The organism is Priestia aryabhattai B8W22 (assembly GCF_000956595.1).
Taxonomy (GTDB): Bacteria; Bacillota; Bacilli; order Bacillales; family Bacillaceae_H; genus Priestia; species Priestia aryabhattai.
The window spans coordinates 1-50,469 of the sequence record NZ_JYOO01000033.1; the positions used below are offsets into that span (position 1 = coordinate 1).

At 40.9% G+C, this 50,469-nt stretch carries 25 protein-coding genes, 1 tRNA gene, 1 pseudogene and 1 other annotated feature; of the genes and pseudogenes, 9 read left to right on the forward strand and 18 right to left on the reverse strand.

What is annotated here, in order from left to right; all coding sequences use genetic code 11:
• Nucleotides 1-16: 16 nt before the first annotated feature.
• Nucleotides 17-89, reverse strand: a tRNA-Thr gene (locus N178_RS20930).
• A gap of 210 nt (nucleotides 90-299) precedes the next feature.
• On the opposite strand from N178_RS20930, the gene N178_RS20935 reads away from it, so the two are divergent.
• Nucleotides 300-1,352, forward strand: coding sequence for an aromatic ring-hydroxylating oxygenase subunit alpha (locus tag N178_RS20935; RefSeq protein WP_045294620.1), 1,053 nt, complete (start codon nucleotides 300-302; stop codon nucleotides 1,350-1,352).
• 32 nt (nucleotides 1,353-1,384) lie between these two features.
• On the opposite strand, the gene N178_RS20940 is transcribed toward N178_RS20935, so the two are convergent.
• A complete protein-coding gene (locus tag N178_RS20940) occupies nucleotides 1,385-2,908 on the reverse strand; it encodes a DHA2 family efflux MFS transporter permease subunit (RefSeq protein WP_045294622.1) in 1,524 nt (507 codons plus the stop codon).
• 265 nt (nucleotides 2,909-3,173) lie between these two features.
• Between N178_RS20940 and N178_RS20945 the strand changes: the two genes are divergently transcribed.
• Entirely contained in the window at nucleotides 3,174-4,076 is a 903-nt protein-coding gene (locus N178_RS20945; protein WP_045294624.1) for a TetR/AcrR family transcriptional regulator, read from the forward strand.
• 100 nt (nucleotides 4,077-4,176) lie between these two features.
• Here N178_RS20945 and N178_RS20950 read toward each other — a convergent pair whose 3' ends face one another.
• The 6 genes from N178_RS20950 to N178_RS20975 all read right to left on the reverse strand — a co-directional run bounded on the left by N178_RS20950 (nucleotide 4,177) and on the right by N178_RS20975 (nucleotide 11,900).
• Nucleotides 4,177-4,998: a carbohydrate ABC transporter permease gene (locus N178_RS20950; protein WP_045294626.1), complete on the reverse strand. Its 822-nt coding sequence runs from the start codon at nucleotides 4,996-4,998 to the stop codon at nucleotides 4,177-4,179.
• A 16-nt stretch (nucleotides 4,999-5,014) separates the two neighbouring features.
• Nucleotides 5,015-5,917 carry a carbohydrate ABC transporter permease gene (locus tag N178_RS20955; protein ID WP_045294628.1) on the reverse strand — a complete coding sequence of 301 codons (903 nt, stop codon included), beginning with the start codon at nucleotides 5,915-5,917 and terminating at the stop codon, nucleotides 5,015-5,017.
• Between the two features lie 23 nt (nucleotides 5,918-5,940).
• Nucleotides 5,941-7,182 (reverse strand): ABC transporter substrate-binding protein, encoded by a 1,242-nt coding sequence (locus N178_RS20960; protein ID WP_045294629.1) that lies wholly within the window; start codon nucleotides 7,180-7,182, stop codon nucleotides 5,941-5,943.
• A gap of 72 nt (nucleotides 7,183-7,254) precedes the next feature.
• Nucleotides 7,255-9,375 carry an amylo-alpha-1,6-glucosidase gene (locus N178_RS20965; RefSeq protein ID WP_045294631.1) on the reverse strand — a complete coding sequence of 707 codons (2,121 nt, stop codon included), beginning with the start codon at nucleotides 9,373-9,375 and terminating at the stop codon, nucleotides 7,255-7,257.
• Nucleotides 9,376-9,463: 88 nt separating this feature from the next.
• Nucleotides 9,464-10,480, reverse strand: a complete 1,017-nt coding sequence (locus tag N178_RS20970) for a LacI family DNA-binding transcriptional regulator (protein ID WP_045294633.1) — start codon at nucleotides 10,478-10,480, stop codon at nucleotides 9,464-9,466.
• 145 nt (nucleotides 10,481-10,625) lie between these two features.
• On the reverse strand, nucleotides 10,626-11,900 hold the full coding sequence (locus N178_RS20975) for an ATP-binding protein (RefSeq protein ID WP_045294634.1): 1,275 nt from the start codon (nucleotides 11,898-11,900) through the stop codon (nucleotides 10,626-10,628).
• A gap of 271 nt (nucleotides 11,901-12,171) precedes the next feature.
• Between N178_RS20975 and N178_RS20980 the strand changes: the two genes are divergently transcribed.
• The gene (locus tag N178_RS20980) at nucleotides 12,172-12,936 is read left to right on the forward strand and encodes a sulfite exporter TauE/SafE family protein (protein WP_045294635.1); all 765 of its coding nucleotides are present in this window, start codon (nucleotides 12,172-12,174) and stop codon (nucleotides 12,934-12,936) included.
• 232 nt (nucleotides 12,937-13,168) lie between these two features.
• Nucleotides 13,169-14,521, forward strand: coding sequence for a cation:dicarboxylate symporter family transporter (locus N178_RS20985; RefSeq protein WP_045294636.1), 1,353 nt, complete (start codon nucleotides 13,169-13,171; stop codon nucleotides 14,519-14,521).
• A gap of 27 nt (nucleotides 14,522-14,548) precedes the next feature.
• Here the strand turns inward: N178_RS20985 and N178_RS20990 are convergent, their stop codons facing one another.
• Together N178_RS20990 and N178_RS20995 are read right to left on the reverse strand one after the other, a co-directional pair.
• The gene (locus N178_RS20990; RefSeq protein ID WP_045294637.1) at nucleotides 14,549-14,944 is read right to left on the reverse strand and encodes a hypothetical protein; all 396 of its coding nucleotides are present in this window, start codon (nucleotides 14,942-14,944) and stop codon (nucleotides 14,549-14,551) included.
• 70 nt (nucleotides 14,945-15,014) lie between these two features.
• Nucleotides 15,015-15,986, reverse strand: a complete 972-nt coding sequence (locus tag N178_RS20995; RefSeq protein WP_045294638.1) for an NAD(P)H-dependent flavin oxidoreductase — start codon at nucleotides 15,984-15,986, stop codon at nucleotides 15,015-15,017.
• 172 nt (nucleotides 15,987-16,158) lie between these two features.
• Here N178_RS20995 and N178_RS21000 point away from each other — a divergent pair, with 172 nt between their 5' ends.
• Complete coding sequence (locus N178_RS21000) at nucleotides 16,159-18,201, forward strand: catalase (RefSeq protein ID WP_045294639.1); 2,043 nt, start codon at nucleotides 16,159-16,161, stop codon at nucleotides 18,199-18,201.
• A gap of 43 nt (nucleotides 18,202-18,244) precedes the next feature.
• On the opposite strand, the gene N178_RS21005 is transcribed toward N178_RS21000, so the two are convergent.
• Nucleotides 18,245-18,742, reverse strand: a complete 498-nt coding sequence (locus N178_RS21005) for a GNAT family N-acetyltransferase (protein ID WP_028415046.1) — start codon at nucleotides 18,740-18,742, stop codon at nucleotides 18,245-18,247.
• Between the two features lie 200 nt (nucleotides 18,743-18,942).
• Here N178_RS21005 and N178_RS21010 point away from each other — a divergent pair, with 200 nt between their 5' ends.
• Entirely contained in the window at nucleotides 18,943-19,524 is a 582-nt protein-coding gene (locus tag N178_RS21010; protein WP_045294640.1) for a YitT family protein, read from the forward strand.
• A gap of 37 nt (nucleotides 19,525-19,561) precedes the next feature.
• On the opposite strand, the gene N178_RS21015 is transcribed toward N178_RS21010, so the two are convergent.
• The 5 genes from N178_RS21015 to N178_RS21035 all read right to left on the reverse strand — a co-directional run bounded on the left by N178_RS21015 (nucleotide 19,562) and on the right by N178_RS21035 (nucleotide 25,533).
• On the reverse strand, nucleotides 19,562-20,530 hold the full coding sequence (locus N178_RS21015) for an LCP family protein (RefSeq protein WP_045294654.1): 969 nt from the start codon (nucleotides 20,528-20,530) through the stop codon (nucleotides 19,562-19,564).
• Between the two features lie 86 nt (nucleotides 20,531-20,616).
• On the reverse strand, nucleotides 20,617-22,539 hold the full coding sequence (gene ltaS, locus N178_RS21020; protein WP_045294642.1) for a lipoteichoic acid synthase: 1,923 nt from the start codon (nucleotides 22,537-22,539) through the stop codon (nucleotides 20,617-20,619).
• Between the two features lie 408 nt (nucleotides 22,540-22,947).
• Nucleotides 22,948-23,307, reverse strand: a complete 360-nt coding sequence (locus tag N178_RS21025) for a cupin domain-containing protein (RefSeq protein WP_045294644.1) — start codon at nucleotides 23,305-23,307, stop codon at nucleotides 22,948-22,950.
• Between the two features lie 92 nt (nucleotides 23,308-23,399).
• Nucleotides 23,400-24,260 (reverse strand): DMT family transporter, encoded by an 861-nt coding sequence (locus tag N178_RS21030; protein WP_045294645.1) that lies wholly within the window; start codon nucleotides 24,258-24,260, stop codon nucleotides 23,400-23,402.
• Between the two features lie 145 nt (nucleotides 24,261-24,405).
• Nucleotides 24,406-25,533, reverse strand: coding sequence for an NADH-dependent flavin oxidoreductase (locus N178_RS21035; protein WP_045294647.1), 1,128 nt, complete (start codon nucleotides 25,531-25,533; stop codon nucleotides 24,406-24,408).
• Nucleotides 25,534-25,874: 341 nt separating this feature from the next.
• Between N178_RS21035 and N178_RS26635 the strand changes: the two are divergent.
• Both N178_RS26635 and N178_RS26640 read left to right on the forward strand, forming a co-directional pair.
• Nucleotides 25,875-36,506: pseudogene (locus N178_RS26635) on the forward strand (carboxypeptidase regulatory-like domain-containing protein); the annotation flags it as partial.
• 88 nt (nucleotides 36,507-36,594) lie between these two features.
• Nucleotides 36,595-47,337 carry a carboxypeptidase regulatory-like domain-containing protein gene (locus tag N178_RS26640; RefSeq protein ID WP_237758564.1) on the forward strand — a complete coding sequence of 3,581 codons (10,743 nt, stop codon included), beginning with the start codon at nucleotides 36,595-36,597 and terminating at the stop codon, nucleotides 47,335-47,337.
• 30 nt (nucleotides 47,338-47,367) lie between these two features.
• Here N178_RS26640 and N178_RS21050 read toward each other — a convergent pair whose 3' ends face one another.
• Both N178_RS21050 and N178_RS21055 read right to left on the reverse strand, forming a co-directional pair.
• Nucleotides 47,368-47,553 carry a Fur-regulated basic protein FbpA gene (locus tag N178_RS21050; protein ID WP_013058636.1) on the reverse strand — a complete coding sequence of 62 codons (186 nt, stop codon included), beginning with the start codon at nucleotides 47,551-47,553 and terminating at the stop codon, nucleotides 47,368-47,370.
• A 109-nt stretch (nucleotides 47,554-47,662) separates the two neighbouring features.
• A complete protein-coding gene (locus tag N178_RS21055) occupies nucleotides 47,663-48,547 on the reverse strand; it encodes a DUF4405 domain-containing protein (RefSeq protein ID WP_045294650.1) in 885 nt (294 codons plus the stop codon).
• Nucleotides 48,548-48,785: 238 nt separating this feature from the next.
• Nucleotides 48,786-49,017: a binding site (T-box leader), on the forward strand.
• 67 nt (nucleotides 49,018-49,084) lie between these two features.
• Here N178_RS21055 and N178_RS21060 point away from each other — a divergent pair.
• Complete coding sequence (locus N178_RS21060) at nucleotides 49,085-50,455, forward strand: amino acid permease (RefSeq protein WP_045294652.1); 1,371 nt, start codon at nucleotides 49,085-49,087, stop codon at nucleotides 50,453-50,455.
• Nucleotides 50,456-50,469: the final 14 nt, after the last annotated feature.

The window sequence follows — 50,469 nt, forward strand, 5'->3', positions numbered from 1 at the left end:
AGAGNGTTTTTTATTATGCTAGCGACAGGGATCGAACCTGCGACCTCTTGCTTACCATGCAAGTGCTCTACCTACTGAGCTACACCAGCGTCTTGAAAAATTATATCACGTTTAAATTAATTTAGGAAGCGCTTTTTTCAATTTTTTTATTGGTATATTCTCTAATTTGCGTCTTCTGAAATTCGCACTTTCTACAAAGTTCCATATTTTATGTTAGAACTCCTCACATAAATTGTGTGAATTTTCTTTTTTTATATTACCCTTAGTAAAAGAGCTTACAAAAGAAGGGAAGAAAATAGATGGAACAACAACCAACCATGACCAAATCAAAAACGGCAACTCCCTACCCAAGAGACTGCACGTTCAGCCTGGAAGATTGGACGACGCTCGCTAAGTATTGGTACCCTGTCGCACGCTGCAGTGATGTAACAGAGAAACCAACGTCCGTAAAACTGCTAGATGTAAATCTAGTTCTATACCGTACCACACACAAAGTAGTAGCGGCTCGTGATTTATGCGTTCACCGAGGCACCCCGCTTAGCATGGGCTGGGTGGAAGATGATGAAATTGTCTGTCCTTACCACGGCTTCCGCTACGCAACGGACGGCGCATGCACGTCGATTCCAGCTCACCCTGACGCCAACATTTCTCCCCGCCTGTGTATGGCCGTCTATCCAGTTATTGAACGATTTGGATTAGTGTGGACTTCCCTGACAGGAGAAGAAGATAACCTGCCTTACTTCGATGCGTGGGAGGATCCTGATTTTCAGCAAATTGTTTGTCCGAGCTTTGATATCATGGGTTCAGCCGGTCGTCAAATGGAAGGCTTTTTAGACGTAGCTCATTTTGCTTGGGTTCACACGGACACATTTGGTGATCGAAACAACGCCTTCGTGCCTAAATATAAAGTAAGCGATACAGACTATGGGCTTCATGTAGAATATACGAGCACCGTGAGCAATTATTCCAAAGAACAGCAGCATTTAAATCCACCTGATTTTAAATGGCTTCGCGTCTTTGATGTTTATCCGCCGTTTACAGCTACGCTAAAAGTATACTTCCCAGAAGGCGCAGAGCTGTGGATTATGAATGCAGTCTCTCCTATTTCAGCCCGCGAAACACGTTTATTTGCGCCAATCGCTCGAAACTTTGACAAAGATTCTCCCGTTGAAGGTGTGTATGACTTTAACCTTCGCGTCTTTGACGAAGACCGTGAAATGGTTGAAAATCAAAAACCTGAAGACTTGCCTTTAGATCTGCAGATGGAAGCGCATATTATGGCTGATCAAACGTCTATCGGCTACCGGAAATTATTAAAGAAAATGGGCTTAAGCTTTAGATATACAAGCTAAAAAAATCCCCGCTGTCTCAGCGGAGATTTTTTTTATTTAGCAAACTGCTCGCGTCCTGCTTTTTCCTTTATCACTTCATCTTCACTTGCAGGCGTTGCTCGTTTCATAAACAATGAAAGAATTAAGGCAACCACCACTAGTACTACTGAGACGGCAAAGGCATCGTTAATCCCCTGTACCATTGCCTGCATCCCAATCTGTTCTTTCATTTGAGCTGCCCCGGCTGCGGTTGCATTAGCTGCTCCTGCTCCGCTCATTACATCTTGAGCGAGCTCTTTTGCATGAGTAGCTGTACGGTTTGACATCACCGTTACTAAAAGAGCCGAACCAATAGCTCCCGATACTTGTTGAAGCGTATTGTTCATGGCAGTACCATGCGGATTAAAGCGCTGCGGCAGCTGATTTAATCCGTTTGTCATAACCGGCATCATCACCATAGACATTCCGAACATACGAAGCGTATAAAGCGTAATGAGCGTTGTATACGTCGTATCAAGCTCTAAGTTACTGAAGAAATACGTCGTAACGGCTGTAATAGTTAGACCCGTTACAGCCAGTGCACGCGCTCCGAATTTATCAAATAATTTTCCGGTAATCGGTGACATCACACCCATTAGCAGCGCACCTGGAAGCATTAGTAATCCGGAATGAAGCGGAGAAATGCCTCGTACCGTTTGAACATAAATTGGCATTAGCAGCATGGCTGAAAATAATGCCATTGTGATCACCATCGAAATCGTTGATGATAAAGCAAACATTGGATATTTAAAAATGCGGAATTCAAGCATCGGTGTTTTAAGCTTGAACTGACGCGTAATAAATAAAATCAGAGCCACAGCTCCTACGATAATGGTGCCGTATACTTCCACAGAATCCCAGCCTTTATCCCCTGCTGAGCTAAATCCGTATAGAAGTCCGCCAAATCCAATTGTAGATAACAAAAGAGATAAAAAATCCAAATTGATTTCCACTTTTTCTTTTTTGTCTTTTAATAGGAAGAAAGCGCCTATTAATACAATGGCTGCGATTGGCGTAACAAGGTGGAACAGCATTCTCCACTCATAGTGTTCAATTAGCCATCCTGATAATGTAGGACCAATTGCCGGAGCAAAAATCATAACTAAACCGAAAATCCCCATCGCAGCTCCGCGTTTTTCTAATGGAAAACTTGTGAGCAATACGTTCATTAAAAGCGGCATCATAATAGCTGCGCCTGACGCTTGAATAATACGAGCGGTTAACAACACAGAAAATACGGGCGAAGAACCGGCAAGTATTGTTCCTGCTGTAAATAAAGTCATCGCCGTTAAAAATAAGCCTCTGATAGAATAGCGCTGAATTAAAAAAGCGGTAGTTGGAATCATAATACCATTCACTAACATATAACCAGTAGAAAGCCACTGGACAGTTGACGTTGTCACATCTAAGTCTTTCATAATAGACGGCAGCGCCACATTTAGTAACGTTTCATTCAACAATGAGATAAAAGCGCCAATTAACAAAATAGCAATTATGCCATAAGGCGGCTTTTCCATTTGATTTATTGATTGACTCATTATTATACCCCCTTATACTTTAGGTTCATTTTTTTAGACACATGTTCTACATAGAGTATATTATACTGTGAGTTCAATTTATGCAAGCGAAAAATCTTGCGTTCACGTCCTTTATTTTCTCAACTTTTTTAGCCCTATAATCCTCTTATATCAATATATATGCCGTGATATCGTTATTTTTCCGAAAAGAACATTTGTGTAAACGCTTTAAATCATGTATTATAAAGTTGGACCATGAGTCTAATTTTATATTTAGGTGATAATAATGAATAACCGAAAACAGCAAGTTGTAAAAAATGCACACCATCTCTTCGTTGAAAAAGGATTTCAAGCTACATCCATTCAAGACATCATTGATTATAGCGGCATTTCAAAAGGAACATTCTACAACTATTTTTCTTCAAAAAATGAATTATTAATCGCTGTTTTTACCTGGCTTCATACAACAATTGAACAAGAGCGCAATCAGCTGCTAGTTGGTAAAAGCATGACCGATGTAGATGTATTTGTTAAACAAATCGATGCGCAGATGAAAAACCATCACAAACATAAATTTTTTACGTTACTTGAAGAAGTATTTGTTTCCAATGATCCTGATTTAAAAGCATACATTAAAAAAACCCAGTTCATCGAAGTAAACTGGATTTATAAACGGTTTATTGATTTATTTGGGCAAGAAAAGAAACCTTATCTGCTAGATTGTGCAATTATGTTTCTTGGCATGCTTCACCGCAACTTTCACTATCATTTTATGGTCAACGGTACAAATACTGATCCCCATGAGATTATAACTTACAGCGTTAAGCGTCTGCTTCCTCTTGTAGACGAAGTAGCAAGTTCAGGAGACATTTTGCTCGATCCGCAAACGATCAAAGAATGGCTTCCATCTTGCCCCAATACTAAAAATCAAATAGAACAGGACATTTCTACAGCACTTATCGATTTAAAAAAACAAGTTCACAAACAGTTCACGGATGAATTCGAACGTCAAAAATGCACAGAGCTTATTAGTTTTATTGAAGAAGAGCTGTTTAAACAATCACCCCCCCGTAAGTTTGTTGTTGATAGTGCTCTACATTCATTAAAACAGCTGCCTGTTAACAACAGTAAAACGAACTTAGAGGAACTGCAGGCGATGATTGATCAGTATGTGAGTGAACTTCACTAAAAACAAATTGAACCATAACAGCAAAAAACGAACGATTATAGTTTTTTAATTAATCGTTCGTTTGTAATTCCAACTAAAATCCTTTTATCCCAGCCGTTTTTTATTTTCCTCCAGTAAACGAAATTCCTTTAATGAAATATTTGTTAAAAAACGCATAAATGAGCAAAATGGGAAGTGTAAAAACCATGGAAGCTGCCATAATATAGTTCCAATAACTAATATACTGACCTTTAAATGTGTTAAGGCCTAAAGTCAAAGTGAACATATTTTCATCGGACATCACAATTAAAGGCTTCATAAAATCATTCCAAAATCCCATAAATACAAAAATCGTTTGTGCTGCTAGGGCAGGTTTTGCAAGTGGAAGGACTATTTTAAAGAATGTTCCAAACTTTGATAACCCATCCAACTCCGCTGCTTCTTCAAGCTCTTTTGGGAAATTAATAAAAAATTGACGCATCATAAATATAAAAGTCGCATTTACCATTCCCGGTACAATCATTCCCTGATAGGTATTTAACCAGCCTAACTCTTTTAAAATTAAAAAATTAGGAATCATCGTTACTTGTCCAGGAATCATAAGCACCGCTAAAATGATAATAAATAAACTTTTCTTTCCCGGGAAACTGAGGCGTGCAAGGGCATAACCAGCCATTGAGTTAAATAGCAAATTCAGAGCTGTTCCTACTACGGCAATGAATAAGCTATTAAACATCCAGCGAGGGAACAGCTTTTGTTCCACAAAAATTTGTTTATAGTTGTCTAGCGTAAAGTGTTTCGGAATAAAGTTCACCGTACCTGACACAATTTCTTCAAGCGTTTTAAAAGAAGCGGATAGCGCCCAAATAAATGGAATCAGAGTAATCAGCGCGTATATGCTTAAAATCGTATATAAAATGAGGACTCCTATTTTTTTCTTCATCTTTTTCTTCCCCCCCTTAGTACATACTTTCTTCTTTTGAAAACTTCCTCTGAATAACCGTTGCCATCAAAATCACGAGCGCCAGCATAAAGGCTAGTGCTGCAGCATATCCCATGGTTCCTAAATTTTTAAATGCATATTGATAAATAAGAAGAACAACAGTCAGAGTCGAGTTATTAGGACCTCCTGAACCTCCTGAGAAAATAAACGATTGATCAAATAACTGAAACGTACCAATCAGTCCCATGATTACTACGAATGATGTAACCGGTCGCAGATTCGGAACTGTAATATGCCAAAATCGTTGAAACACATTAGCCCCATCTAACTGAGCTGCTTCATACAGCGAATCTGGTACGTCCTGCAAAGCTGCCAAATAAATAACCATAAAAAATGGAGCTGTTGCCCAGATGTTCATAATCATAATGGCAATCAAAGCGACCTGAGGATCTCCAAGCCAATTGTAAGTTGGAAGGCCAACAAACTTTAAAAACTCGTTCACAATCCCATTTTGATTGTACATCCACATAAAAATAAGTGTTAATACAGCCGATGATGTAAGCGTAGGTAAAAAATAAATAATGCGAAAAACTTTTTCTGCTTTTAGCCCTGCATTTAATGTGGCAGCCAGTATAAGTGCCAATGCCGTTTGTACCGGTACAACAATTACTACATACTTCACCGTATTCCAAAGAGCAATTTTAGCTTTGTCATCTTCAAGAACCTTCATGTAGTTCTCAAGCCCTCGAAAATGGAACTCAGTTCCACCCAGTAATTGAACTTTATGTAAAGACAAAAAGATGGCATAAAAAATAGGTGCAATAACAAACAGCAATAGTACAAACAGTGTAGGCGTCATAAAAGCATATCCTTGCCCTACATCACGAGGTTTGTACGTTCTTATTTTTCCGTTTTTCATTTCCTCCACTCCCCCGCCGAGCCTTATTCATAAATACTAATCTCTTGATTTGCCTGCTTTTGTGCTTTTTTCAAAGCTGTTTCTAAATCACTTTGTCCCAAAAAGGCGCTTAAAAACTGGTTATTAAAGTTATTCATGATAATAGGCAAATACGGACCATCTTGCCAGACAGTTGCATAAGCAGCTCCTTTTACTAATGGACCTCGTTTTTCGTCTTCAGCAAAACCAAGCTTATCCGCTACGGATTTTCTTGTTGGCAATGCATAACCCTTGCTTGTCCAAGTTTCCATTCCTTCTTTTCCGGTTAAGTACTGAATGAGCTCCCAAGATGCTTTTTTCTTTTTTGAGTCAGCATTCATTACATACGCGACCGTAAATGCCATCGTATTTTTGTGACCGTTTATTGTCGGAACTTCTGCCGTACCGTAATCAAGTTTTGGGAAGGACTCTTGTAAAAATGGAATCATCCAATTTCCTTCAATCACCATAGCTACTTTTTGTTGTGCAAACATGTCCGTACCTGAATTTGCGCCTACATCAGAAGGCTGTACAGACGTTTTATCTTTTAAATGCTGATCGATGAGCGGCTGAAGAGAATCCACGACTTCTTTCGTAGCAAAGTTTGCCTTATTGTTCTTTACAACGTCTCCTCCGTTTGCCTGCGCCATGTAGAAGATACGCGCTAATTCCGGCGTGACACCAAACGCTTGAATCCCTTTCTTTTTAAATATTTTTGAAACTTCTTCAAACTCATCCCATGTTTTTGGTACGTCTACTCCTGCTTCTTTAAATAGCTTTTTGTTGTAAAATAAGCCTAATGTGGAGTAATCTTTCGGAAAACCATACGTCTCTCCATTTTTCTGAAACGCTTTCAATAATGGTTTCTCAAAATCCTGAACATCAAAATTGGACTTTACATAAGAATTCAAAGGTTCTAAAACCCCTGTATTGATAAGACCAGGCGCTTCAAGTGCATCAAGGTAAAAAACATCTGGACCGTTTCCGCCAATTAAACGCGTTTTTAAAATATCCATGTATTGATCAGTGATTACTTCATGCTTCACATGAATTGATGGATGGAGTTTTTCAAAGTCTTGAATAGTTTGATTAAGCAGCTTCGTCTCTGTTGGGTTGCCTCCCCAGCCGGCTAATACAATTTCGACTTGACCATTTTTCCCGGAAACTTCTTGTACATTTGAACATCCAGTTAAAGCTGCTCTGGCTACTGCCAGAACCAAACTTAAAGCGAGTATCCACTTCTTCATTAGCTGTCTCCTTTCATTTCATTGACCTGCGGCTTATTAAGTGACGCTTAATAAGCCGCGGTCGAAGTAACATTAACCTACATAATTTCTTACTTTACATTGAGATAGAAGCTCGTATTTTGTCGTATTTTCTTTCACGTAAATAATAGTTTCGCTTTCGTCTTTTTTAACCGTTAATGAAAGTTTTCCATTGCCAATTACAAGGTTTTCTACAGAAATTTCATTCATATCGTCTATGAGCAAAGGATTTATCTGTATAGTACCTGCTGTACTATCAGGAAACAGTCTCAGCATCGCCTGTACGAAAGCTAAAGGCGTGCCGGCTGCCCAAGCTTGAGGTGAGCAGGCAACGGGATATTTGACAGGCTTGCCAAGGTTACTTGAATAGCCGCAGAATAACTCTGGAAGGCGGTCGTATTCAAAATGCTCAGCTGCATCAACCAGCCCTTTTATCACTTTATTGACTTCTGTTTGCTTGTTCGCTTTACTCAAACCGAGAACAATTAAACTATTATCGTGCGGCCAAATGCTCCCGTCATGATAACTCATTGGATTATAACCCGCTTCTCCTTCTGCCATTGTACGAATTCCATATCCCGAAAACATAGGTTCTGATACTAGCCTTTCCGCTACTTTGTTCAGCTTCTCCTCATCCATCATTTCGGCTAAAAGTACATGACCTGGATTTGACGTAATCGTTCCTACTTGATGTTTATGTTCATCAAGTGCAATGGCATAGAATGACACGTCTTCCATCCAAAAGGCTTCATTGAACTTTTTACGCAGCAGCTCAGCTTCTTCACGTAAATTATTTGCTTCATTTGTTTTGTTTAACTGATCATATAAAGAAGCAATACCCATTTTCGCTTGATATACATAGCCTTGTACTTCCACTAAAGCAATAGGAGTTTTTGCATATTCACCGCTGCGATGGACAACAGAGTCTCCTGAGTCTTTCCATCCTTGGTTAGCAATTCCTTTACTTGATTCTTGATGGTATTCAAGAAATAAATCACCGTCTCGATCTCCATATTCATTGATCCATGTCAAAGCTCCATCGACAGTCATTTGCATTTCTTTTACAAACTCGAAGTCTCCCGTCCACTTCACATATTCCGTTAACAAAATTAAAAATAATGGTGTCGCGTCAACTGTTCCGTAGTACGGAGTAAAAGGTATTTGATTTGTGTTGGCTAGTTCTCCGTAACGTATTTCATGCATAATTTTACCCGGCTGTTCATCACGCCATGGATCATTTGCCGTTCCTTGATATGCTGCCATGGTACGTAGCGTTCCTTTTGCTACTTCCGGATTAAAAGCCAGCATTTGAAGCGCTGCAATTAGACTATCCCTTCCAAATGGCACACCAAACCAAGGCAATCCAGCTACAGGAAAAGCACCGAATCCTACATCCGTTAGCAGTACGCGCAGGTCGTTAAGTCCTCTTGTAATAAGGCGCTGCATTGTCGGATGATCGGTTGTCACTTTTGTAGAAGATTTTTCCCACTTTTTATATGACTGCGTTAGTAAACTAAATGCTTCACCAGCTGATAAAATATTTTCATTGATGCCTTCGCCCATTTGCGGCTGAACCATTAATGTAATTTCTTCTTCTTCCTGATGGTTCAGTTCGAAAGAAAACATAACCTCTCCTTGTTCATACACGTGTGAGGCTTTTTTATCCCAAGAAATCCGTGTCGAACGCTTAATATCATCTGCTCCTTCGTATGTATATATTAAACTGCTTTCCCCTTTTATTTGCCCTGTTCGCTTTCCGACATTTCCAGTTTGAAAACCTCTTACGATAAACATATCGTTAAAATCGACATCTGCTTGGATACTTAATGTAAAAGCAATTTTTTTAGGAAAATAACTTTTCAATTTTATTTTTTCATAGAAAACACCCTCGTATATAAAGCGTTTTCTTTCTATTTCTACAGACTCTCGCCACAGCGAGAGTTCTCCTTCTTTTTCCATATGCGGATTAGTAAGAAGAATTGTGGCTAACAGGTTTTCGTCGGCACTTGAGGACAATAACACAGGATCTGCACCGTTAATTTTCAAATGAAATTTGCTCAAAAAACGCGTATCTTTCATATATAGCCCTAAACCATACTGATGGTTTTCAGTGATATTTCCTGCTTGATCTGTTAGTAAAAATAAGTCATTTTCTTTAATCACACGGTAATCCATTTCCATCCCCCTAAATTTCACCGAAACGTTTTGGAAAAACGAAACACAAAAACCGAAACGTTTCGGTTTTTACATTATATAAAAACCACTAGCCGTGGTTTTTAGCTGTTGATTCTCGAATAATCAGCTTTGTATCAAGATAACGCTTCATATTTGTTTCTTTTCCTTCTAGCATCTCAATTAGTAAATCTGCAGCTTCATAGCCAATCTGATATACTTCCTGCCCTACAGTCGTCAAATTTGGAGACGAGTAAGAGGCAAGAACAATATTATCATATCCGACAATCGAAATGTCTTTCGGTACATCAAGGCCAAGCTCTTTGCATGCTTTTAATGCTCCCAGTGCCATTAAATCACTTGCACAAAAAATAGCGGTGAGCTCTTTATACTTATTTAAAAGCTCACTGGCAGCTTTCTCTGCTTTCTTTTCTTCAAACTTTCCGCTTACAACCCATTCAGACCGAAACGACAAACCACATTCTTTGAGGGCTTGTCTGTATCCATTGAGACGTTCTTGGCTGACAAATGCGTCTTCATGTCCGTTAATCATCCCAATATGCTGATGGCCAAGACTCGCTAAATGTTCAACCCCTTTTTTAGCTCCCAAGGCATTATCGGTGGTGACATAGCCTACTGAACTAGAATGGACGGGAATATCAACTAAAACACAAGGAATATCGCTTTCTACTACTTCTTTTAAATAAGGATCTTCTTTTTTGATGCCCTGAATAATTGCCCCGTCCACTCTTCGCTCTCGACAAAGCTGAGTATACGTTTTTTCTCGCTGCATCATCGTGTTTGTATTAAATAAAATCAAGTCATACCCCAAAGTAGATGCACGCTCATTTACACCGCACAATACTTCAAACGTGAAATTATCTTTTACGCTCTCTCTGCTGATGCCTGAAACTAGTAGTCCAATTGTCTTTGACTTTTGCATAACCAATCCTCGAGCTAATGTATTAGGGCTATAGTCCAGCTCTCTTGCTACGGCTGCAATCTTTTGCCTTGTTTTTTCATTTACATCTGAATAACCATTTAAAGCCCGAGACACCGTCGTTACAGATACGCCAGCAACTCGCGCTATATCTTTAATCGTTGTCACTCAAAATTCCTCCAAAACGTTTCGGATAACTTTAAATAGATTGTAACGCTTTCATTTATTAAATTCAATACTTTTTTTAATAATCAGTTTACTTTTATCTATTTCTAAAACTTTTGCATATAAAAAGCAGCCCTAAGGCTGCTCTTTATTCACAAAGTGGAAATTCAAGTGAAAAACACGTTTCTTTTCCTTTTACGCTAGACACACTCACTTTTCCCTTCATATAATGAATAATGCTGAAAGATACCATCGTTCCAAGCCCGGTACCTTTTTCTTTTGTTGTAAAATACGGTTCGCCTAGCCGGTTGATTTGTTCTTGCGTCATGCCGCAGCCCGTATCGATAATATCAACGATAACAGCTCCGCCTTCTTTTCCTACTTTAATAGTTAACGTGCCTCCGTCTTGCATCGCTTCAATACTATTTTTAAATAAATTGATTAGGCACTGCTGAAGCTTTCTTCTTTCTCCCATTACGAAGAACTTCATTTCTTCATCGAATGTAAAATCAATCGCGACTCCGTTCATATTGGCAAGAGGCGTCATAATATGGGTGACGTGATGAATTTCTTCTGAAATATTCATTTTTTCATTTCGTTCTGGAGCGGAATTCGCAAATAGCAAGTAATCATCAATGATTTCTTTTGCGCGGTCTAATTCATTAATCGCAATTGAAATGTAGCGTTTTTTAGCAGGTTCTTTTTCATCTTCCTGCAGCATTTGCATAAATCCTCTGCTTGCCGTTAGAGGATTTCGCACCTCATGAGAGATGCTGGCAGCTAAATGACTGACAATTTCTAGCTTTTCTGCTTTCATCAGGCGCTGCAGCACTAATAAATTTGCTCGTATCGCTTCCCACAGTATGGTAATCACAAACATGCCTGCTACATCTAAAACAGCGAACTGAACCCACACGCTAATAGGAATGCTTGTTACGTGTAAGACAAAAATAGATACAAGCATAGCTAATAAAGAACCAATTACACTAAGACAGGTGCTCACGATAATTCTATTTTTTAATGAGAAATGTAAAAAGTATTTTGTTATGAAAAATAAAGGAATGGATAAAATCGGAAGAGCAATTAATGTTGATAAAAACCCTACATCGTACCCGCCAATTAGCAAGCGCAGCAGTAAAATAAAGACAAAAAGCAAGCTTCCCAGCGGCCAGCCTCCATATAACGTTCCTAAAATATAAGGAATTCTTCGTAAATCCATTCGATAGTCATCCGGGACATAAGCTCCGTTAACCGGAAACAAAAGGCAAAAGGTAATGGCTAAAATCGGAAATAACGCGATATAACGATCTTTCCACCAATGAATTTTTTTAGCATACTTGATTAAATAAAACATCTGCACTAAAAACAGCGCCAATAAAATAAATAAAAAATTAATTAACAAATCTTTCGTAACAAAACTCATGCATTCACCGGTCTTTCAAATGAGATAAAAATAAACTCTTTTATTGCATTTACATTTGTAACACAAATTAGAGTGTAATCATAGATAAATAAACGTATTCTATTTACTTTTTTATAACTTCCTATGACTTTATCGTCCGTTCCCTAAAATAGTGAAGGCCAAGAAAACCTTTTCAACTCCACTAAAAATATTCAGAATTTTATTTACATATGAGTTACAATGCTCTATAATCAGATCAATGTACTTGGTTTTGAGAGTAGGAGGACGAAATATGGAACTATCAATTACCTTAATGGGATTATTCGTTGGAACCCTTGTAGGCTTAACAGGGGTTGGAGGTGCCGCTTTATTAACACCTTTACTGATTGTACTCGGCATTAACCCTTCCATTGCCGTAGGAACAGATCTTGTCTACAATTCTATCACAAAATTATTCGGAGTCGCTCAGCACTACAAACAGCGAACCATTAACTTTAAATTAGCAAAATATTTAGCTTTCGGAAGTATTCCGAGCGCTGTACTGGCTATTGTCACGCTTCATGCATTCCCATCTTTTCACGAGCATCAAGAAACGATTATTAAGCACGCTCTTGGATATGTCATGACACTGGTTGCCCTTTCAATTATCTTTCGCGTCTTTTTTGATAAATTAATTCGCCCAAATCGGTTTCAGGAAATGGACTTAGATCAGAAAAAAGGATTAACAATCGGAATTGGCGTAGTCTTTGGATTCATTGTCGGATTAACATCGATTGGTTCCGGCTCATTATTTGCGATTGCGATGCTGTACTTATTTAAGCTAAAAACATCTGAGCTGGTTGGAACTGATATTGCACATGCCTTTCTCCTCGTTACGGTGGCTGGTATTTTAAATGCAAGCTTTGGAAGCGTTGATTATATGTTGACTGCTAATCTATTAACTGGATCTATTCCAGGTGTTTTGCTTGGAAGCCGTTTATCGACTAAAGTGCCTTCAAGACCACTTCAAGCCATTATGGCGACCATCATTTTAATTAGCGGAATTAAGCTAATTTAATAAATAAAAAGCACATGCCTTTGCATGTGCTTTTTATTAGTTTTTTTAAAGATCTACATTAAAAATAATAATGTTTTAAACCCTCCTCTCCTCTTCTTATACACTTCAACTAATATTTTTATTGAATTTTAGTCAAAGAGACCAATGACACCTCAAACAACCTTACGTTAAAATGTAAAAAAAAATAACATCTATTGTAATATTCAAAAAATGTACGACGAAGGGAGAACACATGACACAAACAGCGGCAAAAAGTAAGCAAAAACCTTTTTATAAAGGTCTTTTCTTTCAAATTATGATGGCAATTGTACTTGGCATAGCTATAGGATATCTATGGCCAAGCTTTGGAAATGCTGTGAAACCGATTGGAGACGGTTTTATTAAGCTCATCAAAATGCTGATTGCTCCTCTTATTTTCGGAGTAGTCGTTGTCGGAATTGCCAAGGTTGGAAACATTAAAACAGTTGGGCGTATCGGCGGAAAAACCATTCTTTACTTCGAAATCGTCACAACATTCGCTCTACTTATTGGTCTATTAGTAGCAAACGTAATGAATCCCGGCGCCGGTATGAATGTTGATCCTTCAAACCTAAGCACAAGCGAGGTGGACGCGAAGACAAACGGCTCCGAACTTCCAAGTGAAGGTGATTTTTTTCTTAATATGATTCCAGACAGTGCAGTTGGTGCTTTTTCAAACAACTCCATGCTTCAAGTGCTTTTAATTTCTTGTTTGTTCGGCATCGCGCTTGTCCATATAGGTGGAAAAACAGCGGAGACCCTTCTACACGTATTAGAAAAAGTAAATGATGTGTTATTCAAAATTATGGGATACATCATGAAGTTAACGGCTCTTGCTACGTTTAGCGCCATGGCATTTGCAGTTAGCCAGTACGGCCTTGGAACACTTGCTGCATTTGGAAAGCTATTTATCGCTATGACAATTGCTTGTCTAGCATTTGTTCTTGTTTTAGCTGTTATTTTACGAATCTATTTAAGATTAAGTTTGTGGAAAGTCATTCTATATATACGAGAAGAAATTATGCTGGCATTTGCTACAGGTTCCACTGAAGCCGTTATGCCGCAGCTCATGGATAAATTCGAACAAGCAGGATGCAACAAAGCAGTCGTTGGCCTTGTTGTTCCTACGGGCTATTCGTTTAATCTAGACGGTGCTTCTATCTACCTGTCTCTTGCTCTCGTCTTTTTAGCACAAGCAACAGGCGTAGACTTAAGCCTGACAGATCAGCTTTTAATGCTTGGCGTCCTTCTTCTTACGTCTAAAGGAATGGCTGGCATTCCAGGATCAGCTTTTGTTGCTCTCTCTGCTACCGCAGCAGCAACCGGATCCATTCCGGTTGCTGCCGTTGCTCTGATGCTCGCTCCTGATCGCTTTATGGGTAATTACCGGACCACAGTTAATATTATTGGTTATGCAGTAGCTGCTTTTATTATCGCACGATGGGAAAATTTATTAGACCTACAAAAAGCAAATGATGTGCTGGACGGAAAAATTGCGTATCAGCCCAAAAATGCTGAAATTTCTCTCCCAGAGAGTATTCCAGCAGTCAATGAAAAAGCATTTTAATAAAAAAATTTCCTGGCCGAGACAAGGCTATTTTGCTTGTTTTTCGGGCAGGAATTTAATTGTTACATGAAAGGCCTTTTGCTGAAACTTATTTTCTTCCAGTATTTTATATACCATTTGTTTAATCGTTTCTTGCGTTTGGACATCAGATGAAACGGAAGGCTCCATATACACATCCAGCTCTACTCTGTCTTTTGAGTAAAGAGAAGAATTCACGCCCCTTGATTCATAGCCTGCTTCCGTTAACCCTCTGCTGATTTTATGCCAAATATCCAGTTTGTCCATTTGTTTAATAACAGGCTTTGCTTCTTCATACACTTGTGCTTGCTGAGTCTTGGAAACTTCTTCTCTTTTAGTAAAAACTGCAAACCCTGAACCTACTACTAAAAACGTCATAATAGCAAATGCTCGCATTCGTTTCATTCTCTCACCTCATTTAGAGATATAGATTATAAATATGCGAACAATTGCTGCAGTATGACGGCTTGTATCTCTACTTCTTTTCCACTACACTCAGCAGTCGTTTAGAACCGGCGTGCACTTCTTCTATCATACTGTCAAACAGCTCTTGCACCGTTGGAATACTATCAATCAGTCCAACGACTTGGCCTGCCCATCCATAGCCCTCATCGATTTTATTTTCATAAATATACCGGCAGTTTGCCCCTCCGCTAATGACGTCTTTTAACTCTTCGTACCTCTCTCCTTGCTGCTCACGCTCAATAATGTCAAGAGTGTAGTGGGATTTTAATACGCGTCCAGGTGCTCCGAACGAACGTTTAATAACCACCGTATCGGTTTCTTTTGCTTCTACAATAGCTTGTTTATACGCATCGTGGGCATCTACACATTCTTTTGTCGCAATAAAACGTGTCCCCATTTCAATCCCTTCAGCTCCTAATGATAACGCTGCCAATAATCCTTGTCCGTTTCCAATCCCTCCGCTTGCAAGGACCGGAATTGACAAAGCCGCAGCTACTCGGGGAATTAACACCATTGTGCCCAGGTCCTCACGCCCAATATGTCCTCCTGCTTCTTGTCCCACTGCCATAACGGCATCTGCTCCTAACTTCTCAGCTTTTTGAGCTTGGCGCACGTTGGCTACCAGCACGAGCGTTTTAATTCCCGTTCCTCTTAATCTCTCAAAAATAGGTGCGGGATTTGCTCCTGTTATGGAAATAATCGGAACGCCTTCTTCTACTGCTACGTCGAGAAGTTCTTTATAAGAACCTTCTGTTTGACCTCCAACAGCAAAATTAACGCCAAAAGGACGCTCAGTTAAAGAACGTACTTTCTTAATTTCAGCTCGAAGTTTCTCAGGTGTTCGGAGCGTCATAGCTGTAATTTGTCCAAGTCCTCCTGCATTTGAGACCGCAGCAGCAAGTTCTGCGTACGCTAAATACGCTAAACCTCCTTGTACAATCGGATATTGAATTCCTAATAAATCTGTTACCCGTGTTTTCATCTATGTATCCCCTCTCCTTTTATTTTCTTATTTATGAATACTTATTCATAATCATAACAAGAAAATAACGGATTTCCTACGAAAAAATTCCAACATTTCTGTTTGCGTCAACTTTTGATAGGGTACACATTTTGTAATGATTATGAATTGAAGGTCAAGGAGGAAGACAGGTATGACAAAAAAGCACCCTGTAAATGAAACAAGCAAGCAAGAACAGCTCGAGAAGTTTAAAACAGATGATCGAAACCAAGCGCTCACAACCAATCAAGGGTTAAAGCTTTCCGAAGATGAATTTTCTTTAAAAGCAGGCGAACGTGGTCCAACCCTGATGGAAGACTTTCATTTCCGTGAAAAAATGACGCATTTTGACCACGAGCGCATTCCTGAACGCATCGTTCATGCACGCGGCTTCGCTGCTCACGGAGAATTTGAACTGTATGACTCTCTCAGTGAATATACAAAAGCTAAATTTTTGCAGAATCCGTCTGTAAAAACACCTGTATTTGTCCGTTTCTCTACTGTAGCAGGTTCTAAAGGTTCAGCTGAAACGGTTCGCGACGCACGTGGTTTTGCAACAAAATTTTATACAGAAGAAGGAAACTATGACTTAGTCGGAAATAACATTCCCGTGTTCTTTATCCAAGATGCGATTAAATTTCCGGATTTAATTCACGCTGTTAAGCCTGAGCCACACAATGAAATGCCGCAGGCGGCTTCAGCACATGATACGTTTTGGGATTTTATCGCCAATAACCAAGAGTCTGCTCACATGGTCATGTGGTCAATGTCAGACCGCGCAATTCCTCGCAGCTTGCGTATGATGGAAGGCTTCGGCGTACATACTTTTCGCTTAGTTAATGCAGAAGGAAAAGCTCATTTTGTCAAATTCCACTGGAAGCCTGTGCTCGGAACGCATTCTCTTGTTTGGGACGAAGCTCAAACAATTTCTGGGAAAGACCCGGATTTTCATCGCCGCGATTTATGGGAGTCAATTGAAAACGGAGACTATCCTGAATATGAGCTAGGCTTACAAATCATAGCTGAGGAAGATGAATTTAAGTTCGACTTTGACATTCTCGATCCAACTAAGCTTTGGCCCGAAGAAGACATTCCCGTCAAATTGGTTGGAAAAATGACCTTAAATCGAAATGTAGACAACGTATTTGCCGAAACGGAACAAGTCGCATTCCATCCGGGGCATGTAGTCCCGGGAATTGATTTTTCCAACGATCCTCTCTTACAAGGAAGATTGTTTTCATACACGGATACTCAGCTTATTCGTCTTGGCGGTCCTAATTTTCATGAACTTCCAATCAATCGCTCAGTATGCCCGTTCCATAACAATCAACGCGACGGTTACGGACGTCAAACAATTAACAAAGGACCTGTCAGCTATCACCGAAACTCTCTTGCAGCCAATACGCCGGCTCCTGTCCCAGAGTCAGAAGGTGGTTATGCTCACTATCAAGAAAAAGTGGAAGGAAGAAAAGTTCGAAGTCGAAGCGAAAGTTTTAAAGACCACTTTTCACAGGCAACGCTATTTTGGAATAGCATGAGCGACCCTGAAAAAGAGCATATTATCAGTGCTTTCAGCTTTGAGCTTGGAAAAGTGAAAAGCAAGTCTGTTCAGCAGCAGGTCGTTGATATGTTTGCCAACGTCAGTACAGTGCTAGCTAAACAAGTAGCACAAGCGATTGGCGCGACGCCTCCATCAGGAGAAGATGCGCCGGTGACCAAGTCATCGCCTGCTCTTAGTCAGGAACAGACGATTAAAAAGCCGAATACGCGTAAAGTAGCTGTCATTGTAGCTAACGACTTTAGCGGTGACCTACCACAGGTGTTAAACAGTTTAAAACAACAGGGCATTCAGCCTGAAATTGTCAGCACAACCCTCCAAAACGTAAAAGGAACAGACGGGTCAGAACTTGAAGTACAGCACACGTTCTTAACAAGTGATTCTGTCTTATTCGATGCGGTTTATGTGGTCGGAAGTTCGTCAGCTGATGAGAAGTTTCGTAAAGAAGCACTGACGTTTGCTCAAGAAGCATTCGAGCATTTTAAACCAATTGGCGCCACGGCTGAAGGTGTTAAGTGGCTAAAAGCTGCTGGCTTAGATAGTAGCCCAGGTGTCGTAACTGGAGAAACTACACGCTTTACAGATGAATTTATTGAAGCTATTTCAGCTCACCGCCACTGGAATCGTCAGGTTATATAAATACAAAAGCCTTTGAAATCAATGATTTCAAAGGCTTTTTTGATTAAACTGATTTTCTAAATGCCATGACGTGCAAATCTTTGACCGGATAAAAATCGTTATCTGGGAAGCGGACGTAACCTCTTTTAGTGTAAAGCTTAATGGCATGTTCCATTGAATGATCTGTATGTAAACCTAAATAAGAACACCCTAGCTCCCGAGATTTTTTTTCACACGCTTCAAGAAGCGCATTGGCGACTCCTTTTCGGCGATGCGACGGAGCAACTGCCAGCAGACGAATTTCAGCCCATGGAAATGGCTTTAACAACCCTCCATATACATCCGTATTTGGGGGATAAAACAACACGCTTCCTGCCATTTCTCCATCGATTTCAGCTACCATGCACTCAAATTTCTTTTCTTCACTCAGGGTATGTAAAATTCCCTTTCGATATCTTTTCCAGTGTGCTTCTGATTTTACAGCTGCATATTGCTCATAAGCAGCAAGCGTCACTGTTTCAATAGATGATGTTTCTTCTTCTCTAGCTTTTCGAACGATCAATTTTTTCTCCTCCATTTACCTTCTTGGTTAATTCTTATTGTCTATGGTGAAGAATGTTTATGCAACTCATTTGCATCTCAAAGCAGCTTCCTTTGCATATATTTAATCCGAGCATTATAGTTTCTGAAGCAGTCTTTGTGCTGAAACTCTGCTTGTCTTCATATACATATAAAGAGATTCATAGACAAGGATGAGACAGCATGTACAAAAAATTGATTGCAATTGGAATTGGCAGTGTGTTTGTTAGTATCGGGATTAACGTTTTTATTCTTCCGCTTCAGCTTGTAACAGGAGGCATTACGGGAATTAGCTTAATCATTAATTATTTACTTGGTTATAAAGTAGGCGTGATGATTTTTTGCTTAAACTTGCCGATTTACCTTCTCGCCCTAGGCTTTAACCGCTCTTATTTTTTAAATGCTATCTATGGCATGGTTCTCTCAGCCGTTATGATTGATTTGCTGTTTCCGCTTCACGGGATTTTTCACTTTCCCATTATCTTAAGCGCTTGCCTTGGAGGTGTTTTTAACGGAATCGGAACCGGCATCATGCTCCGGCAGCACGCAAGTCAAGGCGGGGTCGACTTATTTTCTCTGATACTTGCGAAATGGTTATCTTTAAACCCCGGCATCATCATTTTAGTGATTGACGCATCTATTATTATTTCAGGTATTTTACTGCTTCAAAACGATACAGCTATTTATTCATTATTAATTGTTGTATGCTCCGGTATAGTCACCAGTTTGATTACATCATTCAAACGCATTATCGTCTATGTATAAGGAAAAATCCTCGAGACAGGCGTCTCGAGGATTTTCTTTATTTGTCATTTAAGAATTCTTGCAGCGCTTCTTTATTTTTATCTAAATCAATATCAAGCACCATACCAACGCCGCTATACGTTTTGTTTTCAAATGATCCGTCTAACGGCAGTCGCAGGCTTTGAACATCTTTCATGTTTCCTGTTACCACATCTTTAGCCAGAAGCATCATGCTTTTTGTATCTAAATTTGTATCGATGTAAGGATCCATTACGCCGAGAAGCTTCGGTATTTTAAATACGCTGTTTAGGCTTGCTACTTCATCTTTAAGCTTTAAAACGACTTCTTGCTGGCGCTGAACGCGTCCAAAATCACTCATGTTATCATGGCGAAAACGTACGTAGCCAAGCAGCTGTTCACCGTGTAAAACTTGGGTACCTTTATGAAGCGTCATACCAATTCCCGAAGACATATCGTGAGGCACCGTTACTTCAATGCCATCAGGAGCAATCGTATCTACAATTTTTGAAAATCCTTCGAAGTCCACAACTGCATAATAGTTAATATCAATATCAAAATTTTGTTTGATCGTTTGGCGCAGCAGTTCAGGACCTCCGAACGCGTAAGCAGCATTCAGCTTTTGCTTGCCGTGTCCTGGAATATCCACATACATATCCCTCATAAGGGAAACAATTTTCGGGTGTTTGCTTTTAGAATCGTAGTGAGCAATTAAAATAGAGTCTGTACGAGAATGCTTTTCCCCGCGCGAGTCACTTCCTAACAGCAGCATATTTACTTCGCCGTTATTCGGGAGACTGCCTTGAAACTGTTCAAATGTCGTGCCGTCATCCGCATATTTACCATCGCTTGCAATCGATAGCCCTTGCTTATATTGAAAATAGCTGTATATGCCTCCAACGATAATAAAAAGAAATAACAAAGCAAAGAACACTCTGCCCCATCGAACTCTTCTTCTTCTTTTGCGTCTTGTTCGCTCCACGTTTCTGTCACCAGCTTTCTTTTCAATGAAGTTCTCATAAAACAAGCAAGTAGCTAAGCTTTTAAAAAGCTCCTCTACTTGCTTGTTTGGATTGTATGGTGTGAAAGCTTACATTACTTTTCTGTTTCTTGGTCTTTTCCATACATGTATTTCGATGGATCGACCGGTTTAAAGTCCTCTAATTTATTAAATCGTAATAAATCACCGTATAACACTTTATCAGAAAGTTCTAGCTCTCTTCCAACTTTCTTTTTATAAGCTTTCGCTTCGTCTGTTGCTGTGATTCTTTCTCCTGTGTTTGTATCGTAATACTTGCCGTCAACTGACGTGTATTTCGGAGAAACATAATCACCGTTTCTAAATGCTACTACCTGATCATGGTCTTTTGATAATAAATCTGTACCGAATTGAACATACTCTTTACTATCAATTCCCACTAAGTGAAGAAGCGTAGGTACTACGTCAATTTCACCGCCGTACGTATGGTTCACTCCACCTTTTACACCTGGCACGTGGAGGAAGAACGGTACGCGTTGAAGCTGAGCGTTTTTATATGGCGTAATTTTCTCGCCAAGAACTTTTTCCATCGCTTTGTTATGATTTTCAGAAATACCGTAGTGGTCACCGTAAATCATAATAACTGAGTTATCATATAAGCCTGAAGCTTTTAGCTCTGTAAAGAATTCTTGCAGTGATTCATCCAAATAACGAGCCGTTTGGAAATAACGGTCTACCGTTCCATCTCCTGTGTTTGCCGGCTCAATGCTAGCATCGCCTTTATCAAGAACGAATGGGAAATGGTTTGTTAATGTAATCATATGCGCATAGAACGGCTGCTTCAATGACTGCAGCATTGGCATCGATTCTTTGAAGAATGGCTTATCTTTTAATCCATAGTTTACTTTGTTATCACCAGTCATATTGTAATAACTTGCGTCAAAGAATTTATCCACACCGAACTGTTTGTAAATTTCATTACGGTTCCAGAACGTTTTATAATCTCCGTGTAACACAGCACTTGTATAGCCGCCCTCTTGATCTAAGATCGCTGGTGCTGCTTGGTATGTGTTGCGGCCTTTTAAGCTAAATGCTGATCCTTGAGGCAAGCCATATAATGACGTATCCATCATAAGCTCTGCATCAGCCGTTTTACCTTGTCCTGTTTGATGGAAGAAGTTATCAAAATACATAAATTCATTTCCATTTGCTAATGAATTTAAAAACGGCGTTACTTCTTGTCCGTTTAACTTGTAATTAATTAGGAATGACTGAAATGATTCTAGATGAATTTTAATAATGTTTTTTCCTTTTGCTTTACCGGCATACTCAATGTTTGGAGCTGCATAGTGACTTGTACTGAAGTTTTTTACTGTTGTTAAGTCATCACTGCTTGCGAATGCTCGCTGCTTTGAGTTTTGAAACGTTTGAACTGCATCATACACCGTATAGTTGTATGCTCCTAAATATTTCACTAGGTAGTTGCGGTCAAATGTTCTTGTTAATAATTCAGGGCGATCTTTTTCAGCATAGTGCAAGTTAATTGCAAATGCGATAGCTCCTGCCGCTAGTACCATGAACGTATAGCGGAATTTAAGACGTGCTTTTGGCCATTCGATTTTTCTAACAAACAATAGCGCAATCAGTAAAATGATATCTACAAAATATAGAATATCATGCGCTTTTAGTAAATCAGCGATACTGCCTCCTAAATGACCCACATTGCTTGTTTGCGTTAAAGTAGGCAATGTAACGAAGTCATTGAAAAAGCGATAATATAAAATATTGCTGTACAAAATGACCGTCATAATTGTGCTAAGGATAAGCGTCCAAACGATGGCTCTTTTTCCTTTTGCAAACAATGCTAACCCTAAAAAGATCAAAGTTGAACTAATTGGATTAATAAACAATAACGTTTTTTGCATTGAGTCACTTATATCTAAGTTGAACTCCACTTTGTAAGACATGTAAGACTTGATCCACATGAATAAAACCGCTATAAAAAAGTAAAACAACGGCTTTGAAAATAGTTTTTTCATTTTCAAATTCCTTTCACTAAAAAGTAGAGATTTCATGTTCAGCTAACCTCAGGAAAGTCCCCTACATTAAATCGTAGCGGTTACGTCCTGCAAAAGATTACCTGAAAATGATTCAATTTGTCAAACAATATCATCTTCATCTCTTTTTTTAGTCATCTACAAAATTTACATTTTCAACTGGCAATCTCTTATTTTTTTATCGTGATGGTATTATTACACAATTGTTAATTTGTAAATTTTGTTCTCCCTATATTGCATACATATTAATTTACCACATTTCTGCTCTGCAATAAAAGTATTTTTATTTTATTAGGCATAATATTTCACTTGCTGAATGAAAAGGTACTATTGTACTGGACGGTATTCTTCGCTTACTGTTAGGACTAGTAAAAATAGACTTGTCTATTCTTAGTTTTCGTCTTCATCTTCATCAACAGCTATGCGGTCTCCCTGTGCAAAGGGCTGTGAAATAACAAGAAACTCAATCTCTTCGCTCGAACGATTCATCATTTGATGAGGAATGGACGGAAGCACTTCTACTCCTTCATGTGCTTTTACATCATAAATAGTTCCGTCTACTTCTAGAGCAGCTGTTCCTTTTAGCACAAAGAAAAATTGATGCGCTCTCGTGTGATAATGCCTTACCTCTTTCGTATGAGGGGGCATGCGCTCATGAATAATACTTACGTCTTTATTTTTCACTAGATGCCACCCATCGCATTTCCCTCCCCACGCGTAGTGTTCTGCGTTTTGCTTACTGACTTTCATGACTAGCTCCCCTTTTTCTAATAAATGAAGACCTGCAGATGAAATAGAAATTCTATGTGATCTTTTTAATCTTGCTATGTGGAAATATTTTTTTAGCTGAAGGTTTTGGCTTCAAAGTAAAAAGCATTCCTAAAAAAAATCAAAACAATGCCTGCAAACTGAAAAAGCGTCGGCCGAAATCCCGTAAACGCTGTATCTAATAAAATGGCAACGGCCGGGTCTAAAAATACCAGAACTGAAATTACCTGAGTTTTTAAGTAACGCAGGCTGTCGAAAAACAAATAATACACTAAACCAGTATGTACAAAGCCTGTTACTAAAATAGCTGTCCAGTTGGCCGCTGTTAGGAAATGAAAATCACTAAAATGAACAAACGGCAATAATAGAAAAATCCCTACAAAAGTCTGAAGGAATGTAACAGCATAAGCACTCGTATGAATAATTCCTTTGCCAAGCAGCGTCGTGCATGCATAAAACAAAGCGGCTAAAAGCGCCCACAATATTCCTGACGACATGAAGCCATCAGTCGTAAGTTCCTTCACCCCAATAATCAGAAGTGTTCCTACAAAACAAATGATGATAGACATCACGCCAAGAACCGTTAATTTCTCCTTAAAGATAAAGCTTCCCAGAAGCAATACTAAAACGGGGGCAAGATGATAAATAGAGATAGCTACCGTAACGGACATCATTTCAAATGCTTTAAATAGAAATACCCAGTTAAACACAAGAAATATTCCGCACAGTAAAATCTGCTTTATTTCTTTGGCATTCCATTTTTCCCTTTTATACTCACCCGTTACAAACCAGCACATTCCGAGAAAAAGCGTTGCACAAATGCAGCGGACAAATACTAAATCAAAAGAAGGCAGTCCAGTTTGTGTGGAGAAAAAGCCAATTGAACCAAAAATACTCATTGAAACCATCATTTTTATCATTGGGCCTGCTTTCATTTTTTCACCTCATTTCCAGAAAACTATTACTATTCAAACACAAAAAAGTCCATTTGTAAATTAATGGCTCAAAAGCGATATTCCATAAAAAAGCGCAAAGACATGGGGTTCAGTCCCATCGTCTTTGCGCTTTTCTGTCTTTCTTTTAATCTTCAACCGGGAACCAGCCTGGCGTGTTAATAACAGCTTGCCAGAGCGGGTCAGGAATCACAAGCTTTTCCTGATCTTTTTTGCTTAATGTTGTCACAATTTCATTTTCGCGGCCTTCTTTGACTTTTTGAACCCAGTCTGGATCCATAATTAATTCGCGGCCAATCGCAAGCAGTGGAATGCCCGTTTCAAGAGCCGCTGCTGCTTCGTCTGCTGTATGAATAGAACCTACGCCCATCACAGGCACGCGGCTTCCTACTCGCTCTTGAATAATTTCAATACGTGAACGAGTATCTTCCACGCCGCGGCGCGGTTTTGACCAGAATTCCATTAGCGATACATGAAGGTAATCAAGGTCTTTCTCTGCTAGTGCATCAACTAATTTCAACGTATCAGCCATTGTAATTCCAGGCGTTTCAGGCTCTTCTGGCGAGAAGCGATAGCCTACTAAAAATGGCTCTTTTGCATGTTTAGAAACGGCTTGTTTTACTTCGTCTACGATTGCTAGCGGGAATGTTAAGCGTTTTTCTACGCTGCCACCCCATTTATCTTCGCGGCGATTAGAATGCGGAGAAAAGAACTGCTGAATTAAATAGTTATTTGCTCCATGGATTTCAACTCCGTCAAATCCTGCTTCAATAGCACGGCGCGTCATCTCACCAAAATCATGAATAATGCCTTCGATTTCTTCATTTGTTAACTCTCGAGGCACCGGTGCTCCTTCTTGTTCTGCGGCAACAGCACTTGCGCTAACAACCTCTCCATTTGGAACAAGCTCAGGCGGACACATGCGGCCTCCGTGGAAAATTTGAAGAACTGCTCTTGCTCCTTGATTTTTAATTGCTGTTGCTAAACGGCTCAGGCTAGGAATCATTTCATCGCTGTCTGCAGCAAACTCTCCGTGAAATCCTTTGCCGTTCGGCGTTCCGTATGTACATGCTGTAATGACCATGCTAACACCTTTTGAACGTCGTACATAGTAGTCTATTTCTGTATTTGATACTGTTCCATCTTCATTTGATGAAAAATTTGTCATAGGCGCAAGAATAACGCGGTTATCTAATTTGATGCCATTTGAAAAAGTAAATGGCTGTAAAAGCGGCTCATATTTTTTATTTGTCATTTTATTTCCCTCCAAAAATGATACGGTCAAAAATAGTGGCATATTATAGGTAGAAACTGTTTCCCTTCCTATAATATTAATATGTGTCATTTAAAACTGTAACTTTAAAATATACTGTGATTTTAATCTGTACAGTTTATACTGTCAATAAATTTGACTTTTGCTCCTTCTACTAAAAAATGACGATATTTATAAATTTTACATGGATTTGGATTAACTTTCATTCGAGCTCAAATCATTAGTTATCATGAAGCTTTTTCTAAAAAAATATGTATAATATCTCACGAACTTTTTGTCTACTTAATATGTTGTAAAGATAAATTTGAAAAGGAGTGCAAAAAATGGCTTCTCCATCTAACACCCAATTTCAACCTATTCTTATAGGCACTCAGCCTATTTATGATGTAGTAGGTGACGAATCGCCAGCTTCCACAGATATTGTGGGAAATACGCAGTTTCCAGCAGCATTTGCCGCTTATGATGGAACAACTATTTTTTTCCGAATTCGGCTAAATGCTGACCCTCGAAACTCTAAAAATACTGGTTTTAGCAACTTTTCTTGGGGTGTCTTAATCAATACATCAGGAAATCCTGGGGTCTACGATTGGTTAGCAAACGTAAATGGATTAGATAATACAATTAATCTTATAAAAAACACAACGCGTGTATTCAACTCATGGAATGACCCTGCCGAAGGAACAGACGGAAGTGGGACCCCTACCTTCTCACGTCCGATTGTTAATTTTGATGTATCTCGCGTCACGTTGACAAACGATGGGTCTAATTTCGGCGGAGATGCCGATTATTTTATTGATTTTCAATTTCCCGCTGCTGACTTTTTTCGAGTTTTAGGAATTAGTCCTTCTTCACCGCTGCAATTTATTATTTTCTCCTCCGCTAATGCAAACAACTACAACAAAGATTCTTTACAAACGTCTGAAGGTTTTCAATTTGTTAACGCATTAACCAACCCTGTCTCTCCTAAAGACGTGGACGTACGTGCTAACTTAACTGCAGCCAAGACCATTACTTCAGGACCTACATCTGTTTTTACAGGCTCTCTAACAACTTGGACTCAGTCTGTTACTGTGACAAATAGCGGTCGGGCTCTCGCAAGACAAGTGGTTGTAAATGACGTATTTAGTCTCGACCAATTGTCAAGTGTAAGCAGCATAAATACCTCAACTGGAACATCCGTATTTAATTCAAACAACACAACGCTGTCTTGGACAATAGGAAACCTTGCTGCCGGGCAAACTGCTACGTTAACATATACCGTAATTGGGACATTCACTACTTCTGGAACAAGGAGGCTTAATACAGTTACAGCTTCGGGAATTGATGACTTCACAGGCCTTCAGTTAACAAATGCAACTGCTTTTAATAATATTGAAGCAGCTGCAGCAGCTGCTGTTACAGGGAAAGTTACATCTGGCCAAACTGGATTACCTCTTAGGGGGGTAACGGTCGAACTTAGAAATCAAAACAATGTCCTCATTACTACTACTCAAACGAACGCCGAAGGAAATTACAGCTTCACTCAGCTTGCTAGCGGAACGTACACGCTTAACTTTATCGCTGCTAATTTCGTAACTGCTACGCGCACGCCAACCGTACCTGCCGGGCAAACACAAATCGTCAATGTGACTCTTCAGCCTTCCCCTGGGACAGTAACAGGCGCCGTTACTTCTACAGGAGGTACACCTGTTGCCAGTGCTACTATTAATTTAATTGATGCATTTAATACGGTTGTAGCAACCGCGACAACTAACATACAAGGTCAATATACACTTTCAAATGTTAATCCAGGTCAGTATTCGGTGACCGTCAGTGCACCTAACTTCCAATCACAGTTACTCGGTATTACCGTTACATCCAACCAGACGACAACTGCTAATTTTACTCTGATTCCTTCCCCGGGAACTGTGACGGGTATTGTATCTAACACTAATGGAACACCTATTCAAGGCGCGATTGTGGAAGTTCTTGATACGGGGAACAATGTAATCGCAACCGTTACAACCAACGCCCAAGGCCAATATACCGCTAATCAACTTGCACCAGGCACATTTCAATTACGGGTGAAAGCTCAAAACTTCCAAACCACCTTGCTGGGTTTTACAGTGCAAGCCAGTCAAACAACAACTCAAAACGTTATCCTTCAACCTTCTCCAGGGACGTTGACAGGTGCTGTAAACGATGCTCAAACGGGCGTTTCCTTGTCAGGTGTTTCAGTTAATGTAGTTAATCAAGGCGGTATTACCGTTGCAACAGCTACAACAAATGCACAAGGTCAGTACAGTGTGACCAATTTGGCTCCGGGCAGCTATACTGTCACTTTTGGGCAACCTGGTTTTGGTAGTCAAACGATTGGAGCAATTATTCAATCCAATCAAACAACCACGTTAAATGCCGCTCTAAACCGTTTAGTTGGTGTCATTAATGGAGTCGTCACCTCCGGTCAAGGCGGCGCGCTTGCAGGTGCAGTGGTTAATGTATTTTTAAATAACAACTTGGTTGCTTCTGTTACGACAGATCAAGCGGGAGCGTATGTCGTTCCTAATTTGGCTCCGGGCAGCTACACGGTCACAGCCATCGATCAAAATTTCCAGTCTAAAGTAGCAGGTGCCCAGGTTGTTGCTTTCCAGACAACAACCGTAAACTTTTCCCTAACTCCAGATCCTGGTGCGTTAACTGGAACGGTGACCGATTCTACTGGAGCAGCCGTTGCAGGTGCTACCATTAATGTCAAAACGACAGTCGGCGGTGCCATTATTGGTTCAGGAATCACAGATCAAAACGGCGTTTATACGATTCCAAACTTATCGGCTGAGAGCTATATTGTAACGGCGACCGCCTTAAATTTTCAAAGCTCGAGTCAAGGAACTGCGATTAGATCCGATCAAACGACAACGCTAAACTTTACGCTTGCTTTTAATCCGGTAACCATCACCGGAACCGTTAGAAATCAACAAACGGGTGACTCGATTGCTGGTGCTCAAATCCAAGTAAGAATTTTGGATACAAACGGAGCTGTTATCGCCACTGTCTTTGCCAACTCAGAAGGTAACTTTCTTGTCCCGCAATTAGCTCCTGGAACGTACACGCTCGTTGTGGCCGCACCAAATTTCCAAACGAATTTTGCAACCATCACTGTGTCTCCAGGAGGTCAAGCAAATATTGATGTTTCACTTGCTCCTAACCCAGGAATCATCACCGGGCAAGTTGTAAACGGCACTACAGGAGATCAAATTATCGGGGCCAGCGTAAGTGTAGTTAACCAAAGTAATGTTCAAGTTCAGGTTGGTTTTACCGATAGTCAAGGAATTTATATGATTGAAGGGTTGCCTCCAGGAAATTATCATGTTGTAGTCAACGCAGCTAACTTCCAAACGAACATAGCCGGGGGAATTGTATTGGCTGATACAACCACAGTTGTAAATGTAAGCTTACCTCCTGAACCTGGACTCATTGCCGGAAATGTTTCCCCTGTTCAGCCCAATACAGTAGTTGCACTTTACAGTGCTAAAAATGTCTTTATTCAAAGCGTATTAACAGATGGCAGTGGAAACTATCAATTCTCAAATCTTGCACCAGGTAATTACATTCTTATTGCGTCATCTCCAAACTTTGCCGTTCAATCAGCAGGAGCAATTGTTTCTTCCAATACAGCAACCAGTGTGAGTTTCGCTTTAATTCCTAACCCTTCTATTATTTCAGGGGTCGTTACGGATACGGGTGGCGCTGCTGTCCCAAACGCTTCCGTTCAAATTTTTGATGCTAATGAAACCATTCTCGCAACAGCCGGAACTGACGCCAATGGTGCGTATTCAATTGGAAATTTACCTCCAGGTTCATTTTCAGTTCTTGTAACAGCTCCAAGTTTCGGGCACTTAACAAGCGGAATTATACTAAGTCCCGGCAGTACTTTAGCCAACATAAACTTTGCTCTTACTCCAAATCCAGGAGCAATCAGCGGGCAAGTCACCGATGTTGCAACAGGAGCACCGTTAGCTGGTTCAACGGTTGTCATTCGTCAAGCAATCGGTTCAGGTGTTGCCGTTGCAACCGTGACATCTGATTCGTCGGGTAACTTTCTTGTGCAAGGATTAGCACCTGGGAGTTATACCGTGACCTCTTCGTTCCCTACGTTTGGAACAAAAACAATTGGAGCAATTGTTTCTAGTGATACCACTACAACGGCCAGTATTGCACTTAACGAATTAGCTGGTTCAATCAATGGTCAGCTTGTTGACTCAACAGGTACAACGATTACCGGATCAAACTTGCAAGTTCGTTTACTTGATTTAAATGGTGTTCTTATTGAAGCATTACTTGCTCAATCAGATGGTACGTTTGCCTTTTTTAATGTTTTTCCAGGAAGCTACGTACTCAATGCATCAGCACCTGCATTCCAAGCGACGACAATCGGAATACAAGTGCAAGCAGATCAACAAGTTCAAACAAGCGTCATACTTCAACCATCTCCTGCAACGTTGACAGGGCAAGTCATTAATCAACAAACGGGGATAAGTATTGCAGGAAGCATCGTATCTGTCCTTAATCCAAATACGGGATTACTAATCGGAAGAGGCGCGTCTGGTCAAGACGGAACGTTTGTTATTGAAAATTTACCGGCCGGCTCATTTGTTGCAAGCGCCGGTGCCCAAGACTTTGGAACGGACTCGCGGGCTGTCATTTTATCGCCGGGACAAACGACCACTACTACACTTACACTTACGCCAAACCCTGGAAGTGTGTCTGGTTTTGTTGTTAACCGTAATAACGGGGATACCCTTGCAGGAGCAAGCATTCAAATTTTTGATCAAACAGGCGCGCCAGCCGTTTCGGTGTCTGCGAATGCTCAAGGACAATTTTTAATATCCAGATTAGCGCCGGGGCTCTATACAGCCATTGCTGCCTCTGGAGGATATACAAGTGGAACCATTAGTTTTACCGTAGTGTCAGACACACAGGCCATTGCAAGCTTTGCTTTGGAGCCAAACCCTTCAACCATTCAAGGCACTGTTACGAACGTTGCCACTGGTACAGTACTCAGCGGAACAGATGTAATTATTCGCCAGTTTAACGCAACCGGTCCTATTATTGCGACTTCTGTCACAGATACCAATGGCCTATATGCAGTATCACACTTACCGCAAGGAACCTTTACGGTTATTGTTGTAAATGAACTCTTTGGATCACAAGCCTCATCCGTCACGCTTGCTCCTGGTGAAACGGCTGCTTTAAACTTTGCTTTGGAACAGCTTCCATCGGCTGTACAAGGAACGGTAACAAATGCAGAAACCGGCGTTCCGATTATTAATACGCTGATTCAGTTGATTGATGCAAACGGAATCCTCGTTACACAAACGCAAACGGATATTAACGGTTTTTATCAGATTGCAGGATTTACAGCAGGGGATTATACGATTCCATTTACAAACCCTACGTTTCAATCTCAAACGTTAAGCTTTACTTCTCAACCAAATCAAACGTCTGTGGTCAATGCAAATCTTATTGCTTCTCCTGGGTCCATTACAGGTCAAGTGCTGGATGCAGAAACGGCTTCTCCTTTAATTGGTGCGTCTATTCAAGTCTTCCCTGCTCTTGGGTTAAATCCAATCGCTACCCTCGTAACCGATGGTAGGGGTCATTACTTTTTAGACGGGTTAGCACCTGGTTCTTATATTCTAATCGGGTCATTTCAAACTTACGCCACTTCGTCTACAGGCGTAGCAGTTCGCTCTAATGAAACAAGTTCATCTACTATTTTCTTAGTCCCTACTCCTGCCACTGTTTCCGGAACAGTAAGATCAGATACAGGCGAACCGATTATAAATGCGACCGTGCGTATTTTAGATCAAAATGAATTTGTGTTGGGAACCATCGTCACAGACGAGTTTGGAAACTATTCGCTGACCGATTTGCCGCAAGGAAATCAAGAAATTATTGTAAGTGCCCCCGGATTTGCTACACAGCTCGGCGGCGTTATTTTAATTCCAGGGCAAGTGGTAACGAATTTGAACTTCATTCTTACAGCTAATTCGGGAAGCATTTCTGGGCAAATTGTAACAGCGGATACAGAGATACCAATTGTCGGTGCCATCGCTATTGTGCGAACAGTCGCCGGAGTTCCTGTTGTGGTGGCTTCAACTACAACAGATGAGCTTGGAAACTACAAGATAAACGGCTTACAGCCTGGTTCTTATACCGTCACAGGCTCTGCTACTGGCTATGCGTTAAACACAGTGGGGGCAATTGTTATCAGCGATCAAATGACTCAAGCAAATATCGCTCTTTCACCACTTGTTGGTTCCATTTCCGGTACCGTTTTAAACGTCCAAGGAAATCCAATTGTCAATATCCCAACTCAAATCCGTGTGTTTAGCCAAAACGGCGGCTTGCTTCAAACAGTAGCTGCACAGTCTGATGGGACGTTTTCTATTACAAACCTGCCTCCTGGATCTTATCAATTAACCGTGACAGCAGCGAATTATGCAGCCAATACAGTGGGAGCGTTTGTTACAGCAAACGAAATGACCGTACTTACTGTTCCGCTGACCCCGAATCCTGGAAAGGTGAATGGGCAAGTGGTAAGCAGCACAACGGGAGATGCTATTTTTGGCTCAATTGTTTCGGTCACTGACCTTAACGGGCTGCCAATCGGCAGTACTGTTACGGATCAAAATGGAAACTTTTCCATTCCAAATCTACCGCCGACAACCGTTATTGTATCAGCTGTAGCAACAAATTTTGGTTCAGATTCTCGTTCAGTAATTTTAACACCAGGGTCAACAGGAACTTCATTATTGACCTTAGCGCCAAATCCTGGAGCTGTGAGCGGGGCTGTGATAAATCAACAAACGGGTGCTCCGCTTATTGGGGCCACTATGCAAATATTTGACTTTACAGGAGCACTTGTTGCAACTGTCTTGTCAGATCGTGATGGGCTTTATCAAGTTCAGAACCTGACACCTGGCTTTTATCAAGTGATTGCCACTTCTGCAAATTTCGGTACACAGGTGCAAAACGTTCAGGCAGCCTCAAATGTAACATCGACAGTCAATCTGGTTCTAACACCTGATGCTGGATTGATTTTTGGCACAGTCGTTAATCAACAAACCGGAGCTCTCATCGTAGGCGCTTCAGTGGTCGTAAGGCTATTCTCTCCTGCTGGGCCAGTTGTTCAAACAACGGCAACAGATAGCAGCGGACAATTTACAGTGCTAAACTTGGGACCCGGAGCGTATGCTGTCACTGTATTTAATCCGAATTTCGGCACCCAGAGCACTACAACGTTTGTTCAGTCAGATACGGTTTCAACCGTTTCACTTGCGCTACTGCCAAACCCTGGAGCAGTTCAAGGGCTCATTACATCTGCTCAGACTGGGGAGTCTGCTTTAAATACACAAATTAATATTCTTAGCGATGCTGGAATTTTAGTAGCAACGGTTCAGACTGATAGCAACGGAAATTACTTTGTGCCTGGGCTGGCACCTGGCACGTATACACTAGTATTTTCAAACCCTAATTTCCAAAGCAGTACTATTGGTGCAATAGTAGGTTCCGATACGGTCATAACCGTAAATACGGCGTTAACACCAGACCCAGGAACGATTACAGGCACGGTCATTGATTCTCAAACCGGCTTGCCGATTGCAGGAGCATCTGTGCAAATTTTCCCTGCTCAAAGTTTGATTCCAATTGCTAGTGCGATTACAGGGCAAGACGGAGGTTACAGCGTCCTTGGCATTCAGCCTGGAGATTATGTAGTAGAGGCTACTGTATCAAATTACGCTGTGGCAGCAGTTGGAACAGCGGTATTTCCAAATACAACGGCAACGGCTGCTCTGCTTCTTTCACCAAATCCAGCTGCTTTAAGCGGAACCATTACCTCTACCAATGGAACACCTATCGCTGGTGCCGCCGTTCGGATTATTGACCAGAATGAAACTGTTCTTGGCACAGGAGTCACAGATCAAAACGGACATTTTACAATTGGCAACTTATCACCCGGTTCACAAATTGCTGTCGTTTCTGCTTCCGAATTTGGCACTCAAATCATTGGTGTAACATTATCACCTGGACAGATTATTACAGATTTTAGCGCTCAGTTAACACCAAACTCCGGGAATATTCAAGGTCAAACGGCTAATGCTCAAGACGGAGCCCTTATTGCAGGCGCTGACATTGTGATTCGTAAAACAGGTGCAAGTTCAATTATCGTTGCAAACGCAACAACAGATGTAGATGGAAACTACCGGGTAAATGATTTAACTCCGGGAACCTACCTTGTAACAGCTAGCAAATCTGGTTTTGGAACAAATACGGTAGGCGTGACCGTTGTGAGTGATACGATTGCAACGGCCAATGTTCCATTAACAGCACTTGCAGGTGTTATTAGCGGAACAATTATTGATTCTCAAGGCAATCCGATTACAGGAAATAATATTCAAATTCAAGTATTTGATCAAAACGGACATTTAATCAAGTCTGTTTTAGCCAACAGCGATGGAGTGTTTACTGTCGTTGACTTGCCACCTGGCTCTTATCAGTTAACCTTTACAGCGCCTAACTTTACAACTGGTATATTCAGTGCAACGGTTACCTCTGAACAAACAATTGTTTTAGTGGCGACACTGCAGCCAGATCCTGCTACGGTTACAACGCAAGTCGTTAGTGGAGAAACGAGTGAACCAATTCCAGGTGCTATTGTCACGTTTACCTTGCCAAACGGAACGATTGTTGGGAGTGGAGTAACGGATACGAATGGATCTGTCAGTATTTTAAACCTTCCTCCACAAACTCTTAATGTTTCCGTAACAGCTAATAACTTTGGAAGCCTCTCTCAATCTGTTATTCTTACACCTGGTCAAGTGGCACAGATAACGATTGCTCTGTCTCCAGAAGTTGGTAGACTTGAAGGGACCGTAGTTAATGAGCTAACAGGTGAACTGATTGCAGGTGCAACGCTAAAAGTGTTTGACTTTACTCGAGGAATTATTGCAACTGTGATGACTGACACATTTGGATTTTATGAAATTCAGAGTCTCTCTTCCGATTTGTACCGCGTCATTGCTTCAGCTCAAGGCTTTGGGTCCACTGTCCAAGAAGCTATGGTCGTCGCTAATCAACAAACCGTTTTGGAGTTCTTTTTACCTCCTGATGCAGGAAGTATTCAAGGTACAGTTGTTAACCAGCAAACTGGAAACCCGCTTGCCAGCGTTTCGATTATTGTTCGTCAATTTACGCCGACAGGTCCAATTATTGCTGCATTATCTACCGACCAAAATGGGATATTTACCGTTAATAATCTAGCACCTGGAACGTATACGGTCGTTGGATTGAATCCAAACTTCGGAAGCGAAGCTGCCTCAACCATTGTACAATCAGACAATGTATCTAATATTTTACTTGCATTAATTCCAAACCCGGGAACCGTTCAAGGGCAAATCACAAATGGCCAAACAGGCGAAGGGTTAACAAATTCATTTGCTCGTATCTTAGATAGCAATCGTGTCATTATTCAAGAAGTACAAACCGATGGAACTGGAAATTATCAAGCAGAAGGATTAGCTCCTGGCGACTATGTTTTAATTGCAGTGGCATCTGACTTTCAAAGAGAAACGATTGGGTTTTCAGTTGTTTCTGATGCATCTACAACTGTTAACGTCACACTCCTTCCAGACCCAGGAAGAATCACAGGAAGAGTACTTGACCAACAAACCGGCTTAGCTTTGGACGGAGCCACAGTTCAACTTTTCCCTCCGCAAAGTTTGGTTCCTATCGCAAACGCACTTACAGATCAAAATGGAATGTTTCAAATGGGCGGTCTGGCACCAGGCGAATATATCCTCGTAGCAAATGCACGCAATTATGCAAGAGGTACTGTAGGAACAGTTGTTTTTTCAAATCAAACGACGGTGTCTAACATTGAACTTCAAGCAAATTTTTCTACCATTAGTGGAACGGTTATAAGCATCAACGGAACACCAATTGGAAATGCAAGTGTTCGTGTTATTAGTCAAAATGAAACTGTATTAGGCACTGCCTTAACAGATCAAAATGGAAACTACGTGATTAGTAATCTACCGCCAGGCGCACAAACTATTGTAGTGAATGCACCTGCTTTTTCCAACAAGCTTAGCGGTATTACTCTTCAACCAGGTGATGTATTAGAAAACATTAATTTCTCGTTAAACCCGAATTCAGGAAATATTACGGGGCAAATTACAAATGCGCAGACTGGCGAAGCCATTTCAAGCGCAATTGTTGTAGTACGGCTTGTAGGAGGAGTTGGCGTTATTGTTGCCAACAGTATTACAAACGAAAATGGAACCTACTTTATCGGCGGCTTAGCACCTGGAACGTATACGGTTGTAGCATCTGGAAGTGGGTTTGCGAGCATAAGCGTTGGAGCAGTCGTTCAAAGCGATGAAACAACTTTAGCCAATATCAGCCTCATTCCAAGTGTTGGAAGAATTAATGGAACTATCACAGATGCTGGAGGCAGCCCTATTCTAGGAATGAACACTCAAATTCAAGTATTTGATCAAAGCGGCACTCTTTTAAAAACATTGCTTGCTCAATATGATGGAACATATGACATACTAGACTTGCTTCCAGGCAGCTACACATTAATTATTACTGTTCTAAATTTTGTTACCACAACGACGAATGCTGTTGTCATTTCAGATCAAACAACTGAAACAAATATTACGCTTAAGTTAAATCCCGCTGAGGTGACTGGTCAGGTATTAAACAGCAGTACAGGAACACCGATTAATGGGGCTCTTATAACAATTACGGACTTAAACGGCATCGCAGTAGGATCTGGAGCAACTGATTTAAATGGAAACTTTACCGTTTTGAACCTTCCACCAGCTACGCTTAATATCTCGGCGGTTGCAGGAGGTTTTGGCAGTGATTCAAAGTCCGTTATCTTAACACCAGGCGAAATTGAAGCTACAACATTAAGTTTAACACCTACACCGGGCACCGTTACAGGGACAGTTCTCAAGGCACACAGGGGATCCTCTTGCAGGCGCAACTGTTCAAATTTTCGATTTTACACGAGCACTTGTCGCCACTTTGCAAACAAATCAAAGCGGTGTTTATCAATATCAAAATCTAGCACCCGGCTCTTACCGATTAATTGCAACAGCAAACAATTTTGGAGCCGTTACTCAAGATACTCAAGTAACTTCTGAAGCTACCACTACTCTTAACTTTAACTTAACGCCGAGCCCCGGTACTATTACAGGCAGTGTATTTAATCAACAAACTGGTGCGCCGATTGCAGGTGCAAGTATTGCAATACGCCAATTTTCTCCTTTTGGACCAATCGTTGCAACAATTGCAACTAATATTCAAGGTCAATTCACCGTCTTTAACTTGACACCTGGTGCTTACACAGCGGTAGCATCGGAACCTAACTTTGGAACAGAATCTGCCTCTACATTTGTGCAATCAAACTCAGTCTCAACTGTTCTACTGAATTTATCTCCAGATCCTGGTATCGCTCAAGGAACCATCACCAGTGCCCAGACGGGTCAGACGCTAGCAGATACACTCCTGCGCATACTTGATGTAAACGGCGTGCTTGTGGCTGTATCACAAACAGATATAAGCGGAAATTATCGCATTCAAGGGTTAGCACCTGGAACGTTCACAATTGTGGCAACGAACCCTCAATTCCAGCAGCTCGCAAATGGCATTACCATTGCATCGAATCAAACTGTTACACAAAATATTTCGTTGCAGCCAAATCCAGGAACCATTACCGGTACGGTAGTTAATGCACAAACTGGCACGCCCCTCTCTGGAGCAGTTCTACAAGTCTTTCAGTCTGGCAGTACGACTCCCGTTGCCAATACCGTAACAGATCAAAACGGAAGCTTTTCTCTTATTGGGTTAGCACCTGGTGAATATAGCCTCGTATCCCAAGCGACAGGCTTTGGCTCAGTAGCAGTAGGTACCGTTGTCACTTCTGGCAACACAATAACAATTACAGTTCAAGCCCCACCGCTTCCTGGTGTTATTTCTGGGCGAGTGACCGATTTTTCAGGAAATGCATTATCCAACGCAACGGTTCGATTACTGGATTCAAACCAAAACGTAGTAGGTATCGGTAGTGCTGATCTTACCGGTAACTACACCATCGGTAACATTACAGCAGGAACCTACACCATTATTGCAAGCGCGTCTGGTTTTGCCACAAATACGCAAGGTGTAACCATTGCCCCTGATCAAGTGTTATCTAATTTCAATATTCCCCTTGAGGAAAACCCAGGAACCATTACCGGGCAAGTAACAAGTAGTGGAACCGGAGCACCAATCCCAGGAGCTATCGTTACCATTCGTTCTCTTCAGCAAGGAAGCGGCGGCATTGTAGTAGGAACAGTGAATACGGACCAACAAGGAACTTACCTTGTCAAAAACTTAGCTCCAGGGGAATACTCCGTCACGGTCACTAAGATGGGGTTTGGCACTCAAATACAAACAGTCACCGCCGCTAGTGATCAGACATCAACTGCAAGCTTCGCCTTATTAGCAGACGCGGGTACTCTGTCTGGCTTTGTAACGGATATAAATGGAAATCCAATCACAGGATCAAATATTTTCCTTCGAATCTTTACTGATGATAACGTATTACTCAAATCCGTCACGGCTCAACCAGACGGTACATTTGGGGTATTTGGTCTAGATCCTGGAACGTACACTGTTATTGCAGAAGCACCGAACTATGCAGCAAACAGTATTCCAATTACGATCACAGCCAATCAAACAACCACTGTGGCTATAGCATTAACGCCAAACCCTGCTACCATTAGTGGGAATGTTGTCAATCAACAAACGAACACACCGCTTCAAGGAGTGACGGTCACTGCGTCTTCAAACGGGCAAATTATTGCAACAGCTGTAACAGATATAAATGGAAATTTCCAGCTAACAAACCTTGCAGCCGGCTCCATCAGCATTGTTACTTTTGCACAAAATTTTGTAAACACACCGCAAACAATTGTTCTTAGCCCTGGTGAGACGCAACAGATTATCCTATCACTTACTCCTCTTACTGGTACCATTACAGGCACAGTAATTAATCAACAAACAGGAGCACCCGTTCAAGGAGCAAGCGTTGAAATTCGACAGTTTTCTCCCGCAGGTCCTATCGCTGCAACAACTGTGACTGATGGGTTAGGTGTATTTACCATATCAGACTTACAGCCAGCATCGTATACTATCATTGCACAAGCCACAAACTTTGGAACACAAGCTGCAACAACTACTGTACTGCCAAATGACGTTTCAACCATTAGCATTGGACTGACGCTGTTACCGGGTACCGTTCAAGGAACGGTACGAAATGAGAACACAAGCGCACCGCTTGAAGAAGCAATTGTACGCGTAATTCGCAGGGATGGAACAGTTGTTGACGAAGTTCTCACCAATGCACAAGGGTTGTTTACAATAGGAGGCCTTCCTGCTGACTCTTACACGTTAGTTACCATTAGTTCAGGCTTCCAAAGACAAACCATTGGCTTTACTGTTGCACCTGAGCAAACTACGACGGTTGATGTAAATTTACAGCTGAACCCAGGAAAGCTAACAGGAACGGTCACAGACTTTTTTACAGGAGGCCCAATTGCAAACGCTGTCGTGCTCGTATTTCCTTCGCAAAGCATAACCTCTATTGCCCGAGGGATAACGAATGAAAATGGGCAATATACAATTTTAAACTTGGCTCCTGGAGAATATAATATTATAGCAGTGGCAACTGACTTTGCACGCGGCGGTGTAGGAGCAGTAATTTCAGCAGGCAGCCCCACAGTTGCTAATATTCAGTTAACTTCAAATCCAGCAACAATTTCTGGAACAGTTACAGACTCCGGTGGTAACGTTATACCAAATGCGACCGTGCGAGTTCTTGACCAGAACGAAACGGTATTAGGAACTGCCATTACAGATATAAATGGCAATTATTCAGTTGGAAACTTGCCACAAGGAACCTTAACTATTATTGCATCTGCACAAGGATTCGCTACTCAATTAACAGCTGTCACATTAACACCTGCGCAAACTTTACCAAATGTAGACATTCAGTTAACAGCATTGGTTGGTAGTATTACAGGGCGAGTTTTCAACTTGGCAACGGGTCAATCAATTGTTGGAGCCATTACAGTTGTTCGAACATCAGGAGGAACAACTGTAATTGTAGACAGTGGTACCACCGACCAAAATGGCCGCTATTTGATTGAAGGTCTTGCCCCTGGTTCATATTCAGTTGTAGCAACAGCTTCAGGCTTTGGCACAACAACGGTTGGAGCATTGGTGCAAGCTAACGACGCTACAACTGCTGACCTAGTATTGTCTCCACTTACCGGAACAGTTTTTGGAACCGTCACAAACGTAAACGGATCCGGTATTACAGGTTCGAATATTCAAGTTCAAGTCTTTACTGCAACTGGCACACTGTTAAAAACACTGCTTGCGAATGCAGATGGATCATTTAACGTTATTGATTTAGCGCCAGGAACGTATCTCATTCAAGTAACGGCGCCTAATTATGCAACAGGAGTTGCAAGCGTAAATGTTAGAGCTAATACCACTACATCTGTCTCTGTTCCGCTCACGCCAAATCCTGCAACTGTAACGGGGCAAGTTGTAAATTCTGTTACTTCCGCGCCATTAACAGGGGTGATCATCTCCGTTACGGATGCGAACGGAATTGTCGTTGGAAATGCTATCAGTGACCTTAATGGGCAGTTTATCATTAGGAATCTACCACCAAATACGATTATTGTAACAGCCACTGCTACCCAGCCTGGTTTTGGTTCTGCCTCGACATCTGTTCCGCTTGGACCAGGAGCAAACGGGAATATTCTGTTGTCACTCGCACCCCAAGCAGGATTGGTGACTGGAGCTGTACGAAACGCACAAACAGCCGATCTGCTGCAAGGCGCAACAATTCAAATATTTGATTTCACGAGAGGACTGGTTGCAACTGTTGTCACAGATCAAAACGGGCAATACCGCGCTGACAATTTAGCGCCAGGAACGTATCGAATCATCGCTTCGACTCAAAACTTTGGCTCGTTAGTACAAGAAACGGATGTCGCCGTAAACGAAGTGACAACGTTAAACTTCAACCTCTCTCCTAATCCGGGAAGTGTTGAAGGGACCGTCTTTAATCAACAAACCGGGGAGCCTCTTGGTAATGTAAGCATTGTTGTACGTCAATTTTCACCAGCAGGTCCAGTCATTGCAAACTCCTCAACGAATGGAAATGGAACCTTTACCATCCCTCACCTGCCGCCTGGGACTTATACGGTCATCGCTACTTTATCAACCTTTGGAACACAGTCTGCTTCAACTCAAGTATTTTCAAATGAAACGGCAGCTGTTCAACTATCTTTACCACCAAATCCTGGGGCAGCCCAAGGATTTGTCACCAACGCAGAAACGGGCGAACCTTTATTTAACACATTGGTTCGGATCGTTGATACAGACAATGTCGTGGTTGGCACTGTGCAAACGGATATTAATGGACGATACAGCATACAGAATATATCACCAGGAACCTACACTCTTATTATTATAAATCCTGATTTTCAGCGTCAAACTGTCGGATGTGCAATTAAATCTGGCCAAACAACAACCATTAATGTATCACTTCAGTCAAATCCAGGATCTATTGTTGGCATTGTCACTAGCGCTCAAACCGGATTGCCTCTGGTTGGTGCAACTGTCCAGATTTTCCCATATCAAGGATTAATCTCTATTGGAAATACAGTGACTGATGAAAATGGGAGATATCGTTTTATTAGCATTCAGCCTGGCAGCTACACAGTTTCAGCAAATGCAACCAATTTTGCAAGAACAAGTTCAGGTGCATCTGTACTTGCTACTACCCAATCGACAGTTAATCTTTCACTTCAGTCGAATCCCGCCAGCATGTCTGGGCAAATTGTTGATCAAGATGGAAATCCAATTTCTAATGCCTCGATTCGTGTAATTGATCAAAGTGAAACCGTGTTGGGAACAGGTATTTCAGGGTCTGATGGACGTTATACTGTTCAAGGGTTGCCACCTGGCAACCGGAATATTGTTGTGAGTGCTGCAGGCTTCTCAACTGCTACAAGTGGAATAACGCTCTTACTAGGAGAAAGTCGATTGGATGTAAACTTTACACTTGTTGCCAACCCAGGCATTTTAACAGGTACAGTTATTGACGCAAATACAAACGCTCCGCTTGTTGGAGTGAATGTGGTTGTTCGAAATCTGTTAGGCATAATTGTCAGTTCTGGTTTTAGTAACGTGGACGGTCGTTATACAATTCAAAACTTAACACCAGGACAATATACTGTTTCTTTCTTTGATGAGAGTTACGATACCGTCATTTTAGGAGCACAAATTACCTCTAATACAACAACGATCTTAAACGCTACACTCACAAGAGCAAGTGGAGCAGGCACTAATGGTAAACCGAGCATTCGCGGACAAATCGTAGATGAACAAGGAGTACCGATTACCACGCCATTTATCCCAGTAAAAATTCTTGATGCAAACCTTGTAGTGGTTCAAATTTTACTTGCGCTATCCAATGGCCGCTTTGAAGTATTTGACCTCGCACCAGGAACGTATCTAGTAAATGCTGAAGCATCTGACTTTGCGTCAAATACAGTCTCTGCCATTGTAAGAAATAACGAGACAACAGAAGTAGTCGTCACCCTTACTCCTTTACCTGGAACATTAACCGGGCAAGTGATTAATAGTGTTTCTGGCGAAGTGATTGTTGGAGCATCCATTACCGTGACAAGGTCTAACGGTGTTATCATCGCAACGGGAATAAGTGGAGATAACGGATTCTTCACCATTCCAAATTTACCAGCTGGTCCGCTTAATATAATTGCACAAGCAATTGGGTTTGGAAACGCCACAACTTCTGCCATTATCACAAATGGAGAAACAACAACTACTACTCTTTCTCTGTCACCCAGTCCTGGACGCCTTATCGGGCAAGTGACAAGTGCATCATCTGGCCTTCCGCTTCAAGGAGCTACCGTACAACTTTTTGATGAAAATCGAACGTTTATCCTGTCAATCGTAGCCGATAGCCAAGGTAACTTCAAAGTCCCAACTCTTTCTCCAGGCAAGTACGTTGCGGTTGCAAGCTCTTTTGGATTCGGAAGCGAACTGCGCGGTTTTACAATTATTGCAAATCAAGATATAATCATTGCATTTGACCTTGCACCGAATCCAGGTATAATCCGAGGCCAGGTCGTTACTTCAGAAGCCGGGCAGCCAATTCCAAACGCAAGCGTTGTTATACGCGCACTAACGCCATCTGGTCCTATTCTCGCAACAACCGTTACTGATTCAAACGGATTTTATGAAGTAACAGGCATCGTCTCTGGCACTTACACTGTTGTCTTCAGCGGAGCACCTCTATTCGGATCAGACATATCATCTGTACAGTTAGACGCTGGAGAAATTGAAATTGTTAATGCATCTCTTTCTTCTTTTATTTCAACTGTACAGGGGCGTGTAGTTGACGAAGAAGGAAACGGCCTTGCAAACGCCTTAGTTCAACTTTTCAATACCCAAAGCGGTCTAATCCGAAGAGTGCAAACAGATAATGACGGGAATTACTTTATCAGAGGGTTTACTGCCGGAAGCTATACACTTACAGCCAATCAGCCAAATTTCCAAGCAGCCCTCACTCGTTTTGAAGCAGCTCCTAACGAAGTAGCCACAATCAATTTTACTCTTTTAGCTGACCCTGGAATTATTTCAGGAACCATACGAGATGTCGTAACGAACCAGCCAGTTCCAGGAGCTGTCGTTAACCTGTTCCCAAATCAAAGTTTAAGCCCTATTGCCTTTGCCGTTACAGACCAGCTAGGAAATTATCAATTCCCAGGACTACAGCCAGGAAGCTATGTTGTCGTAGGTTCAGAATTTAACTATGCCAGTGCTTCGGCTGGAGCTACCGTTACTTCAAATCAAGTCACTATAGCCAACTTGTTCTTACAACCAAACTTTGCTTCTATTTCAGGAACTGTTTCAACTCTAGAAGGCTTACCAATTAATAATGCTACCGTTCGTATCCTTAATCAAAATCAAGTGATTATCGGTTATGGAATCACAAATGAAAATGGCTTTTATGCCATTGGGAACATTCCTGTTGGCACGTTTACAGTGATTGCGTCAGCACCAGCATTCCAATCTGTATTATCAGACCTTACGCTTGCTCAAGGGGACCAACAAAAAAACATCGACTTTGTCCTCCAGTCAAATCCAGGCATATTGACTGGTACGGTCACCAACCAAAGCAATGAACCAATTCCCGGCGCTTTTGTAAATGTAAGATTACTCGGCGCAACAGGTATTATTATTGCATCAACCGTCACTGATTCAAACGGACGATATGTAATTACTGATTTACCTCCAGGCTCTTACACTGTCTCTGCTACTGCGTCAGGTTTCGAAACCAAGGCGGTAGGTGCTATCATTGAAACAAACGCTACAGAAGTCGTAGACATTATGCTTACAGGAGTTTTTGGTTCAATTAACGGTGTTGTCTTAAACAATTTAGCACAGCCAATTGTTGGTTCTAGCATTTCCCTTTCCCTGTTCGATACCAATAATCTTCTCATTTTCACCACAACAGGATATTCAGACGGCACATTTTCATTCCCTAATCTTGAACCTGGCAACTATTTTATTACGGCTTCTGCGTCAGGATTTATTACAGAAGTTATTGGAGCAAGAGTCACAGCAAATGAAGCCACATTTGCTAGAATTCTATTACAATCGAGTCCAGCTACGGTGACAGGGCAAGTCGTCACTTTAGCAGGCGGTCAGGCGATACAGGGAGCCATCGTCTCTGCCACAACGCTTGAAGGTCAGGTTTTAGCTGTAACGGCTACAGATGTAAGTGGACGCTTTACGATAATGAATTTACCACCAGGAGCGCTCATCGTCACGGCTACTGCAGTCAACTTTGGAGCAGATTCAAAAACAGTTCTTTTACAAACAAACGGCATAACTTCTACTACTCTATTTTTAAGCATGGCTCCTGGTTTCTTAACAGGTACCGTAAAAAGTGAAGCTGAAAATCCGATTCCCAACACAGTTGTGCAGCTATTTGATTTCACTAACGGCCTTGTGGCAACAGCAGTTACAAATGCTATCGGTCAATATACAATCCAAGGATTAAACCCTGGAAATTACCGAGTGGTCTTTACTGCAGAAGAATTTGAACGATTGTCTGCTGGAGCAACAATTAATTCTGGAGAAACAACTTCGTTAAATGTAAAGCTAAGCTCCTTATTTGCAACAATCAAGGGCAGTGTCTTAAATGCTCAAACAAAATCACCTATTCAAGGGGCAGCTGTCACCATTCGCTATCAAAGTTCTTCTGGTCCGATTTTCACAACTGTTTTCACAGATACCTCAGGAAAATTTACCATCAGCAGTATTCCAGACGGGGCCTTTTCAATTATCGCCACTGCAGCAGGGTTTGGCTCACAAGGTTTAACGGCATTCGCAGTCGGTGGTCAGACGTTCACATTTAATCTCTTGCTTCTGCCACAAGTGGGGACTATTCGAGGAAAGGTTACAGATAGCTCGTCGGGTGCACCGTTAGCCAACACGCGCATTCGTGTCATTAATGCCTCCGGAGTGGTCGTGACAACAACACAAACTGATATTAACGGTAACTACCTCCTTTCTAACCTGGCTGCTGGCACTTATCAAATCATAACATCCAATGTAGATTATCAAGCAGCAGCACAAACTGTGACACTTACCACAAATGAAGTAAAAGAAGTGGATTTTACGCTTAATGGAAACCCAGCCAGATTAATAGGCAGAGTTGTTGACAAAGAAACTAAATTTCCTGTTATCGGTGCTCTGATTGAAGTCTTTAACGAAGTTGATTTATCAGTAAGCTTTGGTTTAACCGATGAAAATGGGAAATATGTTATTGAAGGACTACCACAAGGAGCGTTCTCTGTGCGCGCGTCCGCTTCTGGCTATATGTCTGAAACGGTAAAAATACAGTTAAGCCCTAATGAAGTGCTTGAACTCAATTTTGCATTAACAACAACAGCTGCTTTTACAGGCGCCATTATTGGTCAGGTCGTCGACAACTCAACAAGTTTGCCAATTGCCAATGCTCGCGTGAATCTTTTAGATAACGAAGGACAGCTTATAGCTTCTACTACTACCAATGAAGCAGGTCAATATTTCTTTGCATCACTAGAAGCAAAAACGTATACCGTAGTGGTAGATGCAGATGGTTATCAAACTCAGCAACAATCCGTCACAATTGCCATTCTGTTTGAACAAGGCGAAGCAATCGTAGCAAATTTCCGCCTTGATCCAATTGAATTGGGTGCAACAATTACAGGAAAAGTCATTAATGCTGAGACCAAACAGCCAATCTTTGGTGCAACGATTCAAATAATCAACATCAAAAACCAAATAGTTGGCCGTGCAACTACAGATCAACTAGGCCGCTTTACAATTCACGATATACTGCCTGGTACGTATACCATCTTCGTAACCACTATAGGCTTTATACCTGCAGATCCACAGCAGATAAAAGTAAATTCTGGAGAGGTTTTAGACTTACAAACCTTTGAGCTAAAGCAAATACCTTCTTCGACAGGGGCTATTACTGGTCGAGTCGTCGATAACTCAACAAGTGTTCCAATTGCCAACGTTCGCATTAATCTTTTAGATAATCAAGGACAGCTTGCAGCCTCTACTACTACCAATGAAGCAGGAGAATATTCCTTTATATCACTAAAAGCTGGCACGTATACCGTAGTAGTAGATACAGATGGTTATCAAGCTATACCACCATCAGTCACAATTACGATTAGACAAGGCGAAACGCAAAGAGCAGATTTCCGCCTTGATCCAATTGAATTGGGTGCAACAATTACAGGAAAAGTCATTAATGCCGAGACCAAACAACCTATCTTTGGCGCGACGATTCACGTAATCAATACCAAAGACCAAATAGTTGGCCGTGCAACTACGGATCGACTAGGCCGCTTTACAATTCACGATATACCGCCTGGCACGTATACCATCCTTGTAACCGCTATAGGTTTTATACCTGCAGATCCACAGCAGATAACAGTAAATTCTGGAGAGGTTTTAGAATTGCAAACCTTTGAGTTAAAACCAAAAAATCCAGTTCCATCATTTAACCCATGTGATTTAATTAACCCTGTTGTGACATGTAATGTTTGTGAAGTCTCCTGCCGAGAACAACCACCTGGCAGGCGCAGAACGATCCAAGTGCAGCTTCAAGACGGAACGTATCAAACTCTTCATCTTATTCATCTCGTTAAAATTATCACCGTAGTAATTAGAATCACAGGGAAAAACGGTTCATATATAAGTGAGCCTTATCAAATAACCTCCTACGAACGCATAGCTTTAGAAGTACCTTCAAATGCAAAGGTGCGCTGTGATATTACCGTTTCCGACTGTTTTGCACAATTAATCTATTTACAAAATCAGCCGGCGAGCATCCTCTTCTCTTTTGATTTAAATCAGCAGTTTCTCTCTGAAAGAGATGTAGTGGTGACCATTAAAGGTAAGCAAATTCGCCCGCGCTGCGAAAATGGGGTTGCTGGAGAATGGGAAGAATATAAAGAAGTAGAAAATTTCACTCTAAAAGTCTCTGAAATTCTAGATTGGATAAAAACGCATACCAAAAAAGAAATTCAAATTAAGCTTAATCAATTTAATTTTACTAGCGAAAGCAATACAGATTAAAAAAGCACTCATATAATGAGTGCTTTTTTATCATTGTGAAAGAGGTTCCTGATTATACATGAATGCTTTTACTTTTACATATTGAGCTTCTAACTCTTGAAGTGTCAGTTCATATAGGTGCCGATTTCCTTTTTTATAAATACCAAAATTCAATAGCGCATTAATAAACCAATTTTTCTTATGTTCCGTTTCAGGCTGTGTGTGTTGTTTCACGATTTCCACCACCTAAGGTTCTCTCATTTTAATTTTGCAAAGCATTTGCTTTTACATAAATGATTTTACTTCTGTACGATGAAAAAACAGTGAAATAGATAGCTTTTTTAATTTAAATTTCCGCAGCCGCACCCGCCTTTTTTTTACGTCTTTTCACCCCTGTTAATATTTTTTCAATATAATAAATAACACTAATAAAAACCGACATAATAGCAAAGTAAGTACTGATTACAACAAAAGGATTCGGACTTTCAAAACCGCCTTCTTTTCCTTTCATCCCTCTTTCCAAACCTCCGCCATCGTGATCAAAGTTCGGGTGTTCGTGACCAGCAGATGCCGTCGTAGAAGATTTGTTCTCGCTAAATGAATGACGATCAAAATCTGGCTTCCCACCGCCTTTTTGCGGCATATCTGAGGAACTTAAATTCAGCACCCTCGCTATTCCTCCAAGCTTTCCAAGAAAATCCGTCTCATTTATTTCGTATATGCCAACGACTAACAGTGCAACGGTTGCCAGCTTAGCTGCTATGCTCAAGCTTTTCTTTGACTTTTTGAATTTCGTCATATTTTTACATACATTTATAACCCATTGCCAATGAAGACCTATGTGAGCGGCTACTAAAATTAACACTAAAAATGATACCGAAATATGCGAAACCTTAAACCACTGTTCGCCCCCCACATTAATATTTGGAAATACTACTCTTGAAATAAAAATACCGCTAATCATAATAAATGACATCGTAATCAACAGCATGATATTTAAAAAGTAACCGAACTTTGTTCTGCGCGGAAGCTTACGGTCAAATAATTTAACCGTCACTTTCTTTACCCACTGCCAGTTTAGTAGCACGTGGGTAAAAAAGGCGACCGCAATCGTCAACCCCGCAATTTCATGAAACGTTAACCCTCCCAATACTTGTTTGTTAAAAAATAAAACAAACGTAACGGCCATTAAAAGATCCAGTCCAAACCGGATGTACATCATCTTTTTCACTCTATTCATTCTCCTCACCTATGTACTTGTCAAAACAACCTCTTTTTCATATTTCTTAATGTAAGCAGAGTTGGTGAAAATTAGGTGAAACGACTGATTTTTTTACCAAAATAACCAGTCCTGAGTTCTATAAAAAACAGAGTTCAATCATTTTCACTTTTTCAAAAATAGCTGTTGACAAAGAAAAAAGAAGCACGTATAGTAATGGTTATTCATCAAGAACTTTCAGATTTTAATCAAAAACACAGCGATTGGGAGTAGTAGAAGCATATTATTCGGTCAAGAGAGCTACGGGTTGGTGCAACGTAGTCCAATAATACTTTGAACTCGCCCAGGAGTGGTAATTCAGAAAGAATGCAGAAGTATTCTCTAAGTTTTAACGTCTAACCTTCGTTATCAGGTTTTAAGCAGGGTTCTTTAAGAGCCAACAAGAGTGGTACCGCGGTTAGCTAAAGCTTATCGTCTCTTCTCTCATTTGATAATGAGGTAGGAGACGATAAGCTTTTTTTATTTTATAAAAAAGTGGAGGGAAAAGTCATGAAGAAGGACAACCAAGGTTTGCAGCGAACAATGACTTCACGTCATATTATGATGATGGCGCTAGGTGGAGCGATTGGCGCTGGTTTATTTAAAGGAAGCAGCTCAGCTATTGATATGGCAGGACCATCAGTTATCATTGCTTATTTAATTGGCGGAATTATTTTACTATTCATTATGCAAGGTCTTGCTGAAATGGCGGTTCGAAACAGTGACGCACGAACGTTTCGTGATTTAGTTCAGTCGATTTTAGGAAGCTACCCCGCTTATTTTTTAGACTGGATTTACTGGAAAATGTGGGTGTTAAACATTGCAGCTGAAGCAGTTGTAGCAGCTATTTTTATTCAGTACTGGCTTCCTGATTATCCAATTTGGATGCTTGCTCTAGGCATATCCGTTATTGTCACAGTTATTAACTTGCTTTCGGTTAAAGCATTTGCTGAAACGGAATATTGGTTAGCATTAATTAAAATTACGGTCATTGTGATCTTTATCATCGCTGGACTTTTGTTACTATTTGTATCATTTGGTCACCATACCGCAGCGGGTTTTTCAAATTTAAGCGATCACGGCGGTTTCTTTCCAAAAGGACCAACTGGGTTAATTACGGCGATGCTAGTTGTCATCTACTCTTACGGTGGGACTGAAATCATCGGGGTAACGCTAGCTGAAACAAAAAACCCTGAAAAAGTAGTACCAAAGGCTGTGCGCAGCACATTAACGCGCATCATTGCTTTTTATCTGTTCCCGTTTTTTATCATCGTGAGCTTGATTCCTTGGAATGAAGTAAATGGCGTTTCTCAAAGTCCTTTTGTGATGGTATTTAAGATGATTGGAATTCCCGGAGCAGATCATATTATGAATGCCGTGATCTTGTTAGCCGTTATTTCTTCTATGAACTCAGGACTTTACGGTTCATCCCGTATTTTGTATACGCAAGCAGTAGACGGTCGAGTACCGAAGATATTTTCGAAACTTTCTGTTAACAAAGTTCCTGTCTATGCAATCTTAATGTGTACATCATCCCTTTATGTGGGCGTGTTGATTTCCTTATTTGCAGGAAGTAAAACATTTGATTATTTGATGGGATCTTTAGGATATACCGTGTTGTTTATTTGGTTGATTATTGCGATCGCACACTTAAAGTCCCGCAAAGTTCAGCCGGAAGCATCGAGTAGCTACTCTGTTAAATGGTTTCCTTATACGACGTGGGCTGCCCTAATTGCACTAAGCGCTATTTTAATTGGTGTTATCTGCACAACATCCGTTGTTATTACGACTATTACACTAGCTATCTATTTATTTATTACAGCTACGTATATCTTTAAAGGCCGCTTTTATCAATCTTCAGCAGTCAAGCACGCTAAATAAAAAAACGCCTCCTT

Coding starts and splice junctions, on each gene's coding strand:
- N178_RS20935 (WP_045294620.1), top strand. CDS start 300: ATGGAACAACAACCAACCATGACCAAATCAAAAACGGCAACTCCCTAC.
- N178_RS20940 (WP_045294622.1), bottom strand. CDS start 2,908: ATGAGTCAATCAATAAATCAAATGGAAAAGCCGCCTTATGGCATAATT.
- N178_RS20945 (WP_045294624.1), top strand. CDS start 3,174: ATGAATAACCGAAAACAGCAAGTTGTAAAAAATGCACACCATCTCTTC.
- N178_RS20950 (WP_045294626.1), bottom strand. CDS start 4,998: ATGAAGAAAAAAATAGGAGTCCTCATTTTATATACGATTTTAAGCATA.
- N178_RS20955 (WP_045294628.1), bottom strand. CDS start 5,917: ATGAAAAACGGAAAAATAAGAACGTACAAACCTCGTGATGTAGGGCAA.
- N178_RS20960 (WP_045294629.1), bottom strand. CDS start 7,182: ATGAAGAAGTGGATACTCGCTTTAAGTTTGGTTCTGGCAGTAGCCAGA.
- N178_RS20965 (WP_045294631.1), bottom strand. CDS start 9,375: ATGGATTACCGTGTGATTAAAGAAAATGACTTATTTTTACTAACAGAT.
- N178_RS20975 (WP_045294634.1), bottom strand. CDS start 11,900: ATGAGTTTTGTTACGAAAGATTTGTTAATTAATTTTTTATTTATTTTA.
- N178_RS20980 (WP_045294635.1), top strand. CDS start 12,172: ATGGAACTATCAATTACCTTAATGGGATTATTCGTTGGAACCCTTGTA.
- N178_RS20985 (WP_045294636.1), top strand. CDS start 13,169: ATGACACAAACAGCGGCAAAAAGTAAGCAAAAACCTTTTTATAAAGGT.
- N178_RS20990 (WP_045294637.1), bottom strand. CDS start 14,944: ATGAAACGAATGCGAGCATTTGCTATTATGACGTTTTTAGTAGTAGGT.
- N178_RS20995 (WP_045294638.1), bottom strand. CDS start 15,986: ATGAAAACACGGGTAACAGATTTATTAGGAATTCAATATCCGATTGTA.
- N178_RS21000 (WP_045294639.1), top strand. CDS start 16,159: ATGACAAAAAAGCACCCTGTAAATGAAACAAGCAAGCAAGAACAGCTC.
- N178_RS21010 (WP_045294640.1), top strand. CDS start 18,943: ATGTACAAAAAATTGATTGCAATTGGAATTGGCAGTGTGTTTGTTAGT.
- ltaS (WP_045294642.1), bottom strand. CDS start 22,539: ATGAAAAAACTATTTTCAAAGCCGTTGTTTTACTTTTTTATAGCGGTT.
- N178_RS21025 (WP_045294644.1), bottom strand. CDS start 23,307: ATGAAAGTCAGTAAGCAAAACGCAGAACACTACGCGTGGGGAGGGAAA.
- N178_RS21030 (WP_045294645.1), bottom strand. CDS start 24,260: ATGAAAGCAGGCCCAATGATAAAAATGATGGTTTCAATGAGTATTTTT.
- N178_RS21035 (WP_045294647.1), bottom strand. CDS start 25,533: ATGACAAATAAAAAATATGAGCCGCTTTTACAGCCATTTACTTTTTCA.
- N178_RS21060 (WP_045294652.1), top strand. CDS start 49,085: ATGAAGAAGGACAACCAAGGTTTGCAGCGAACAATGACTTCACGTCAT.